This is a genomic window from Devosia beringensis (assembly GCF_014926585.1).
In the GTDB taxonomy this organism is placed as follows: domain Bacteria; phylum Pseudomonadota; class Alphaproteobacteria; order Rhizobiales; family Devosiaceae; genus Devosia; species Devosia beringensis.
On sequence record NZ_CP045422.1, the window covers coordinates 3,794,298 to 3,848,762 of the forward strand.

At 64.6% G+C, this 54,465-nt stretch carries 59 protein-coding genes and 1 tRNA gene (2 of these 60 running past the window's edge); 31 read left to right on the forward strand and 29 right to left on the reverse strand.

Translation table 11 applies throughout. The features are described from left to right. On the reverse strand, positions 1 to 337 hold the 5' end (the start) of the coding sequence (recG, locus tag GDR53_RS18420) for an ATP-dependent DNA helicase RecG (RefSeq protein WP_193335870.1). Its footprint begins 1,772 nt before the window's first position; only the first 337 of its 2,109 coding nucleotides appear in the window; the start codon lies at positions 335 to 337; the stop codon falls past the left edge of the window. A 102-nt stretch (positions 338 to 439) separates the two neighbouring features. Then, positions 440 to 595, reverse strand: a complete 156-nt coding sequence (locus GDR53_RS18425; protein WP_193335871.1) for a hypothetical protein — start codon at positions 593 to 595, stop codon at positions 440 to 442. A 205-nt stretch (positions 596 to 800) separates the two neighbouring features. Between GDR53_RS18425 and GDR53_RS18430 the strand changes: the two genes are divergently transcribed. The 3 genes from GDR53_RS18430 to GDR53_RS18440 all read left to right on the forward strand — a co-directional run bounded on the left by GDR53_RS18430 (position 801) and on the right by GDR53_RS18440 (position 5,459). Then, entirely contained in the window at positions 801 to 1,079 is a 279-nt protein-coding gene (locus tag GDR53_RS18430) for an FAD assembly factor SdhE (RefSeq protein WP_232846670.1), read from the forward strand. After that, positions 1,076 to 4,561 carry a transcription-repair coupling factor gene (mfd, locus tag GDR53_RS18435; RefSeq protein WP_193335873.1) on the forward strand — a complete coding sequence of 1,162 codons (3,486 nt, stop codon included), beginning with the start codon at positions 1,076 to 1,078 and terminating at the stop codon, positions 4,559 to 4,561. The genes GDR53_RS18430 and mfd overlap by 4 nt, the downstream gene beginning before the upstream one ends. Positions 4,562 to 4,706: 145 nt before the next feature. After that, positions 4,707 to 5,459, forward strand: coding sequence for an invasion associated locus B family protein (locus tag GDR53_RS18440; protein WP_193335874.1), 753 nt, complete (start codon positions 4,707 to 4,709; stop codon positions 5,457 to 5,459). Positions 5,460 to 5,517: 58 nt separating this feature from the next. Here the strand turns inward: GDR53_RS18440 and GDR53_RS18445 are convergent, their stop codons facing one another. From GDR53_RS18445 to GDR53_RS18455, 3 genes are read right to left on the reverse strand one after another with little or no spacing between them, the layout of a single operon-like run. Continuing rightward, positions 5,518 to 6,681, reverse strand: coding sequence for an FAD-dependent monooxygenase (locus GDR53_RS18445; RefSeq protein ID WP_193335875.1), 1,164 nt, complete (start codon positions 6,679 to 6,681; stop codon positions 5,518 to 5,520). Beyond that, entirely contained in the window at positions 6,678 to 7,148 is a 471-nt protein-coding gene (locus GDR53_RS18450; RefSeq protein WP_193335876.1) for a DUF6691 family protein, read from the reverse strand. Before GDR53_RS18450 ends, GDR53_RS18445 begins: the two co-directional genes overlap by 4 nt. Continuing rightward, entirely contained in the window at positions 7,148 to 7,600 is a 453-nt protein-coding gene (locus tag GDR53_RS18455) for a YeeE/YedE family protein (protein WP_193335877.1), read from the reverse strand. The genes GDR53_RS18450 and GDR53_RS18455 overlap by 1 nt, the downstream gene beginning before the upstream one ends. 188 nt (positions 7,601 to 7,788) lie before the next feature. On the opposite strand from GDR53_RS18455, the gene GDR53_RS18460 reads away from it, so the two are divergent. The 3 genes from GDR53_RS18460 (at position 7,789) to GDR53_RS18470 (ending at position 9,853) form a co-directional block, all read left to right on the forward strand. Further along, the gene (locus tag GDR53_RS18460; protein WP_193335878.1) at positions 7,789 to 8,751 is read left to right on the forward strand and encodes a TerC family protein; all 963 of its coding nucleotides are present in this window, start codon (positions 7,789 to 7,791) and stop codon (positions 8,749 to 8,751) included. Further along, complete coding sequence (locus GDR53_RS18465) at positions 8,748 to 9,719, forward strand: quinone oxidoreductase family protein (RefSeq protein WP_193335879.1); 972 nt, start codon at positions 8,748 to 8,750, stop codon at positions 9,717 to 9,719. Before GDR53_RS18460 ends, GDR53_RS18465 begins: the two co-directional genes overlap by 4 nt. 44 nt (positions 9,720 to 9,763) lie before the next feature. Beyond that, positions 9,764 to 9,853, forward strand: a tRNA-Ser gene (locus GDR53_RS18470). A 41-nt stretch (positions 9,854 to 9,894) separates the two neighbouring features. Here the strand turns inward: GDR53_RS18470 and GDR53_RS18475 are convergent. Further along, on the reverse strand, positions 9,895 to 10,554 hold the full coding sequence (locus GDR53_RS18475) for a DUF6629 family protein (RefSeq protein ID WP_193335880.1): 660 nt from the start codon (positions 10,552 to 10,554) through the stop codon (positions 9,895 to 9,897). Between the two features lie 267 nt (positions 10,555 to 10,821). Between GDR53_RS18475 and GDR53_RS18480 the strand changes: the two genes are divergently transcribed. The 5 genes from GDR53_RS18480 to GDR53_RS18500 all read left to right on the forward strand — a co-directional run bounded on the left by GDR53_RS18480 (position 10,822) and on the right by GDR53_RS18500 (position 13,855). Then, entirely contained in the window at positions 10,822 to 11,058 is a 237-nt protein-coding gene (locus tag GDR53_RS18480) for a hypothetical protein (protein ID WP_193335881.1), read from the forward strand. Positions 11,059 to 11,177: 119 nt separating this feature from the next. After that, complete coding sequence (locus GDR53_RS18485) at positions 11,178 to 11,354, forward strand: hypothetical protein (protein ID WP_193335882.1); 177 nt, start codon at positions 11,178 to 11,180, stop codon at positions 11,352 to 11,354. 172 nt (positions 11,355 to 11,526) lie between these two features. Next, the gene (locus GDR53_RS18490) at positions 11,527 to 12,198 is read left to right on the forward strand and encodes a 5-oxoprolinase subunit B family protein (RefSeq protein ID WP_193335883.1); all 672 of its coding nucleotides are present in this window, start codon (positions 11,527 to 11,529) and stop codon (positions 12,196 to 12,198) included. Beyond that, positions 12,195 to 13,097, forward strand: coding sequence for a 5-oxoprolinase subunit C family protein (locus GDR53_RS18495; RefSeq protein WP_193335884.1), 903 nt, complete (start codon positions 12,195 to 12,197; stop codon positions 13,095 to 13,097). The genes GDR53_RS18490 and GDR53_RS18495 overlap by 4 nt, the downstream gene beginning before the upstream one ends. Further along, complete coding sequence (locus tag GDR53_RS18500; protein ID WP_193335885.1) at positions 13,094 to 13,855, forward strand: 5-oxoprolinase subunit PxpA; 762 nt, start codon at positions 13,094 to 13,096, stop codon at positions 13,853 to 13,855. Before GDR53_RS18495 ends, GDR53_RS18500 begins: the two co-directional genes overlap by 4 nt. Before the next feature lie 123 nt (positions 13,856 to 13,978). Here GDR53_RS18500 and GDR53_RS18505 read toward each other — a convergent pair whose 3' ends face one another. The 5 genes from GDR53_RS18505 to GDR53_RS18525 all read right to left on the reverse strand — a co-directional run bounded on the left by GDR53_RS18505 (position 13,979) and on the right by GDR53_RS18525 (position 19,209). Beyond that, positions 13,979 to 14,734 (reverse strand): ABC transporter ATP-binding protein, encoded by a 756-nt coding sequence (locus GDR53_RS18505; RefSeq protein ID WP_232846848.1) that lies wholly within the window; start codon positions 14,732 to 14,734, stop codon positions 13,979 to 13,981. A gap of 11 nt (positions 14,735 to 14,745) precedes the next feature. After that, positions 14,746 to 15,513 carry an ABC transporter ATP-binding protein gene (locus tag GDR53_RS18510; RefSeq protein ID WP_193335887.1) on the reverse strand — a complete coding sequence of 256 codons (768 nt, stop codon included), beginning with the start codon at positions 15,511 to 15,513 and terminating at the stop codon, positions 14,746 to 14,748. A gap of 10 nt (positions 15,514 to 15,523) precedes the next feature. Beyond that, positions 15,524 to 16,657 (reverse strand): branched-chain amino acid ABC transporter permease, encoded by a 1,134-nt coding sequence (locus tag GDR53_RS18515; protein ID WP_193335888.1) that lies wholly within the window; start codon positions 16,655 to 16,657, stop codon positions 15,524 to 15,526. A gap of 4 nt (positions 16,658 to 16,661) precedes the next feature. Further along, entirely contained in the window at positions 16,662 to 17,693 is a 1,032-nt protein-coding gene (locus GDR53_RS18520) for a branched-chain amino acid ABC transporter permease (protein ID WP_193335889.1), read from the reverse strand. A 160-nt stretch (positions 17,694 to 17,853) separates the two neighbouring features. Next, the gene (locus GDR53_RS18525) at positions 17,854 to 19,209 is read right to left on the reverse strand and encodes a substrate-binding protein (protein WP_193335890.1); all 1,356 of its coding nucleotides are present in this window, start codon (positions 19,207 to 19,209) and stop codon (positions 17,854 to 17,856) included. A gap of 190 nt (positions 19,210 to 19,399) precedes the next feature. Between GDR53_RS18525 and GDR53_RS18530 the strand changes: the two genes are divergently transcribed. From GDR53_RS18530 to GDR53_RS18545, 4 genes are read left to right on the forward strand one after another with little or no spacing between them, the layout of a single operon-like run. Beyond that, positions 19,400 to 21,022 (forward strand): helix-turn-helix domain-containing protein, encoded by a 1,623-nt coding sequence (locus tag GDR53_RS18530; RefSeq protein WP_193335891.1) that lies wholly within the window; start codon positions 19,400 to 19,402, stop codon positions 21,020 to 21,022. A gap of 58 nt (positions 21,023 to 21,080) precedes the next feature. Beyond that, positions 21,081 to 21,464, forward strand: coding sequence for a response regulator transcription factor (locus GDR53_RS18535; RefSeq protein WP_193335892.1), 384 nt, complete (start codon positions 21,081 to 21,083; stop codon positions 21,462 to 21,464). Beyond that, positions 21,448 to 21,684 (forward strand): hypothetical protein, encoded by a 237-nt coding sequence (locus tag GDR53_RS18540; RefSeq protein WP_193335893.1) that lies wholly within the window; start codon positions 21,448 to 21,450, stop codon positions 21,682 to 21,684. The genes GDR53_RS18535 and GDR53_RS18540 overlap by 17 nt, the downstream gene beginning before the upstream one ends. Next, positions 21,684 to 24,386, forward strand: a complete 2,703-nt coding sequence (locus tag GDR53_RS18545; protein ID WP_193335894.1) for a sensor histidine kinase — start codon at positions 21,684 to 21,686, stop codon at positions 24,384 to 24,386. The genes GDR53_RS18540 and GDR53_RS18545 overlap by 1 nt, the downstream gene beginning before the upstream one ends. Here GDR53_RS18545 and GDR53_RS18550 read toward each other — a convergent pair. Then, positions 24,383 to 25,204 carry a potassium channel family protein gene (locus tag GDR53_RS18550; protein ID WP_193335895.1) on the reverse strand — a complete coding sequence of 274 codons (822 nt, stop codon included), beginning with the start codon at positions 25,202 to 25,204 and terminating at the stop codon, positions 24,383 to 24,385. The genes GDR53_RS18545 and GDR53_RS18550 overlap by 4 nt on opposite strands. 80 nt (positions 25,205 to 25,284) lie before the next feature. On the opposite strand from GDR53_RS18550, the gene GDR53_RS18555 reads away from it, so the two are divergent. From GDR53_RS18555 to GDR53_RS18575, 5 genes are all read left to right on the forward strand, one after another. Beyond that, positions 25,285 to 25,785, forward strand: coding sequence for a DUF1993 domain-containing protein (locus GDR53_RS18555; protein WP_193335896.1), 501 nt, complete (start codon positions 25,285 to 25,287; stop codon positions 25,783 to 25,785). A gap of 154 nt (positions 25,786 to 25,939) precedes the next feature. Continuing rightward, positions 25,940 to 26,683 carry a glycosyltransferase family 2 protein gene (locus GDR53_RS18560; RefSeq protein WP_193335897.1) on the forward strand — a complete coding sequence of 248 codons (744 nt, stop codon included), beginning with the start codon at positions 25,940 to 25,942 and terminating at the stop codon, positions 26,681 to 26,683. Between the two features lie 120 nt (positions 26,684 to 26,803). Continuing rightward, complete coding sequence (gene fliK, locus GDR53_RS18565; protein ID WP_193335898.1) at positions 26,804 to 28,534, forward strand: flagellar hook-length control protein FliK; 1,731 nt, start codon at positions 26,804 to 26,806, stop codon at positions 28,532 to 28,534. Beyond that, a complete protein-coding gene (locus GDR53_RS18570) occupies positions 28,531 to 28,803 on the forward strand; it encodes an EscU/YscU/HrcU family type III secretion system export apparatus switch protein (RefSeq protein ID WP_193335899.1) in 273 nt (90 codons plus the stop codon). The genes fliK and GDR53_RS18570 overlap by 4 nt, the downstream gene beginning before the upstream one ends. Positions 28,804 to 28,876: 73 nt before the next feature. Then, positions 28,877 to 29,362: a DUF2076 domain-containing protein gene (locus GDR53_RS18575; protein WP_193335900.1), complete on the forward strand. Its 486-nt coding sequence runs from the start codon at positions 28,877 to 28,879 to the stop codon at positions 29,360 to 29,362. 14 nt (positions 29,363 to 29,376) lie between these two features. Here GDR53_RS18575 and GDR53_RS18580 read toward each other — a convergent pair whose 3' ends face one another. Then, positions 29,377 to 29,838, reverse strand: a complete 462-nt coding sequence (locus GDR53_RS18580; RefSeq protein ID WP_193335901.1) for a cell wall hydrolase — start codon at positions 29,836 to 29,838, stop codon at positions 29,377 to 29,379. Between the two features lie 109 nt (positions 29,839 to 29,947). Next, positions 29,948 to 30,280: a hypothetical protein gene (locus tag GDR53_RS18585; RefSeq protein ID WP_193335902.1), complete on the reverse strand. Its 333-nt coding sequence runs from the start codon at positions 30,278 to 30,280 to the stop codon at positions 29,948 to 29,950. Between the two features lie 166 nt (positions 30,281 to 30,446). Between GDR53_RS18585 and GDR53_RS18590 the strand changes: the two genes are divergently transcribed. Then, positions 30,447 to 30,767, forward strand: coding sequence for a hypothetical protein (locus GDR53_RS18590; protein ID WP_193335903.1), 321 nt, complete (start codon positions 30,447 to 30,449; stop codon positions 30,765 to 30,767). On the opposite strand, the gene GDR53_RS18595 is transcribed toward GDR53_RS18590, so the two are convergent. Beyond that, a complete protein-coding gene (locus GDR53_RS18595; protein ID WP_193335904.1) occupies positions 30,764 to 31,357 on the reverse strand; it encodes a 5'-methylthioadenosine/S-adenosylhomocysteine nucleosidase in 594 nt (197 codons plus the stop codon). The two genes, GDR53_RS18590 and GDR53_RS18595, sit on opposite strands and share 4 nt — an antisense overlap. Before the next feature lie 125 nt (positions 31,358 to 31,482). Between GDR53_RS18595 and GDR53_RS18600 the strand changes: the two genes are divergently transcribed. Further along, on the forward strand, positions 31,483 to 31,782 hold the full coding sequence (locus tag GDR53_RS18600) for a hypothetical protein (protein WP_193335905.1): 300 nt from the start codon (positions 31,483 to 31,485) through the stop codon (positions 31,780 to 31,782). 33 nt (positions 31,783 to 31,815) lie between these two features. Here the strand turns inward: GDR53_RS18600 and GDR53_RS18605 are convergent, their stop codons facing one another. The 5 genes from GDR53_RS18605 to GDR53_RS18625 form a co-directional block, all read right to left on the reverse strand. Further along, positions 31,816 to 32,634: a universal stress protein gene (locus tag GDR53_RS18605; RefSeq protein WP_193335906.1), complete on the reverse strand. Its 819-nt coding sequence runs from the start codon at positions 32,632 to 32,634 to the stop codon at positions 31,816 to 31,818. A gap of 96 nt (positions 32,635 to 32,730) precedes the next feature. Then, the gene (locus tag GDR53_RS18610; RefSeq protein WP_193335907.1) at positions 32,731 to 33,027 is read right to left on the reverse strand and encodes a PRC-barrel domain-containing protein; all 297 of its coding nucleotides are present in this window, start codon (positions 33,025 to 33,027) and stop codon (positions 32,731 to 32,733) included. Positions 33,028 to 33,103: 76 nt separating this feature from the next. Further along, entirely contained in the window at positions 33,104 to 33,706 is a 603-nt protein-coding gene (locus tag GDR53_RS18615; protein ID WP_193335908.1) for a DUF6969 family protein, read from the reverse strand. A gap of 364 nt (positions 33,707 to 34,070) precedes the next feature. Continuing rightward, positions 34,071 to 35,294, reverse strand: a complete 1,224-nt coding sequence (locus GDR53_RS18620) for a YeeE/YedE family protein (protein WP_193335909.1) — start codon at positions 35,292 to 35,294, stop codon at positions 34,071 to 34,073. A gap of 108 nt (positions 35,295 to 35,402) precedes the next feature. Next, entirely contained in the window at positions 35,403 to 36,326 is a 924-nt protein-coding gene (locus tag GDR53_RS18625; RefSeq protein WP_193335910.1) for a sulfurtransferase, read from the reverse strand. A gap of 307 nt (positions 36,327 to 36,633) precedes the next feature. Between GDR53_RS18625 and trxC the strand changes: the two genes are divergently transcribed. Both trxC and GDR53_RS18635 read left to right on the forward strand, forming a co-directional pair. Next, positions 36,634 to 37,074 (forward strand): thioredoxin TrxC, encoded by a 441-nt coding sequence (trxC, locus tag GDR53_RS18630; RefSeq protein WP_193335911.1) that lies wholly within the window; start codon positions 36,634 to 36,636, stop codon positions 37,072 to 37,074. A 119-nt stretch (positions 37,075 to 37,193) separates the two neighbouring features. Beyond that, entirely contained in the window at positions 37,194 to 38,126 is a 933-nt protein-coding gene (locus GDR53_RS18635; RefSeq protein ID WP_193335912.1) for an MYG1 family protein, read from the forward strand. Positions 38,127 to 38,132: 6 nt separating this feature from the next. Here GDR53_RS18635 and GDR53_RS18640 read toward each other — a convergent pair whose 3' ends face one another. Further along, positions 38,133 to 41,249, reverse strand: a complete 3,117-nt coding sequence (locus GDR53_RS18640) for an efflux RND transporter permease subunit (RefSeq protein WP_193335913.1) — start codon at positions 41,247 to 41,249, stop codon at positions 38,133 to 38,135. A 19-nt stretch (positions 41,250 to 41,268) separates the two neighbouring features. Continuing rightward, positions 41,269 to 42,447: an efflux RND transporter periplasmic adaptor subunit gene (locus tag GDR53_RS18645; RefSeq protein ID WP_193335914.1), complete on the reverse strand. Its 1,179-nt coding sequence runs from the start codon at positions 42,445 to 42,447 to the stop codon at positions 41,269 to 41,271. A gap of 208 nt (positions 42,448 to 42,655) precedes the next feature. Between GDR53_RS18645 and GDR53_RS18650 the strand changes: the two genes are divergently transcribed. From GDR53_RS18650 to GDR53_RS18660, 3 genes are all read left to right on the forward strand, one after another. Next, complete coding sequence (locus GDR53_RS18650) at positions 42,656 to 43,153, forward strand: hypothetical protein (RefSeq protein WP_193335915.1); 498 nt, start codon at positions 42,656 to 42,658, stop codon at positions 43,151 to 43,153. A gap of 52 nt (positions 43,154 to 43,205) precedes the next feature. Beyond that, positions 43,206 to 43,826: a hypothetical protein gene (locus GDR53_RS18655; RefSeq protein ID WP_193335916.1), complete on the forward strand. Its 621-nt coding sequence runs from the start codon at positions 43,206 to 43,208 to the stop codon at positions 43,824 to 43,826. 355 nt (positions 43,827 to 44,181) lie between these two features. Further along, positions 44,182 to 44,556, forward strand: coding sequence for a GFA family protein (locus GDR53_RS18660; RefSeq protein ID WP_193335917.1), 375 nt, complete (start codon positions 44,182 to 44,184; stop codon positions 44,554 to 44,556). A 214-nt stretch (positions 44,557 to 44,770) separates the two neighbouring features. On the opposite strand, the gene GDR53_RS18665 is transcribed toward GDR53_RS18660, so the two are convergent. After that, on the reverse strand, positions 44,771 to 45,112 hold the full coding sequence (locus GDR53_RS18665) for an HNH endonuclease (protein ID WP_193335918.1): 342 nt from the start codon (positions 45,110 to 45,112) through the stop codon (positions 44,771 to 44,773). A gap of 183 nt (positions 45,113 to 45,295) precedes the next feature. Next, a complete protein-coding gene (locus tag GDR53_RS18670) occupies positions 45,296 to 45,796 on the reverse strand; it encodes a thermonuclease family protein (RefSeq protein ID WP_210321363.1) in 501 nt (166 codons plus the stop codon). A gap of 246 nt (positions 45,797 to 46,042) precedes the next feature. Between GDR53_RS18670 and GDR53_RS18675 the strand changes: the two genes are divergently transcribed. After that, positions 46,043 to 46,528, forward strand: a complete 486-nt coding sequence (locus GDR53_RS18675) for a hypothetical protein (RefSeq protein WP_193335919.1) — start codon at positions 46,043 to 46,045, stop codon at positions 46,526 to 46,528. 123 nt (positions 46,529 to 46,651) lie between these two features. Here the strand turns inward: GDR53_RS18675 and GDR53_RS18680 are convergent, their stop codons facing one another. The 4 genes from GDR53_RS18680 to GDR53_RS18695 form a co-directional block, all read right to left on the reverse strand. After that, positions 46,652 to 47,557, reverse strand: coding sequence for a TIR domain-containing protein (locus tag GDR53_RS18680; RefSeq protein WP_193335920.1), 906 nt, complete (start codon positions 47,555 to 47,557; stop codon positions 46,652 to 46,654). A 3-nt stretch (positions 47,558 to 47,560) separates the two neighbouring features. Continuing rightward, positions 47,561 to 47,974: a hypothetical protein gene (locus GDR53_RS18685; protein ID WP_193335921.1), complete on the reverse strand. Its 414-nt coding sequence runs from the start codon at positions 47,972 to 47,974 to the stop codon at positions 47,561 to 47,563. Positions 47,975 to 48,005: 31 nt separating this feature from the next. Then, positions 48,006 to 48,254, reverse strand: coding sequence for a DUF2188 domain-containing protein (locus tag GDR53_RS18690; RefSeq protein WP_193335922.1), 249 nt, complete (start codon positions 48,252 to 48,254; stop codon positions 48,006 to 48,008). A gap of 92 nt (positions 48,255 to 48,346) precedes the next feature. Beyond that, positions 48,347 to 52,060, reverse strand: coding sequence for a vitamin B12-dependent ribonucleotide reductase (locus GDR53_RS18695; RefSeq protein WP_193335923.1), 3,714 nt, complete (start codon positions 52,058 to 52,060; stop codon positions 48,347 to 48,349). Between the two features lie 751 nt (positions 52,061 to 52,811). Between GDR53_RS18695 and GDR53_RS18700 the strand changes: the two genes are divergently transcribed. From GDR53_RS18700 to GDR53_RS18710, 3 genes are all read left to right on the forward strand, one after another. Then, positions 52,812 to 53,210, forward strand: coding sequence for an NADH:ubiquinone oxidoreductase subunit NDUFA12 (locus GDR53_RS18700; protein ID WP_232846671.1), 399 nt, complete (start codon positions 52,812 to 52,814; stop codon positions 53,208 to 53,210). 10 nt (positions 53,211 to 53,220) lie between these two features. Then, complete coding sequence (locus tag GDR53_RS18705) at positions 53,221 to 53,652, forward strand: DUF2155 domain-containing protein (protein ID WP_232846672.1); 432 nt, start codon at positions 53,221 to 53,223, stop codon at positions 53,650 to 53,652. A 122-nt stretch (positions 53,653 to 53,774) separates the two neighbouring features. Further along, positions 53,775 to 54,272 carry a GyrI-like domain-containing protein gene (locus tag GDR53_RS18710; RefSeq protein ID WP_193335925.1) on the forward strand — a complete coding sequence of 166 codons (498 nt, stop codon included), beginning with the start codon at positions 53,775 to 53,777 and terminating at the stop codon, positions 54,270 to 54,272. Between the two features lie 28 nt (positions 54,273 to 54,300). Here the strand turns inward: GDR53_RS18710 and GDR53_RS18715 are convergent, their stop codons facing one another. After that, on the reverse strand, positions 54,301 to 54,465 hold the 3' portion of the coding sequence (locus GDR53_RS18715) for a YybH family protein (protein ID WP_193335926.1). Its footprint extends 213 nt past the window's final position; only the last 165 of its 378 coding nucleotides appear in the window; its start codon lies beyond the right edge, outside the window — the gene reads right to left on this strand; its stop codon occupies positions 54,301 to 54,303.

The following is a 54,465-nucleotide window of genomic DNA, read 5'->3' on the forward strand; positions in this document are numbered from 1 at the left end:
CGCCCTGGGCGCGAAAGAAAACCAATTGCACGTCGCCGGTCTCGTCATGGGCAAAGACCCGGTGCGGCACATGCGGCTTGCCGTGCGGCGGCGGCTGGTGCCGGTCGATATGGATCAGCAGGGTGACGATCTGGTTGAGATAGGCCTCGGCGATGCCGACCTGGCGGCGCCGGTCCACCACGCCCGAAGGCATGTGCATCAGGATATCGAGGGCAATGGCCTCCTGGCCATCGGGCGCGCCGAAGAACCGCGTCAGCAGCGCAGCCAGCTTGTCGCCGACACCCTTGATCGAGTGCAGCGAGGCAAACAGTGGTGAGAGGCTTTCTGGACGCGACACGGCAGTGATTCTCCTGACCACAGGGTACAGGTGTTGGGTTGCCGATTGGCGCGGGTGGCTCGAAATCCACCACGCAATGTCGTGTCGGGCGACTGGAGGAGCCTAAAGCTCCCTCAAATCATCTGCCGACCACCAGGCGATGACCACGATGCCGAGGTCGATCACGCGAACCTGTCGGTTGCGTTCGGCGCTCCGCATCTGCCAGCGCGGCTTGATCTTGAGAACACCGCCCCGCGTCCTGAAGCTGATCCACGACATCTAGAACTCCTCCAAGATGTTGAGCGCCTTCAATAAAGCAATAAATGGCCCTGGGTGGAATATGCAGATTTCTGGAACCAGCCACTCACCCAGTGCCCAACGGGCACCGGGATCGGTTGTCGCAGCGCTGTTGGGGCTGACAAGGCCGCGCGATCCGCGTACACACAAGCTCAATCAACCACCTTTCGGGATCATGGCGCGTCAAATGACTGCCGGTGAAGATATTGCCATGCGCCGCAAGAAGCTGCGCTACCGTGCCTGGCACCGCGGAACCAAGGAGATGGACCTCATCCTGGGGCCCTATGCCGATGCCCATACCGAGGCGCTCGACACGGCCGGCCTCGACCGGCTCGAGGCGCTGATGAGCGAGGAAGATCCGCCCCTGCTCACCTGGGTGATGGGGCAGGTGACGCCGCCAGACCATATCGATCTCGAGTTTCTGGCCGACGTAATAGCCGACCATCACGCCCGGCTGGCCAAATGAACGAGATCGTCGCCCAGCGCCCGACCCGCACCATTGCCAATGTGCCCGATGGCATGCAGCCATTGGTGCTGGCGCGGCTGATCCAGCAGCGGATCGAGGCGGCGCCCGACGATGCCGCCAGCATTGTCTTTGTCGCGCGCGACGGACGACGGCTGCAGCGCATGGCCGATATCCTCACCGCCATGCTGCCCGGCCATCCGGTGCTGACGCTGCCGGCCTGGGATTGCCTGCCCTATGACCGGGTCTCGCCCAACAACGTGACCATTGCCGCGCGGATGAACACGCTGGCGGCGCTGACCAGCGGCGCCAAGGGCGCCGTGGTGCTGACCACCGTCAATGGCTTGATCCAGCGCTTGCCGCCGCGCGACGTGGTGGAGACCATGTCATTTTCGGCGGCGGCGGGACGGATCGTCGACAGTGAAAAGCTGATCGGCTGGGCCGCCAATAATGGCTATCTGCGCGTTGCCACCGTGCGCGAGAGCGGTGAATTCGCCGTGCGCGGCGGCCTGGTCGACCTGTTCCCGGCCAGCGCCGAGTCGCCGCTGCGCTTCGACTTCTTCGGCAGCCAGCTGGAATCGATCCGCACCTTCGATCCGGACAGCCAGCGCACGACCGGCACACTCAAAGCCATTGCCCTGACGCCGATGAGCGAGGTGGTGCTGACCGAGACCACCATTCGCCGCTTCCGGCAGAACTATACCGCCACGTTTGGCGGCAATACCGCCGGCGACACGCTCTATGCCTCGATCAGCGGCGGTTCGCGCTATTCCGGTACCGAGCACTGGCTGCCATTTTTCTACGAGCATCTCGACACGCTGGCCACCTATGTGGGCGACGCACCCTTCGTGTTCGACGAGCAGGCCAGCGAGGCCTATGGCGACCGCGTGGCGCAGATCCGCGACTATTATGACGCCCGCGAAGCAGCGCGGCTCAGCCCGCAGGTGGCCGGCACCGGCGCGCCGTACAAGCCGGTAAAGCCGGAACTGCTCTATGCCGTGGACGAGCATCCCTATGCGCTGGCCGGCGCCTCGGTGATCCAGCTGTCCCAGTTCCTGGCGCCCGATACCAAGAAGGCAGACGATGCCGGCGGGCAGATTGCCCCCAGCTTTGCCGCCGAACGCCAGGCCACTGACACCAACCTGTTCCAGTCCGTCGTCGAGCGCCTGCTGGCCGAGCGCAAGGCTGGCCGCCGCACCGTGGTGGCCTGCTGGAGTATGGGCACGCGCGACCGCATGGCGCAGGTGCTCAAGGACCATGGGCTGACCAATCCGCGGCTGGCGGAAAACTGGCGCGATGCCGAGACGACCAGCGCTGCTACCACCTCGCTGGTGGTGCTGCCGCTTGAAAGCGGCTTTGCCACGAAAGACCTGCTGGTGCTGTCCGAGCAGGATATCCTGGGTGAGCGCATCCTGCGGCCGCAGCGCCGCAAGAAAGCCAGCGACGCGCTGACCGAGGCGGCGAGCCTGGCGGCCGGGGACCTCGTCGTGCATGTCGATCACGGTATCGGCCGCTTCCTCGGCCTCAAGGTCATCGAGGCGGGCGGCGCGCCGCATGAATGCGTCGAGCTTGAATATGGTGGCGACACCAAGCTCTACCTGCCGGTGGAAAATATCGAGCTGCTGACCCGCTATGGCAGCGACGAGGGCAATACCACGCTCGACAAGCTCGGCGGCGTCGCCTGGCAGGCCAAGAAGGGCAAGCTCAAGCAGCGCATCCGCGAGATGGCCGAGCAGCTGATCAAGATCGCTGCCGCCCGCCAGCTGACGCGTGCCGACGTGATCGAGATCAATCCCGGCGCCTATGACGAATTCGCCGCGCGTTTCCCCTATGAGGAGACCGAGGACCAGATGGCCGCCATTTCGGCGGTGTTCGACGATGTGACCTCGGGCCGCGTCATGGACCGCCTGGTCTGTGGCGACGTGGGCTTCGGCAAGACCGAGGTGGCTTTGCGCGCGGCCTTCGCCGTGGCGCTCAGCGGCAAGCAGGTCGCTGTGGTGGTGCCGACAACGCTGCTGTGCCGCCAGCATTTCAAGACCTTTGCCGAACGCTTTGCCGGCCTGCCGGTACGGGTGCGGCAGGCCTCGCGCATGGTCGGCTCGGCCGAGCTCAAGGCGACCAAGGAAGGCTTGGCCGATGGCCAGGTCGATATCGTCGTGGGCACCCATGCTTTGCTCAGCAAGACCATCCAGTTCCGCGACCTGGGCCTGCTGATTATCGACGAGGAGCAGCATTTTGGCGTCGGCCACAAGGAGCGCCTCAAGGACCTCAAGGCCAATGTGCACGTGCTGACGCTGACCGCGACGCCGATTCCGCGCACGCTGCAGATGGCGCTGACCGGGGTGCGCGATCTCAGCCTCCTGGCCACGCCGCCGGTCGATCGCCTGGCCATCCGCACCTTCATCTCGCCGTTTGACGCGCTGTCGGTGCGCGAGGCGCTGCTGCGCGAGAAGTATCGCGGCGGCCAGAGCTTTTATGTCGTGCCGCGCATCAAGGACCAGGTCGAGATCGCCGAGTTCCTCAAGGAGCAGGTGCCCGAGGTTTCCTTCGTCGTCGCCAATGGCCAGATGGCGCCGGGCGAGCTCGACGATGTGATGAATGCCTTTTACGACAACAAGTTCGACGTGCTGGTGGCCACCACCATCGTTGAATCCGGGCTCGATATTCCCAATGCCAATACGCTGATCGTACATCGGGCCGACCATTTCGGCCTGGCCCAGCTCTATCAGATCCGCGGCCGCATCGGCCGGGCCAAGGCGCGTGCCTATGCCCTGTTCACCGTGCCGCCCGATCGCAAGCTCACCGATACGGCCGAGCGCCGGCTGGGCGTGCTGCAGTCGCTTGAAAGCCTCGGCGCCGGCTTCCAGCTGGCCAGCCACGATCTCGACATTCGCGGGGCCGGCAACCTGCTGGGCGATGAACAGTCGGGCCATATCCGTGAGGTCGGCTACGAGCTCTACCAAGCCATGCTGGAAGAGGCCGTGGCCAATCTGCGCAATGGCGACGCTGATTACGAGGACAAGAACGAGTGGAGCCCGCAGATCTCGCTGGGCATGCCGGTGATGATCCCCGAATATTACGTGCCCGACCTGCAGCTGCGCATGCAGCTCTATCGTCGCCTGGGTGACCTGACCGACATCCGCGATATCGACGCCGCGGGCGCCGAGCTGATCGACCGCTTCGGGCCCTTGCCCGAGGAGGTCGAGGCGCTGCTCAAGGTGATTCTGGTCAAGGCGCTGTGCCGTCAGGCCAATGTCGAAAAGGTCGATGCCGGCCCCAAGGGTGCGGTCATTACCTTGCGCAACAACGAGTTCGCCAATCCGGCGGGCCTGGTCAAGATGGTCAGCGACCCGGCCAGCCAGGTGCGCATCAAGCCCGATCAGAAACTTGTGTTCGCCCGCAACTGGCCCACGCCCGGTGACCGGCTCAAGGGTGCAGCGGCGATTTTGTCCCGGCTGGCCAGACTTGTAGAGAATGTGGCGTGACGCACCGGCATAAACCCTGTCTCGCCATAATGCTTTGGCATGAGCTATTGGTCATGGTATTGCCCGAATTAAGCACTTGAAGGGCAGTTCAATATTCAAGGTGGCGTCAAGTCACCGGGACCGCCAAAAAAGCCAAGGAAATTCTATGAACTTCAGGAAACCCCTCGTCGCCGGTTTTGCGGTGGCTGCGCTTACGCTGTCCTCGATGTCGGCCTTTGCACAGGACGCAGCGCCTGCGCCCGCTCCGGATGCCGCCGCCACCGAGGCGCCAGCCGCCGATCCCGCTGCTGCCACCGACGCTGCCGCTCCGGCGGAAGGCGCCGCCTCGTCCAACTGGCTCAAGGTTTGCGATCCGCTGCCCGATGGCCAGAAGGCCTGTATCCTGCGCCAGGTTGTGGTGGCCAATGGCCAGTTCCTCGGCTCGTTCCTGCTGCGTGACGATCCGGGCCAGGAAAGCCGCCTGCTGGCCGTTGCTGCCGTGCCACTCGGCGTGCTGCTGCCGTTCGGCCTGACCTGGCAGATCGACGGCTCCAAGCCGGTGCGCGTGCCCTATATGCTGTGCGACCCCACCTCGTGCGCCACCCAGCTGGTGATCAACGAGCAGTATGTGAGTTCGCTCAAGAAGGGCAGCACACTCAAGCTGACCGCCAAGAACCGCCAGAACCAGGATCTGACCATCGAGATCAACCTGGCCGGCTTTACAGCCACCTATGACGGCGAAACTGCCATCACTTTCGACGAATTCCGCCAGGAAACCACCGGCGCGAACGCGCTGGAGCAGGTCTTGCAGGATCGCGCCGAGGAACTGCGCAAGCAGCTTGAGACCCCGGCGGCAGACGGTGCTGCGGCACCGGCAGCCGATGCGCCTGCCGCGGCGCCGGCGCCGGCTGCCCAGTAAGCCTGGACCAACCCATCGAGATTGCAGAGGGCGCGGGAAACCGTGCCCTTTCTGCTTTTCAGCGGCGCCCCATGCCGATGGCGAAGGCCTGGCGGCGCAGGGCGGGGGCCAGCTTTAGCGCCCAGAGCCCGCCGGCGCGCAGTGCCTGGGCCGGGATCATATCGGCCAGTAGCGAGCGGAACAGCGTATCCACCATGGTGCCGGTGCGGGCCAGATCGGCTGCCCGGCGGCGCGCATAGTCGGCGCTGACCGCACCGGCCCAGCCGGCCTGCGTGCGATCGGCAACGGCGAGGGCGGCGGCCAGATCGGCGACGTCGCGCAGACCCAGATTGAGGCCCTGCGCGCCGATGGGCGGGAAGGCATGCGCGGACTCGCCGGTGAGCACGACGCCGTCGAGGCCGGCGCTGGCCACGCTGAGGGCGCTGAGCGGGAACACGACGGCGGATGACGCCATGGCAATGCTGCCGAACAGGCGCTGCGACTTTTCGGCGAACAGGGTCAGCAGATGCTCGGCGCCGCCGGCCTGGGCCGCGCGCAGGGTTTCGGCGTCGTCGATCCAGACCAGGTTGGCGCGGTTATCGCCAGCGGGCACCAGGGTGAAGGGACCCTGGGGATAGTGGAACTCGATCGAGGTGCCGCCAATGGGCCGGCCCAGTTCGAGATCACAGACCAAAGCCGATTGGGTGAACGGACGGTCGCTGCTGCGCAGGCCGGCAGCCTGGCGCACGATGGACTTCTTGCCGTCGGCACCGACGATCAGTGGGGCCGTCAGGGTGGCGCCGTCGGGCAGGGTGACGCTCCAGCCGTCGCCAGTGAGCTGCAGGGAGGTGGCGCCCTGTGGCCGGATGGTGAGGTTGGGCAGGGTGGCGGCGACGGCGTGGAAACGCTCGAGCAGGCGCGCATTGCCGAAATTCCAGCCAAAGGCGTCGAGCCCGGCTTCCGTGGCGTCAAACAGGGTTTCGGGGGCGCGGATCAGGCGGCCGGTGGCGTCGATGATGCGGATCTGCGTCAGGGCATGGCCGAGGGTCTCAGGGGTGTCGATCAGGCCGGCCTGTTGCAGGTAATCGACGCTGGGCAGCATCAGCGCCGAGGTGCGGCGATCGGGCGGGGCGGGTGGCGCCAGGTGGATGGTGTGCAAGCCGGCCTGGGCGACGGCGATGGCGGCAGCGGTGCCGGCCAGCCCGCCGCCGACGACGATGGCGTCGGCGTCAAAGGGGCTCATTTCGCATCCGCCAGACGCCGGGCATGGCCGCTGGGGACGAAGAGACTGCCGGCATAGGAGCCGATCAGCATGGTGAGCAGAAAAATCCACAGATCGTCGGGCATGAAGGCGATCAGCGAAATGGCGGGGCCGGGGCAGATGCCGGCCATGCCCCAGCCGATGCCGAACAGCACCGCGCCGCCGATGAGGCGCCGGTCGATGCGATCATATTCGGGTTCGTGGAAGGCCTGGTCAAACAGCGGGGCCTGGCGGCTGCGGCTGATCCGGACGGCAATGAACATGATGACAATGGCCGGCACGATGACGAAGGCGAGGCTCGGATCCCAGCCGCCGGACGGAATGGCGGTGACATCGAGAAAGCGCAGCACCTTGGTGGCATCCACCATCTGCGAGACATAAAGGCCGGCGCCAAACAGGCCGCCGCTCAGGGCCGCCGTCGCCAGATAGGGCAGTTTGAGATTGGCCATCAGACGATTCCCGTCACGGCAACGGTGAGCATGGCCACCGCAAAGAACACGGCCACGGCCACCATGGACCGGCGCGACAGCCGGGCCAGGCCGCAGACGCCATGGCCGGAGGTGCAGCCATTGCCGATCTTGGTGCCGATGCCGGTGAGGAGGCCGGCAATGGCCAGCCAGACCGGGGTGGGAATGCCCCAGCCTGTCGGTGCGGGCACCAGTGTGGCGGGGACGTCGCCGCCCATGCCGATGGACGGCAGCAGGCGGGCGGCGAGGAAGGCGGCAGCGACCATGGCCAGCAGGAAGACGAGGCGCCAGACCAAGGTCTGGGCCGGTGGCAGCAATTGCCCGAAGACGCCGGAAATGCCGGCGATGCGGCCATTGCCCAGCCACAGCACGGCTGAGGCCAGGCCAATCAGGCAACCGCCTAGGGCGGCGGTGAGCGGCGTGAACGATTCCATCTCTATCTCTTTTTGACCCGGTTGCCGCCCAATCTATCACCCCCGAGCGCGCCGATGCCAGCGATGCGGCGCGCGCCATGTGCTGCGCAACGCCGCAGGGGCGGTGAAAACTCTGTCAGAGCCGCTTTTGTCGGCCGCAAGAACAGCCTAGACATGGATAATCGCCTGGTGGTGACTCGGAGACGACAATGCTTGAAATGCTGGCCGATCCCAATGTCTGGATTGCCTTTGGAACCCTGACGATCATGGAGATCGTGCTGGGGATCGACAATATCGTGTTCATTTCGGTGCTGGTGTCGCGCCTGCCGCGCGAGCAGGCCGATTTCGCCCGCAAGCTGGGTATCGGGCTGGCGCTGGTGTTCCGCATCATGCTGCTGTTCGTGATCAGCTGGATCGTGCAGCTGCAGGACCCGGTGTTCGAGGCCTTCGGGCATGGCTTCTCGTGGAAGGACATCATCCTGATCGGTGGCGGCGCCTTCCTGATCTACAAGGCTACCCATGAAATGCATGCGGCTATAGAGGATACACATGAAGTGGGTATGGCCGATGTCGCCAAGGCGACGCTGCAGGCGATCCTGATCCAGATCGTCATCGTCGACATGGTGTTTTCGATTGATTCCATCATAACGGCTGTGGGCATGGTGCCGGCCGACCAGGTGTTCGTCATGGTGGCCGCAGTGCTGGTCGCCGTGGGCGTGATGTTCGTGGCGTCGGGTCCGATCGCCAAGTTCGTTTCCGATCATCCGACCACCAAGATGCTGGCGCTCTCCTTCCTGCTGCTGATCGGCATGACGCTGGTGGCCGATGGCTTCGGCTTCCACATTCCCAAGGGCTATATCTACTCGGCCATGGCCTTCTCGGTGCTGGTGGAAATCTTCAACGTCTTTGCCAAGACCCGCAAGCTGCGCCAAGCCGGTGGCCATGCGGCCAAGCAGAGTTTCACGCCCTTTACCGGCGACACCGGCTCGGTCTCCAGCGAGGCTGCCCTGGCATCGCTGGGTCGCAGCGCCAGCCCGGCGGCCAGACCCGTTGCCGCCAAGCCGGTGACACCGGCAGCGCCGGCTGCCAAGCCGCGCAGCAGCAGTACGACCACCGCCAAGGCGCAGGCCCGACCCAAATCGGCCCCGCGCAAGCCTCGGACGCCCAAGTGAGCCGCGCCATCGTCGTCCATCACGTCGGGGGTCCCGACGTGATGGCTTTCGAGGAGCAGGCCGTGGGGGCACCGGGCCCCGGCGAGGTGGCGCTGCGCCACACCGCCATCGGGCTCAATTTCATCGACACCTACCAGCGCTCCGGGCTCTATCCGGTGCAGACGCCCTTCGTGGCGGGCAATGAGGCGGCCGGGGTGATCACGGCGCTGGGCGAAGGGGTGAGCGACTTCAAAATCGGCGACCGGGTCGTCTACCAAGGGCAGATCGGCGCCTATGCCACCGAGCGCCTGGCGGCTGCCGATCGCATGGTGCCGATTCCCGACGGCATCGACGACCAGACGGCGGCCGCCATCCTGCTCAAGGGGCTGACGGCCTATTACCTGCTGTTCCAGACCTGGCCGCTGGCTGCCGGCGAGACCATCCTATGGCATGCTGCCGCCGGCGGGACCGGGCTGATTGCCACGCAATGGGCCAAGGCGCTGGGCGCTACGGTGATCGGTACGGCCGGCAGCGACGACAAGACGGCGCTGGCCAAGGCGCATGGCTGCGATCATGTGATCAACTACACGACCGAGGACTTTGCCGCCCGCGTGCGGGAGCTCACCGATGGCCGCGGCGTCGATGTCGTCTATGACGGCGTCGGCAAGGCGACTTTCGACAAATCGCTCGACTGCCTGCGTCCGCGCGGCCTGCTGGCCAGCTTTGGCAATGCCTCGGGCGTGGTATCGATTCCCGACTTGATGGTGCTGGCGCGCAAGGGTTCGCTCTATGTGACCCGGCCGACCGGTGCAGCCTATCTGGGCCAGCGGCCCGCATTGCTTGAAGGCGCAAGACTGCTGTTCGCGGCTGTTGCCAGCGGCGCGATCAAGGTGCAGGTCAGCCAGACCTACAAGCTGGCCGATGCCGCCGAGGCGCATCGCGCCCTCGAAGGGCGCCAGACCACCGGGTCCGTCGTCCTGATCCCCTGATCCTCTGGACAGAATACCACTCTGCCGCTAAAGGCTCACCCGACGGGTGGGTGGCAGAGTGGTCGATTGCTCCGGTCTTGAAAACCGGCGGGCGTGCAAGCGTCCCGGGGGTTCGAATCCCTCCCCACCCGCCATTGCCCCCACATCTACTCAGACCATCACCGGTAGCCCAGGCTCAACCCGGATTTGCCGCGACCGGCGCCACGCGGGCGTCGTCGCGCACATACCAGTAGAGCAGGCTGCTGATCACGGCGGCGCAGAAGCACCAGACCGAGGGCAGGTTGAGGCTGAAGAAGCTGGCGGCAATGCCGAAGCCGACCAGGTTGGCCACGCCCAGCCAATGCAGCCGATGATCGCTGGCGATGAAGAATGCGCCGCAGGTGGCCAGCAGATAGACCATCTCCATGCCCGGCCAGATTCCGGCCGGATTCTGGTAGACCAGGCACTGGTGTTCGACATGCACCGAAAAGCCATAGAGCGCCATGACTACCAGCGTATAGACCGCCATGGCGCCGCCCAGCGCCACGACCATGCCGATGAGCCGGCGGCGCATGGCGTGGGGCTCAAGCAGCAGCAGGCTGAGGGGAATCAATACCGGCCAGACCATGCCGACAAAGAAGGCGTAGAACTGGGCCAGGCCATGCAGTGCCGGACCAGTATCGGCCCGGTCGAGGGCTAACCAGATGAAGCCTTCGGTCAGCTGCTGCACGCCGAACAGCAGCGGGATGGCAGCCAGGAGCCTGATTTCAGGCCGGCGCGCCTGGCGCAGGGCCAGCACGCCGACGGTCGCAATCACCAGGCCAGTGGTGAAACTGACGGAAGCCGAAAAGCACATGATGGGGCCTGTCCGGGTCGGGCGGCGCCTGTATGGGCGCCGTCTCTGGGTCGATGCCCACATCCAGGGGCCACGCACCAGGGGCACGCGCCGATGCAGGCTAGCAGAAACCGGCCGGGATCGAGGAATAAAGCGCGGCAAGGCGGTTGGACAATGAGGCCGGTGGCTGTATGGACCGGTTCGGCCCGATCATGTATCTGTGGCCGACGCGCTGCCTGCCAATTGTACGGGCGCTGAAGTCGCCGTCTGCGAGACAAGGAACTGCCCGTGAGCCGCAAGGAATTCGAAGCGTCAAAGATGCGCCGGCTGAAGCGCATTGCCGGCCGGTATGGCCTGACCATCCTGACGGCGGAAAAGCTGACGGCCAAGATGGGCAAGGGCGGCCACGCCATCCGCGAGGACGAGAGCCACAAGGTGATTTTCGGGGACAGCCCGCAGCCGTTTTCGGCGACCTTCGATGAAATCGAAGCCTATGTCGAAAAACTCGAGGCGGACGAAGAGTAAGCGGCGCTGACCTTTATGGCAATCGCCTGAGAGTCTGGCTGCTCCAAATTTCATTATTTATTCTGTAACTGGAATCGCGTCACACTGCCTCCATTGGCTACCTTTGGAGGCGCGTTATTGTGTTTACTCTGATCAACGCCGACGCAGAAGAAGACGACGCCGAAATCACCGATCCCCAGGAAATTGCAGAATTGTTCGCTGCCATTGCCACGGTCGCCATCGAGGCGATCGGCGCAGGGCAGGCGAGACAGCTGTTTGATGCTGTCATCGAGCAAGAGGGCAAGGACCCCAACTAGAGCCGGACGACGCACCCGACCCGGCAGGTCAATCTGGTCGCTATCGCATGGCGATATCGGCACTCACAAACGGTCTTCCGAGGCAGGCAGAGCTCCTGGCCTTATGGACCGGATTGACTGATCCGGGCTGGTCCGCAGGACCAGCCGCATGTTGCGCCCAGGAGGCTGCCTCATGACCGGTTCGACCGTCACCGACACATTTCCGACGCCAACCCTTGTGCTTCTGGGCGACAGTGCCGTGCTGGTGCGCTTCGGGACAGTGCTGACCGATGTCGCCAACCAGGCGGCGATCGCGCTGACCGGCATGCTCGATCGCGAGCCGATCGAGGGCGTGCTTGAAGTGGTGCCCAATCTGGTGTCGGTCCTGCTGCGCTATGATCCCCGCAGGAGCGCCGCCGCCGATATTGCCGGGCAGTTGCGCTTGCGGCTGTTCGCGCTGGCTGACGCACCTGCTCTCGCCGGACAGGCCTGGACGGTGCCGGTGCATTTTGATGGCCGCGACCTCGAGAGTGTTGCCAATCTGCTGAAGATGACGATCCCGGAATTCATAGCGGCGCACAATGCCGCGCCGCTGCGGGTGCTGGCGACCGGCTTTGCCCCGGGCTTTGTGTATTGCGGTCTGCATGGCGAGGCGCTGGTGGCGCCGCGGCGCACCGAGGTAAGGCCCATGGTGTCGCCGGGCACCGTGCTGTTTGCAGCCGGCCAAACCGCCATTACCGCCACCGAGCTGCCGACCGGCTGGCACATTATCGGTCGTACCGATTTCGGCAATTTCGACCCGACGGCAGTACCGCCGACACGATTGCAAGCGGGTGACGCCATCCAGTTTACGGTGGCGGCATGAGTGCCATCATCGCCATTACCCGCGCCGGACCGTTGACCAGCGTGCAGGATGACGGCCGGTTTGGCCAGTTGCGCCATGGCATCAGCGCGTCCGGCCCGATGGATGGCGCCAGCTACCGGCTGGCCGGGGCCCTGGTGGGCGCGGAGCAGGGCGGCGTCGAGTTCACCACGGCCGGGCTGGCGCTGCGGCTGCAAAGCGGATCCTGCGGCGTCGGCATGGCGGGCGGCAGCTTTGTCGCCCGGCACAATGGCGCTATCGTGGGCTGGCCGGGCGCGGTGACGCTGGAGGCCGGCGACGAATTCAACATCACGCCCGGTTCTGCCGGCAATTACGGCTACTTGCGCTTTGCCGGCAGGCTGGTGCTGCCCGCCATGATGGGAAGCCTCGCCACCAGCAGCCGGGCGCGGCTGGGCGGGGTGGCGGGCAGGGCGCTGCAGGTGGGCGATGTGCTCGAACTGGCGGAACCGCGGGCGGCTGCGCCCCAGGCCATTGCCGCGGCCATAGAGGCAGAAGGGCCAATCCGCTTTGTCTGGGGCCTGCATGCCGAGCTGTTCCCGACCCAGACCAGACAGCGCTTTGTCGAGACGGGCTTTACGGTATCGCGCCAGCTCGACCGCATGGGCGTGCGACTGGAAGATGGCGGCGGTGTGTTTGCCGAGGCCAGGAGCCTGTCGCTGGTGTCCGACGCCATCGTGCCCGGTGATATCCAGATCCTGGGCGATGGCACGCCGATCGTGCTGATGCGCGATCACCAGCCCACGGGCGGCTATCCGCGCATTGCCACCATCATCAGCGCCGATATCGACCGCTTTGCGCAGCTGCGCCCGGGCAGCGATCTTGCCTTTGCCCCGGTCAGTGTGGCACACGCCCAGCAGCTCCTGCGGAACCAGCAATCATGATCTCGATCGATCTCAATGCCGATCTGGGAGAGGGCACCGGTCATGACGATGACCTGCTCGACATCGTCTCGAGCGCCTCGATCGCCTGCGGCGGCCATGCCGGCGACGCCGCAACCATAAGGCATATTCTCAAGATCTGCCGGGCCCGCAATGTGCGGGCCGGGGCGCATCCGGGCTATGCCGACCCCAAGCGGTTCGGCCGGTTCCGGCTGGTCATGCCGCTCGACCAGCTGCTGGGTCAGATCCGCGAGCAATTGTTCCTGGTGCGCTTCATTGCCGACGAGGTGGGGCACCCACTCTCCTATGTGAAATTGCATGGGGCGCTGGCCAACCAGACGGCCGAGGAACTGGCCTTTGCTGTTGGTATTTTCGCCACGATCCAGGGCATGGCGCCGCATATGGCGGTGCTGGCGCTCGACAATAGTCAGCAGGTGCGGGCGGCCAAGGCTGTGGGCATGCCGTTGATCCGCGAGGCCTATGCCGACCGCGCCTATACGGCCGAGGGCCTGCTGGTGCCGCGGAGCCAGGAAGGGGCGGTGATCCAAGATGTCGATGCGGTGATCGCGCGCTGCCTGCGGCTGGCCAAGACGGGCGAGCTGGTGGCCATTGACGGCACGGTGATGACATCGGCGGCGCGCTCGATCTGCCTGCATGGCGATACGCCGGGCGCGGTCGACCTGGCGCGCGAGGTACGCGATGCGCTCGAGGGCGAGGGGATTGCCATTGCAGCGAATGCGCCGGAAATGCCGGAGGGGTAGAACTTACCCTGGGTCTCTCAACGGGGAGAGGTGAGATCGGCGGAATGCCTTTAGTCGACAGACCCAGGGTAGAGCGTGCCGGCCCGCGGCGGAAAACCGCCGGGCCGGAAACCGTTTGCCGCGCTAGATGGCGAGGTATTCGTGGCGTAGCTCGGTATTGTCGAGCACTTCCCTGGCAGTGCCGGAGAAGGCCACTTCGCCGGTGTCCAGAATGACGGCGCGATCGGCCAGCTTGAGCGCGGCGACGGCATTCTGTTCAACGATGATGGTGGTGATGCCCAGCGGCTTGATCGAATGGAGGATCCGCTCGATCTCGTGCACGATGACCGGGGCCAGGCCCTCATAGGGCTCGTCGAGCAGCAGGAGCTTCAGATTGCGGGCCAGGGCCCGGGCGATGGCCAGCATCTGTTGCTCGCCACCCGAGAGGGTCACGCCCTCCTGCTTGCGCCGTTCGGCCAGGCGCGGAAAGCTCTCGTAGATCTGGTCAAGGCTCCAGCCGACCCCTGGCGCGACCTGGGCCAGGAAGATGTTTTCTTCGACTGTCAGGCCGGCAATTATGCGCCGGTCCTCGGGGACCAGCTGGATGCCGGCCTGGGCGGCCTGGTAGCTCTTCATCTGGTGAATGGGTTCGCCATCGAGCCAGATTTCGCCCTGCCGCATCTGCGGCGTGTCGGTGCGGGCGAGGGTGCGCAGGGTCGAGGTCTTGCCGGCGCCGTTGCGCCCGAGCAGAGCGAGGATTTCGCCCTTGCGGATATCGAAGGAGACGCCCTGCACGATATAGCTCTCGCCATAGTAGGCGTGTACGTCGCGCACCGAAAAGAACGGCCGGGTGGCTTCGACCGAGGCGGCCTGGCTGCCGCTGCCAATCTGGGTTTCCATTGCCATGGTACTCATGCGACTTCGCCTCCGAGATAGGCTTCCTGCACCTTGGGATTGCCGCGCACCTGATCGGGAGTGCCATCGGCGATGATGCGGCCCTGGGCCAGCACCGAGATCTTGTCGGCCAGCGAGAACACCACATGCATGTCGTGTTCGATGATGACCTTGGTCATGCCGCGGCTCTTGATCTTCTTGAGCAGTTCGATCGTGGTATTGGTGTCATGCCGGCTCATGCCGGCAGTGGGTTCATCGAGCAGCAGCAGGCGCGGATGCTGGATCAGGCACATGGCCAGTTCCATGCGGCGCTTGTCGCCGCGGCTGAGGCTGCCGGCATGATCGGAGCGGCTGCTCAGCATGCCGACATCCTCGAGCATGTGCTCGGCTTCCTGGCGGATGGCTTTTTCCTGGTCGAGGCCGGAGAACATGTTGAGGCGGAAGGCGCCGTCACGCTTGGCAAGAGCGGGGATCATGACATTGTGCAGCACGCTGAGATCGGCGAAGATTTCCGGCGTCTGGAACACCCGGGCAATGCCGAGCTGGTTGATCTCATAGGGCTTGCGCCCGGTGAGCACTACGCCATCGAAGACCACCTGGCCGCTGGTCGGGGCCAGCTTGCCGATGATGACATTGAGCAGGGTCGACTTGCCGGCGCCATTGGGGCCGATGATGGCGTGGGTCTGGCCCTCCTCGACCTCGAGGTCGATATCGGCCAGGGCATGCAGGCCGCCGAAGCGCTTGTGGACGTCGGCAACATGCAGCACGACATTGGGTACACTCATCTGGGGCGTCCTATTCGGCGGGCTGTGGCTGGGGAGCGGTCTTGCTCGGCGGCGGCGACTTGCGGAAGAGCTGGGCGATGCGCCGCACCCCTTCCATCACGCCGCCGGGCAGGAAGACCACGATGAGCACGAAGACCAGGCCCAGGGTGAGGAACCAGCCCTCGCCGACGAACTTGCTGCTGATGGTGACGGCTGCCTGATCGAACCCGTCGGGCAGGAAGCTCCAGAAGCGCGCCAGGATGCTGTCGTTGAGCGCCGAGAAGATGTTCTCGAAATACTTGATGATCCAGGCGCCGATGACCGGGCCCACCAGGGTGCCGGCGCCGCCCAGAATGGTCATCAGCACCACTTCGCCCGAGGCTGTCCACTGCATGCGCTCGGCACCAGCCAGGGGGTCGGTGACGGCCAGCAGGGCGCCGGCCAGACCGGCATACATGCCCGAGATGACAAAGGCCGCCAGCGTATAGGGACGGGTATTGAAGCCGGTATAGTTCATGCGGATCTGGTTGGACTTGATGCCCTTGAGCATCATGCCGAAGGGCGAGTTGGTGATGCGCTGGGCGATGAAGAAGGCAAGGATCAGGAAGCCGGCGCAGAAATAGAAGCCAGCAAAGCCGCCCAGCGACTGCCCAAGCAGGGTGGGCACCGGCTGGCCGGGCATGGCCTCGCCAAACAGACGATCGACATGGCGCGGATCGTTGATGGTCAGCTGCAGGCCGGTCTCGCCATTGGTGATCGGGGTGAGCACCGAATAGGCGAGGTTATAGCTCATCTGGGCGAAGGCCAGGGTCAGGATGGAAAAGTAGATGCCGGAGCGGCGCAGGCTGAGATAGCCGATAACCAGAGCAAACACGCCCGAGATGATGATGGCGAACAGCATGGCCGGCAGGGCATCAAGGCTGAGCAGCTTGAACGACCAGACGGCGGCGTAGGAGCCGACGCCGAAGAAGGCGGCGTGGCCGAAGCTGAGATAGCCGGTGAGACCGAACAGGATGTTGAAGCCGACGGCGAAGATGCCGAAGATCATGAAGCGCTGCAGCAGATCGGGATAGGCGGCGCCGAAGGGCGCCATCCAGATCGGCATGGCCAGCACCACGATGGCGAAGCCCAGGAACAGCAGAAGGTCGTTGCGGGACATGGCCATTGGATCAGGCCTCCATCACGCCGCGGCGACCAAACAGGCCACGCGGCAATACGAGCAGAATGACGACGGCGACGAGATAGATGATGATCTGGTCGATGCCGGGGACGAGCGCTTTTACCTGGGTCATCGAGGCAAAGGACTGCAGGATGCCGAGCAAGAACCCAGCCGCCACGGCGCCGGGCAGGGAGCCCATGCCGCCAACCACCACGACCACGAAGCTGAGCACGAGGAAATCCATGCCGAGGTGGTAATTGGGCGGCAACAAGGGGGTGTACATGACGCCAGCGACACCGGCGACGACAGCCGCCAGGCCGAACATGATGGTGAAGCGCTTGTCGATATTGATGCCGAGCAGGCCGACGGTTTCGCGGTCGGCCATGCCGGCGCGGACCACCATGCCGAAAGTGGTGAACTGCAGGAAGGCAAACACCCCGCCAATGATGACGGCCGAGAACAGGAAGTAGATCAACCGCCAGATCGGATAGGTGATGACATTGGCCTGCATGCCCAGGAAGGCGCCGATATCGGCCGCGCCACGCAGGTCGGTCGGCATGGGCTGGGGAATGGGATTGGGGCCGAAGAAGGACTTGATGACTTCCTGCGCCACGATGGCCAGGCCAAAGGTCACGAGGATCTGTTCGGCATGGGGGCGTTTGTAGAAGTGCTTGATGATGCCGCGCTCAAGCGCCACGCCGATCACGAGCATGATGGGAATGGTGATGATGATACTGAAGGGCACCGAATAGTTGACCAGCACGGCGCCGAAATCGCCGAACCAGGCCTGGACCAGGGGTTCGCGGATCTCGAGCGGTTGGCCCCAGGGGGAGAGCTGCTCGGGATCGATGGTGACGGTTTCCATCGTCAGAATCTGGCGGAACAGCACGGCGCAGAAGGAGCCCAGCATGAACAGCGCGCCATGGGCGAAATTGACCACGCCCAGCGTGCCGAAGACCAGGGTCAGTCCCAGCGCGATCAGCGCATAGGCGGCGCCTTTGTCGAGGCCGTTGAGGAATTGCAGAAAGATGACTTCGAACATGGTTTTGGTCCTAGCGAGCCCGGCGTCCGGTAGCCTCGTGGCGACCTGCCGAACACCGCAAGGTGGCCGACAGGTCGGGAGGCAGGGCCTCACCCCTGGACAGGCTCGGGGCGAGGCCTACTGAGAAATGGGCCGCTCCACGAATGGGGCGGCCGCGCGATCAGCACATCGGTACGGGTTCTGCCGGGCCGAGGTCCCCGCCGAAGATGGCCGGATCATAGGCCACGGCTTCGCGATCGATTTCCTGCACGACGTTGAGCACGTCATACTCGCTGGTCGGGTTGTCATTGCCCTGCACGACGAGGACCGACTTGATGCACTGGTGGTCTTCGGCGCGGTAGAGGGTCGGACCATTGCCCATGCCGTCGAACTCGTGGCCTTCCAGCGCCTTGATCACTTCAGGCGGATAGAAGGTACCGGCGCGCTCGCAGGCGTCGGCATAGAGCAGGGCCTGCACATAAGCCGTGTGGGCGGCCTGGGACGGCGGGGCGCCATAGGCGGCGCCGAAGGACTTGGTGAAGGCCTTGGTGCCTTCGTCCTGCAGGTTCCAGTGCCAGTTGGAGGTGCCGAAAATACCCTTGATGTTGGCACCGGCGCCCTTGGCCATCAGTTCGGAGAACAGCGGCACGACGATCTGGAAGTCCTTGCCGTTGACCTGGCGGTCACGCATGCCGAACTGCACAGCCTGGGTCAGCGAGTTCACCATGTCATTGCCATAGTGGTTGAGGATCAGCACGTCCGCGCCCGAATTGAGCACCGGCGTCAGGAACTGGCTGAAATCGCCGGCGCCCAGGGGCGTGCGGACGGCTTCGACAGTCTGCCAACCGAGCGCTTCGGTGGCGGCCTTCATAGATTCCTCCTGGGTCCAGCCCCAGGTATAGTCGGCCGTCAAGTGATAAGCGCGGCGGTCGGCGCCGTATTCCTGGCCAAGCACCGGACCCAAGCCGATGCCGGACTGGTAGGCGTTGAAGAAGTGGCGGAAACCGTAGCGGCGCTTGTCCTTGCCGGTCGTGTCATTGGAGTGGGTGAGGCCCGCCATGAAGATGACGCCCAGTTCCTGGCAGAGGCCCTGCACCGCGATGGCTTCGCCCGAGGACGAGCCGCCGGTGACCATGATGGCCCCGTCGCGTTCGATCATGCGGGTGGCGCCGGCACGGGCCACGTCGGACTTGGTCTGGCTGTCGGAGGTCACGAAGGCGACCTTCTTGCCCAGGATGCCATTGCCCTTGAGAGCGGTCGGGGTGAGGACGTTGATCAGCCCGCCATCGCCTTCGCCGTTGAGGTGCTGGATGGCCAGTTCGTAGGCCTTCTGCTCGTCGGCACCTTCTTCGGCATAGGCGCCGGTCAGCGGCAGGTTGAGGCCGAACGTCACCGTGTCACCGGTCGGGTTGTTGCAGAACTCCTGCGCCCACGCGCCCCGGGTCAGGATCATGGGTGCAATACCAGTGCCGATAATGCCGGCCATGCCGGTCTGCAGCACTCGACGGCGGCTGAGGCCGCGCTTCAAAAGTGTCATTGATTTCCTCCTTTTGGCGCGGGGCAACTGATACTTAGCCAGCAGCTCACCGCAGGTAGAGTATTTCCCCATAAGCAAACGTCGGCAATAGGGCGTTGTAATTGCTAGGATAATCTGTCAATTATTGATCTGGAATTCGCCATCTTCTGTCACGTTGTTGACAGATGAGGCGAAAAACGAGGATCCGGCCATGCGCGCACCGATCGGCTTCCGCATCAGCAACAGACGGAAATTGCTGCGCATTTCCCAAGCCAGCCTGGCGCGGCTGGTCGGCATTTCGCCCAGCTATCTCAACCTGATCGAGAACAACAAACGCGATATCGGTGGGGCTCTGCTCAACCGCGTGGCCACGCAATTGCAGATCGATGTCGATGAACTTGCCGGGCGCACCGAGCAGAAACTGCTGCAGGACCTCGAAGAAGCTTTCGCCGATCCGGTGGTTGAGTCGCTGCCGTTCCGGCCCGAGGAACGGCGCGAACTGGTGGCGCAATATCCCGCCAGTGCCGCGGCGCTAGCCCGGCTACACCGTGCCTATACCGATGCCGTGTCCAATGCCGATGCCTATGCCGACCGGCTGCGCTCCGACCCGCTGCTCAGCCAGCTGCTGCACCAGATCCTTTCCGGCGTCACCGCTATCCGCTCCAGCGCGGAAATTCTCGAAGATGTCGCCGATCTCGACGAGGCCGAGCGGCGGCGTTTCCTGGGGGCCATCGGACGCGAAACGCTGGCGCTGACGGATGTGGCGCGCAACCTGATCGGCCAGTTCGACACCTCGAGCGAAATCAGCCGCAACGTATCGCCAGCGCGCGAGATCGACGATCTGATCATCGAGCGACAGAACCACTTTCCCATTCTCGAGGAAGCGGCGGACAGCTTGCGGGTCGAGATAGCCCGAGCCGGCCCGTTCAACATCGCCACCCTGGTCGCCGTGCTGGACGAGAAGTTCGGGGTGACCGTGGCCTTTGGCGGGCCGCCGGCCGAACCGGACTTTCCCGGCCAGTACCAGTTCGACGCTACTGGCCGCCGCCTGTGGTTCCAGGGCACGACGACGCTGGCCACACGGCAGTTCCAGCTGGCGCGCCTCTATGGTGAACTGGCTGCGGCCGATGCGATCGGGCAGACGCTGCAGAGCGCGGTGCTGTCCACGCCGACGGCGCGGCGGCTGGCGTCGCGGGCGGTTGGCTCCTATCTGGCGGGCGCCATGGTGTTTCCCTATCAGCGGATGCTGGCCGATGCCGAGGCCAATGCCTATGACATCGACCATCTGCGCCAGGTCTACAATGCCAGCTTCGAGCAGGTCGCCCATCGGCTGGTGACCCTGCGCCGGCCGGGGCAGGAGGGCGTGCCCTTCGGCTTCCTGCGCTCCGATCCGGCCGGACGCCTCACCAAGCATTTTCCGCTGCCCGGCCTGCTGCTGCCCAATAGCGGCCATGCCTGCCCGCTCTGGGCTATTTACGGCGCTTTCCGTATGCCCGACGCGCCCTTGCGGCAGGTGGTGCGGTTTTCCGACGGCTCGCGCTACCTGTTCCTGGCCCGCACGGTGCAACGCCGGACCGCTGCCTTCCGCGAGCAGATCGTGGCGTCTTCGGTCATGCTGGCTTGTGACGTGCTGCATGCCGACCGGACCATCTATGCCTCGGGGCTCGATCTGGACGACTTGTCGGCCGACATTCCGGTAGGCCCCAGCTGCCGGCTGTGTACCCGCCGGGACTGCGCCAGCCGGCAGGAAGAGACGCTGTCGCCCGATGCCGGGGCGTCGCGAACCCGGGCGCCGCTGCTGCCGGCCGCATTTGCGCTTGGAGATCCGGCCTGATTGCGGTTAAGTGGACGGGCATTCGCGGAGGGGAGACCGCGTTTGACGAGGGGGAAAGTTGGCAGTCGACATACTCATTGCCGAGGACGAGCCGAGCATTCTGGAATCGCTCGATTTCATTCTGCGGCGCGCCGGCTACAGCATCGGGGCGGTGACCGACGGCGATGCCGTGCTTGACGCCGTTCGCCGCCTCAGCCCGCGCCTGCTGGTGCTCGATGTCATGCTGCCCAAGCGCAGCGGCTTTGACGTGCTCAAGCAGATCCGCGCCAATCTCGAGCTGCGGGACATGCCGGTGTTGATCCTGACCGCCAAGGGCCAGCAGCAGGACCGCCGCACCGCCGAGGAACTGGGTGCCGACGGCTTTGTGACCAAGCCCTATGCCAATGCCGAAGTGGTCGGCGCGGTGCGGCAATTGCTGGCTGGACATGGCGGAGCGGCGTAAACTCATTGCCAGCATGCTGGTGCTGACGGTGAGCGGCGCGCTGCTGCTGGTGCCGCCGCTGGTCTATGTGTTCAATCAGCCGATCACCCATTTCGGCACGCCCCAGATCGTCATCTACCTGTTCGTGGTCTGGCTGCTGCTGATCATCGGCACGGCCGCGCTGAACCGCGGCCTGCCGCCCGATAGCGCCAATCCGGCCAACGGGGCGGAGGGCGACTGATGCTGTCAGCCGATTTCGTCATCGCCACCGCTGTCGGCTATGTCGGGCTGCTGTTCGTGCTCGCCTTTTTCGGCGACCGCAGGGCGCGCGCCAATACCAAGTCGTTCCTGCATTCGCCGGCAGTCTATACGCTGTCGATTTCGGTCTATTGCACCAGCTGGACGTTCTACGGTGCCGTGGGCAATGCGGCCCGCTCGGGCCTTGAATTCCTCACTATCTATCTCGGACCGACGCTGGTCTTTGTCGGCTGGTGGTTCCTGCTGCGGCGACTGGTGCGCATCAGCCACAACCAGCGCATCACCTCGCTGGCCGACCTGCTGTCCTCGCGCTTCGGCAAGTCCAACCGGTTGGCCGTGCTGGTCACCTGCATCGCCGTGATCGGCATCGCGCCCTATATCGCGCTGCAGCTCAAGGCCGTGACCTCCTCGATCCAGACGGTGGCCGGCGCCTCCGAATTCGGCCAAGGGAGCCTGGCCGGCATTGACGATGTGGGCCTGGCCTTTGGCGTTGCGGCCGCCATGGCGGTGTTCACCATCCTGTTCGGCACCCGCCATGTCGATGCCAAGGAGCAGCATCACGGCGTGGTCGCGGCCATTGCCTTCGAGGCAGTGGTCAAGCTGGCCGCGCTGCTGGCCGTGGGCATTTTCGTGGTCTATGCCGGGGGCGGGCTTGAGCCGATCTTCACCCGGGCCAGCGAGATGGGCGTGGGGCTGCAGCCCGACAAGGGCTTTGACGATCGCTGGCTGACGACGCTGGCACTGTCGGTGGCGGCGATCGTCTGCCTGCCGCGGCAGTTCCAGGTGACGGTGGTGGAGAATTCGGACGAAAACCACCTGCGCGTCGCCAGCTGGGCCTTCCCCGCCTATATGCTGCTGATGAGCCTGTTCATCCTGCCCATCGCCATGTTCGGGCTCATCACGCTGCCCGCCGGCTCCAATCCCGACATGTTCGCGCTGACGCTGCCCATGGCCTTCGGGCAGGATGCGCTGGCGCTGTTTGCCTTTATCGGCGGCTTCTCCTCGGCCACCTCGATGATCATCCTGGAATCCATCGCGCTGTCGATCATGGTGTCCAACCATATCGTCATGCCGCTGGTGCTGCGCTTCAGCTCGGGCCAGGGCAGTGGCGACGGGCAGGGGGTCAGCCACCTGCTGCTGGTGGCGCGCCGCTTTTCCATCGTGCTGATCCTGTCGCTGGGCTTCTTCTACTTTTTCTTCACCCGCGACTCGGACGCGCTGGCGCCGATCGGGCTGATTTCCTTTACCGCTATCGCCCAGTTCTTTCCGGCGGTGCTGGCGGCGCTGTTCTGGCGCGACGCCTCGCTGCGGGCGGCGACTGCGGCCATTGCCGTGGGCTTTGTGGTCTGGGTCTGGTGCAGCTTCCTTCCCTCGTTCGAATCCGTGTCGCCAGCGGTAGCCACGCTGATGCGTGAGGGGCCCTGGGGCATTGCCTGGCTGCGGCCGGAAGCGCTGTTCGGGTTCGACGGGCTCGACCCGCTGAGCCACGCCGCCTTCTGGAGCCTGACGCTCAATGTGGTTACGCTGACCGTGGTATCGCTGCTGACGAAGCAGTCGAGCCTGGAACGGATCCAGGCGACGCTGTTCGTCGACGTGTTCAAGCGCGGCCATACGGCCCAGGGCAATTTCGTGCGCGGCTCCGCCACGGCCAATGATCTGTTCTTCGTGGCCGAGCGGGTGCTGGGCGAGCGGCGTGCGGCGGCGCTGTTCGAGACGGCGGCGCGCGATATCGGCGTCGAGCCTGACCAGCTCGAGCCGTCCTCGAAGTTCATCGGCGAACTCGAGCGCGAGCTGGCCGGTTCGATCGGGGCGGCCTCGGCTCATGTCATGCTGTCCAAGGTGGTGTCGGGCAGCGACGTGTCGCTCGAAGAGGTCATGCAGATGGCCGACGAGACCCAGCAGGTCATCGAATATTCCCAGCAGTTGGAAAAGACCTCGGCCGAACTGCGCTCCACAGCGCAAAAGCTTGAGGACGCCAATGTGCAACTGCGCGAACTGGACAGCCAAAAGGACGAGTTCCTCAGCCAGGTGAGCCACGAGGTGCGCACGCCGATGACCTCGATCCGCTCGTTCTCGGAAATCCTACTCGAGCCGGAGGGGCTGGATGCGGCGACGCGGCAGCATTTCGTTTCGACCATCCACCAGGAGAGCCTGCGGCTGACCAAGCTGCTCGACGAAATCCTCGACCTGTCGGCGCTTGAGCGGGGCGAACGGGCCTGGGACAATGCGCCCATCGACGCGGAAAGCGCCCTCGACCGGGCACTGCGGGTCTGCGATGCGCTGCTGCGCGAGCGCGGCATGCGGGTGGAAATGGGCGACCGCGCCCAGGCCACCATGGTCGAGGGCGATGCCGACCGGCTGTGCCAGGTGTTCATCAACCTCGTCTCCAACGCGGTCAAATACAACGACGCCGCCCATGGCGTGGTGCGGGTCACGTCATCGGTGCGGGCGGGCAGTTATATCGTCGATATTGCCGACAATGGCCCGGGCATTCCCAAGCGCGAACGCAAGCTGATCTTCGAGAAGTTCTCGCGCGGGGAACATGGCGCCAGCGACCAGAGCGGGGCCGGGCTGGGCCTGGCGATTTCGCGCCAGATCGTGGCGCGCATGAACGGCACGCTCGATCTGGTACAGGGCCCCTTGCCAGGGGCCTGCTTCCGCGTACGCCTGCCGGTGATCCGCTAATAGTGGCCGGAATCGGGAATGTTGAGGATGTGCCCGCAGGCCTTGCAATGCACCGCGTCCGGATCATGGTTCTGCAGCCCGCATTCCGGGCAGGGGAAGTGCACCTTGTTGGGCCGGAAGATCGACTGAGCCAGTTTGACGAAGAGGGAAATGCCCACGATCATGATGGCGATCGACGCCAGCTTGCCGCCTGTTCCGGGCAGGGTGATGTCGCCAAAGCCCGTGGTGGTGACCGTGGCCACGGTGAAGTAAAGCGCATCGACATAGCCGGCAATGCTGTCGCCGCGGGGATTGGCAAAGGCGGTATAGACAAACCCGGTCACCACGAAGAGGAAGACCAGCAGGTTGATGACGGCCTGGATAGTCTCCTTGTGCTCCATCAAACCGCGCTTTTTCAGCGGGCGCCAGAAGGTGACGGAATGGGTGGTCGTCCATAGGCGCAGAATGCGCAGGAAGCCCAGGTTGAAGAAGTAGTTCGGGACCAGCAGCGTGACCAGAATGAAGATGTCGAGGATAACCGGGATCTGCCTGGACCAACGGCCAATATCGGTGGAGGCCAGGGCCCTGGCCGTCAGGTCAACCGCCAGCAACAGGGCGATGGAATAGTCGATCCACAGGAAATTCTCGTTATCGCGCAGCAGCGGCGAGGCGATGAAAAACACGATGATGGCCAGATCCACCACCAGGACGGCGAACTGGAACCGCAGCGCCTTGGGTGTGTGGCTGTGATAGAGCAGTCGCAAATGGTGACGCAGCTGCATGAAGCGGCCGGTTTCGACCGTTTCGCTAGTCACCTTCTTGTCAGTCTCGCTACCCATGCCCTACCCACTTGTCAGCCCGACTTCGCAGGCGCATGTGACTGTTCCCTGTCATGTCGCCACAATCAAGGTACCTCTCGATGACGATCGCCATATATGACCTGACCGTGCCGGTTTATACCCGCATGCTGACCAATCTGCTGACCATCATGGACAAGGCCGAGGCCAATGCCGCCGAGCGCAAGTTCGACACGGCCGTGCTGGCCAGTGCGCGGCTGTCGCCGGACATGATTCCGTTTCGCGGCCAGATCATGATTGCCACCGATCACGTCAAGGGCAGCGTTTCCCGGCTGGCCGGGCGCGAAGTGCCGTCCTGGCCCGATACCGAACAGACCTTTGACGAGCTGCGCGCGCGCATCCGCAAGGCACTCGACCTGCTGGCCACGATCAAGCCGGCCGATCTCGAGGGCAGCGAAGCCCGCGACGTCACGCTCAAGCTGGGCGGCAATGACGTGCAGGAAAACGGGCTGGTCTACCTGACCCAGCGCGCCCTGCCGAACTTCTATTTCCACATCACCACGGCCTACGCCATCCTGCGCGCAAATGGCGCGCCGATCGGCAAGCGCGACTATATCGGCTGAGACGACGGACCGGCGAGAGCCGCACTGCCGCCCTGGCGGCGGTGCGGCCCGCTTTGGCCGGTGCTGGAAAAAGCGGCACGCAGTGTTGCCCATCGCCGGCGCAACCGCTATTTGCACCGACCAAGGTCCGTTCCGGCCCGAGCATGAGGCAGCAATGAAACTGGCATTCGTCATACCCGCCTATAATGAAGAGGCGCTGATCGGCAAATGCCTGGAATCGGTGGTGGCAGAAGTTGCCCGCAGCGGCACGGACGCCCGGATCATCGTGGTCAACAATGCCTCGACCGACCGCACCGGCGAGATTGCCCGCAGTTTCCCGACGGTGCAGGTGGTCGACGAGCCCAAGAAGGGCCTGGTCAATGCGCGCGATGCCGGCTTTGCCGCCACCGAGGGCTTTGACCTGGTGGCCAATATCGACAGCGACACCATCGTGCCGGCCGGCTGGCTCGACACGGTGTTTGCCGAATTTGCCCGCGATCCCAAGCTGGTCTGCCTAAGCGGCCCCTATGTCTATTACGACATGAGCGCCTGGAACCGGTTCCTGGTGAACATGTTCTATGGCCTGACCTGGCTGATCTATGTGCTCAACCGCTATATCCTGCGCGTGGGTTCGGTAGTGCAGGGCGGCAATTTCATCTTCAAGCGCGACGCCTGGGAGAAGGTGGGCGGCTATGACCGCTCGATAGAGTTCTTCGGCGAGGATACCGACGTCGCCGTTCGCCTGTCCAAGGTGGGCGCGGTGAAATGGACCTTCGGGCTCAAGATGATGACCTCGGGCCGCCGCCTCGAAAAGGAAGGCGTGTTCCGCACCGCCGGCACCTATACGCTGAACTTCTTCTGGGTCACGTTCCGCGGCAAGCCGGCCACCAAGGCCTACACCGATATTCGTCCGGACTAGGCGCGGCGGGCCGTGGACTTTGGTCACCGCTCGTTAAGTTTCCCAAGCAGGACAGAATCAGCGAATGCTGATGTTGCGCTAGAGTAGCGCTGCCGCGCGGTGCGGTGGGGCGGATACATCATGCTTATCCCCGGCCAGCTACCCCAGATTGTTGCTGCCGCCCGCGGCTCGGTGCTGCAGGCGCTTGCGCTCAAGGCGGGCCAGGTCATCAGCGGCACGGTCATCGGGCCGGCGCCCAATGGCGGCACGCAGGTGCAGATTGCCGGCCAGACGCTGAACCTGGTGCTGCCGCAGCTGGCCTTGGCGGGCGAGGCGCTGCGCTTTGAAGTCCAGGGGAGTGGTGCTCAGCTGCGGCTGGCGCTGCAGGCGGCGCCCGCGGCAAGCACGGCACCGATCGCCACGCCACTGCCGGCCCCTGCCAGTTCGGCTGCCGCGCCACCCGTTCCGGCGACCCCGGGGCAAGCTGCGCCTGTCGGCACCGCCAGCAGTCCCGCCGTTGTATCCCAGGCGGCGGCCGGTGCCGCGCCGGCGCCTGCGGCCATTCCCGCCACGACGGCTGCTGCTGCTGCGACAGTGCCAGGTCCAAGCGGATTGCCGGCGGCTTCACTGCCCGCAGCGGCCAGCGCGCCGCTGGTGAGCGCGCCCCCGACAATCACGCCCGCTACCATCTTGGCCCCCCAGACGGTCGCCGGTCCGACGACTGCTGCCGCTTCGCAGACGCCTGCTACCGTCACCGCACAGCCGGGCACCCAAGGACAGGTGATCGCGCCGTCGAGCGCGCGTCCCGCCGTGCCCTATGCCCAGGCGTCACCCGGCGGCGCCTCAATAACCGGGTCCCTGGCGGCGCTCCCGGGCGCGACGGCAATTCCCGCAGCTGCACCCGCCACCGGGCCGGTGGCACAGCCCGCAGCAGCGCCTGCGGCAGGCCCGGCCATGGCCAGCACGCCACAGGCGGCGCTGGCGCAGATGGTCCAGGCAGCCTTGCCGCAGCAGAACAGCATTGTCGGGCTGACGGCAGCCCTGACCTCGATTGCCGGCACAGTGGCGCTGCCCGAGCCGGTCGTTCGGGCGGCCCAGCAGGTGCTGGCCAATCAGCTCAATGTCGCCGGGGGCAAGCTCGATGGCGCCAGCCTGCAGAAGGCGGTGTTGAATTCGGGCGTGTTCCAGGAAGCCGGGCTGGCCCGCGCCGGCACGCCGCTGCTGGTGCCGCAGGCAGACATGAAAACCTCGCTGCTGGCGCTGCGGTCGACGCTGACCAGCTGGCTGGGCCAGCAATTGCCGGTGATCGCCGCCGTTACCCAGGTTGCCCCGCCCCTGCGCGGCAAGTTTCCGCGGGTGACGGGGTCGGGTATTCCGCCGATCGATCCGGCGGCGGCGGCCGACGAGGTGGGCAAACACCTGCTTGAACGGACCGAGGCGGCGCTGTCGCGCCTCCGTCTACATCAGCATGCATCCCTGCCTGACCCCAATGTGAAGGGCGCCGAGTGGAGCATGGACCTGCCGGTGGTGATCGCCGGGCACCAGACGCTGCTGCAACTGCAGATTCATCGCGATGAGCAGAATCCCGGGGAAGCGGCGTCTGAGCGGGGCTGGCAGATGCGCTTTGCCATCAATCTGCCGGGGATGGGCGAGGTCGGGGCCCAGGTGTCGCTGCGTGGCCGTGCGGCCGGCGTCATGCTGTGGGCCAGCGAGCCGGCCACGTCGGCAGCGCTCGAGGCCGATATTGACGGGCTGCGCGGCACGCTGGCCGGGGTGGGCCTGACACCGGGCGCGATCATCGTGCGGCATGGGGCGCCGCCCGCCTCGCCGCAGGCGGCCAATTCGGGCCATCTGGTGGATGCCACGACATGAGCGAGGACCCCAAGGATCGCGCGCTGGCCGTGGCGCTGCAATATGAGCGCGGCACCCGCGATGCGCCGCGCGTCGTGGCCAAGGGGCGCGGCCTCGTCGCCGAGCGCATCATCGCCCTGGCACGCGACAATGACGTGATCATCGAGGCCAATCCGGTGCTGGCCCAGGCGCTGAGCGGCATCGAGATCGACGACACCATTCCCATCGAGCTCTATGAGGCCGTCGCGGTGGTCATCGGCTATGTGCTGCGCACCAGCACCAAGCTGTGAATTGCGGCGGCAGCCATTGCACCGGCGGCTGCGCTCCCCATCTCTAGCACTACCGAATAGAGGGAGCGCCGCCATGGCCAGCCAGCAAGACCAGACCGTCATTGATGATTTGTTCGACCGGATCGAGGCGGTGGCGAGCAACAGCGCGCCGCGCGACCGCGATGCCGAGGCCCAGATCCAGCAGCGGCTGCGCGACTTTCCGCCCGCGCCCTATTATCTGGCCCAGACCGTGGTCGCCCAGGAACAGGCTCTGCGCGAGGCCCAGACCCGCATTGCCGAACTGGAAGGCCAGCAGCGGGCGCGCGGTCCCTGGGACAATGTCGGCGAGGACAGGCCGGGCCGCGGCGGGCAGGGTGGCTTTCTGGCCGGCGCGGCGCAGACGGCGCTGGGCGTGGCCGGTGGCATGATGCTGATCAATGCCTTTGGCGGCCTGTTTGGCAGCGCCCACGCGGCAGAGCCTGACGCTGCCGCCGAGCAAGACCAGCCGGCTGACGACGGCGATAGCGGTGGCGGCGACGATTTCGGCGATGGCGGCTTTGACATGGGCGGCGACTTCTAGCGCTGCGGATCAGCCTAGTACTTTTCGTAAAACTCGTTGCCGCCGGCTTCGAGCACGTAATGCATGTTGTTGTAGGGGAAGCGCAGCCCGGCCGTATGGAAATGCTGGGCATTGCGCACGCCGGGATGACGCCAACCGGCCAGCACCTGATCGGCGGTCTGTGAGGCCAGCACGGCGCCGCTGTCGGTCATCTTCTTGGTCAGTACGCCCTGGGCAAACTGGTTCTTCTGGCCGACGACGGCACAGACCGATTTGGGATAGCGGGGATCGTTGAGGCGATTCATCACCACGGTGCCGACCGCCAGCATGCCATCGACGCTGGAGCGGTTGGATTCAAAGTACATTGCCCGCATCAGGCATTCCTTGGGACTGAGCTGGGCCGTGCCGAAGCTGATGCCGAACAGGCTGCAACCGCCGAGCGCGCTGCCGGTGAGGATCACGGCCATCGTGCGCAGCACGGCTTTGGTGATCTTCATGGGGCAGTCTCCGTCGGACGATCAAATGCAGGCTCGTCCGACAATGACCCATTAGGCTTAAGCAAGCCCTGAGTGGGACGGTTAGCAAAGTGCTAACGCGTCGCCCAGATCAGTCGCGGGTAAACAGCAGCGTCGAGAGCAGGGCGATGGTGCCCAGCACGACGAGCATCGGCACGGGGTTTTCCTGCACGGCCTTGCCGGCGATATTGGCCTGGCGGCCGACCTGGCGGGCGACAACGCGGCCCTGTTCGCGGACTTCGTGAGCCAAGGCCACTGCATTGTGCTGCAGATCATCGATGGAGTGACCGCCATAGGACTGCACCGAGCGGGACATTTCATCGACCTGCTTGCGCAGTACAGCAATCTGCTGAACCAGATTTTCCGAGATTGCTTCGCCACTGTGTTCTGCGCGACGGAGTGCGCGCTGAGTTGCCGTAGCCATGGGGACGCTCCTTGAAGGTTGTCCTCATTCAACTCTGGCGCGGGGTAGAAGTTCCATTGTCGGGGACAGTCTGGGCTTTGTACGTCGCTGCAACACTATGACCCTTGGCGTGCGCACTGGGGCGCACTACATCAGAGGCATTGCGACTGCCACCAAAGGGATCCCTATGGCCAAGAGCCGCGCCCGCCTTGATCGACAGTTCGACCGCATTGCCCGCAAGGTGCCGCAAGCGGCCGGCGTTCTGGCCCATCTGCGGCGTCCGGGCGCCCGCTGGTTTCGCATACCGTTGGCGATCCTGCTGATCCTTGGGGGTATTTTCAGCTTCCTGCCGGTCCTGGGCATCTGGATGCTGCCGCTGGGCCTGCTGCTGCTCGCGCTCGACCTGGCCTTCCTGCAGGGCCCGGTGAACCTGGCCATTGTGCGCGGCATGCGCAAATGGAGCACCTGGCGGCGCCAGCGGCGCGACAAGAAGGCCGCAGGCCGCTAGATCCGTCCGGTCGCCGCCGCCACTTCGACCAGTTCCACCGCTGCCGCCAGCTTTTCATCGATGATGTGCAGGTACCGCGTCCAGTCGTCCACGTGGCCGAGCTCGGCTGCGCCGTCGGAAATGCCGCGCAGCGCCACGAGCGGCACGGCGAAGGTCTGGCAGGCGCGCAGGACGGCAAAAGTCTCCATGTCCACCATGTCGGCATCAATGCCGTCATAAGCCGCGCCCGAGACGACATTGGCGCCCGTCGACAGCCGGGCCGTTTCAAGTCCGGGGATGAGCGGGGTGAGCATCTGCACCGGCGCCTGATCGAGAAACGGCGTCTGACCCCTGGCAAAGCCGAGGGCCGAGGCATCCATGTCGCGATAGCTCACCGAGATGGCCTGGTAGACGCCGCATTGCGGCAGCAGGCGCGAACCAGCCGAGCCCAGCGAGACAACCAGGCGCGGCAAGGGACGGGCCTCCGCCAATGCCCGGGTGACGGCGATGGCGGCCTCGACCGGACCGACGCCGGTGATCAGCGGATCGATCCTGGCCTGCAGTTGGGGGCCGTATTCGGCCTGCGCGGCCATGACGTAAAGGATGGTCATGCCTGCAAGGCTAACATGGCCCACCCCCTTGCCAATAGCCTGCGTTACCGTTTCGGTAAGGGGTCGGTGACATTCTGATGACAGAGGCGGCGCCGAGGGGCAGACGCCAGAGAGCAGAGGACAGCGTGCGTTTCGCAGAGATCGAGGGAAGCAGGGAGTGGACCGAGCCGAACTGGCAGCGGTCACAGGCTGCGCCGGTGGCCGTTCTGGTCGAGGATGTCGAGGCCGAAGCCCGGCGTCGGCTGCGGGCGATCAAGCTGCATGAATGGCGCACGCGGGAGTTCATCACCGGCCAGCCGATGCCCGACGATGTCCGCCACTATGCCTTGCAGGTCGAATTTGCTGCCACGGCGATCTCGCGCCTGTCGCCCATCCCGCAGGATTTCGACAGCGACGTGTACTGGCCGAAGCTGTGGGCCCGCTGACCAGCGGACCCAACCAGTGCCAAGCCGTCTGGTCTAGTTCGACAGGAAGCGGTGAATGCCCGGCGCGCCCAGCAGGTCCCGCGTCATGCCACCCACCAACCATTCGCGCAGCCGACTATGGCCGTAGGCGCCGCTGACGATAAGGTCGGCGCCGGCAGCCTTGGCAGCATCCAGGATGGACTGGCCCGCACCGCCGCGATTGGGCAACACGTCGCCGCGCGCCTTGACGGCGTGGCTCTGCAGCCAGGCGACGGCGTCCAGCATGCTGTCGCGCTCTACGCCGAGGTCACCCTCGCCGATCACCACGACCTGCACATCGCTGGCGGCCTGCAGCAGGGGCAGTGCGTCGACAATGGCGCGCCGCGCTTCCTTGGTATCCTTCCAGGCGACGATGATCGTGCTGGCCTTGAGCTTGGGGGCGCCGGCAGCGGCGATCAGCACGGGCCGGCCCGCCGATAGCAGCAGGGTGCCCAAGTCAAAGGTGCGATAGCCCTCATCGCGCAGTTCGCCGGGGGAACCGATCACGATGAGATCGGCCTTGCGCGCCGCTTCGATCAAGCCGAGGGCCGGCTGCTGCACGCCGGCAATCCAGCCATGCTTGAGGTCGGCCGGCACCAGACCGGCGAACTTGTCGCGCGCGACGGCGATCGAGGCCTCGATCTCGTTGAGTTGCTCGGTATAGAGGGCGCCCGCGACGTCTCCGGCACCCATGCTGGCGATCACCGGTGGCTCGGCCGCGACAAAGCCGGTGAGGCTGGCCTTGTGCTGCTGCGCCAGATCGGCGGCAAAGGCGACCAAAGCCGGATCGACACCGTCGATGGTCAGGCCGACGACGATATTGCGAATTTCCATCTCAGATCTCCCGTGACTGTTGCCGTCATCCTAGCGTTGTGCCGCCGGCTCACCTTGATCCCGATCAATTGGCCCGTCATTGCTGCGTCGCCAGGGTCACTCCGCATAGGCCGGCATGGACAGTAGCTGCTCCTCGGTCCAGCCGGTAGCGGCATGCACCATGCCCTCGGCGTCGCGCATGAACGAGAGCTGGCCCAGACCCACCGCGACCGGCTTGGCCCCAAGGCCAAGAAAGCCGCCCACATCGACAATGACCTGGCAGGCTGCGCCGCTGCCCACCAGATGGGAGACATGGCCGACGGCGGCGTCGTCGGCGCCGTAGATGGTGGCGCCCTTGAGCGTGTCGGACGTCAGTTCGTCACTGCCCAGCGGCGTGTGCTCAGAATGGTCCATGGCGCAACTCCTTGCTTTGAATAGATAAAGGGACAACACGCCCGGACCGGCAAGCGTTCCGGTAGCCATGACGTGGCTAGAGGCCGAGCGCTGCGGCGTGGCTGGCCAGGTCGACGGGGCACTGGGACACCACTTCGAGCCCGCGATCCTGCCGGGCAGCGATGCCCTCGGGAGGAATATGGGCGGCCAGTGTCGCGTCTCGGGCAAGAATAAGCGCCGCGATCTCGTCGCGATAGAGGCCAAGCATGGCGGTCAGCCAGCGATTGACCAGATAGGAGGGGCGGGCCATGTGCACGTCAAAGCCATCGAGCAGGGCGATGGTGGTGGACGCATCGGCCCAGACGTCGTCGACCACCCACTGATTGACGGTGAACAGGCGAATGGCCTTGCCATAAGCATCGACGCCGATAGCGACGAGATGGTGGATGGGACCATCCTTGCCCTGTGGCCGCATGAAGCAGTGGAAATGACCGTGTTCGGCTGCGCCGGGCGGGCCACTATGGCTGTGATAATACCACTGAGAGCCGCTGTCGCGGTCGAAGACATCGCCCGGCGGATAGTGTTCCCAGGTGACCGGACTGGCGCCGCGCAGGGTTTCAAGCAGGATATTGTCGCCCGACTTGGCGAGCACGGTTTCGCAGAACAGCGCCTCCTGGGCGGCCTGGCGCAGCGGCTCCATGCCCGCCTCCCGACGGCCTATTGCCCAGCCGCCGCACAGGGTGCGGCAGCGGCGCAAGGCGATGCAGCAGCGCAGGGAGCAGCGGCGGGTGCCGCAGAGCAGGGTGCCGCCGCGGCACAGGGGCTGGCGGCCGAGCAGGGCGCGGCAGCAGGGGCGGCGGCGCAGGGAGCGGCCGCAGGTGCTGCAGAGCAGGGTGCGGCCGAGCAAGGTGAGGCTGAACAGGACGCTGCGGCGCAGGGGGCGGCGCTGGCCATGGGCGCAGCAATGGCAGCGGGTGCTGCCACGCTATGGGCAAGGTGATCGGCGGCAATGGCCCCGGTGGCGGCGACCAAAGCGGCGCCGAACAGCATGGTATTGCGCGTGCTCATGAGCGTTTGAATCCATCAAGACCGAAGAGGGGGCGGGCCAGGATACCGCCCAGGCTGCCGACAAAGGCGGCGGCGAACCAGAGCCAGCCATGCAGGCTACCCGAGGCGATGCCGGAGAACAGGGCGCCAATATTGCAGCCGAAGGACAGGCGGGCGCCATAGCCCATCAGCACGCCGCCAATGGCCGCAGCCAGCAGCGAGAGCAGCGGCAGCTTGGCCTTGGGGGCGAACTTGCCGGCGAGACCCGCCGCCAGGGCGGCACCGAGCACGATGCCGAAATCCATCACCGAGGTCGTGTCGGCCAGCACGCTGCTGTTGAGGGCCTGGGCCTGGGCCGGCCAGGTCCAGAATTCCCAGCTGGCAACCGGGATACCGATGGCCTGGGCGATCTTGGCGCCCCAGAGGCCGAAGCCGTAGGTGATCGACCAGGGGTGACCGGCAACCAGCAATGTCGCGATGTTCAGGCCGGCCAATGCCAGTCCGGCGCCGACCAGGGGCCAGGGACCGTGCAGCAGGCGTTCAAGGCCCTTGCGCTCCGGCCGGGACTGGGCTTCGAGCGTGCCATGGCGGGCGCGTTCGATCAGCACGGTAATGCCGGCCACTGCGGCCAGACCGGCCAGTGTCACGGCGAGCCCCGCGGGCACGCCCAGCACGGCGCCCAGGCTGGTGGGCGGCATGGCGGGCAGGGTCAGCCAAAAAGGCAGGTGAGCGGTGCCGAGCACGGCGCCGATGATGAAGAAGACCAGGGTAACCAGCATGCGGGCACTGCCGCCGCCGACGGTGAACAGCGTGCCCGAGCCACATCCGCCACCCAGTTGCATGCCGAGGCCGAACAGCGCCGCGCCAATCAGGACCGAAACGCCGACCGGCGCCGTGGCGCCGACCAGCGACTGGCCGAACACGTTACCGCTGGCCAGCAGCGGCAGGAAGGCAATGGCGGTGACGCCGATCATCAGCATCTGGGCGCGCATGGCGTGGCCGCGACCCTCGACCACCATGCGGCGCCAGCCGCCGGTAAAGCCGAACGAGGCGTGATAGAGGGTAGCGCCGAGCAGGCCGCCGATCAGGAACAGCAGCGACTGGCGCGGCGAAATCAGCTGGCCGACAATCTGCGCGCCAAGCACGATGCAGAGGCTGACGGCGAGCACCACACCCTTGTCGACGCTGAGCCTGCCATTGACGGGGGCGGGCCGGGTTGCGGCGGCGGAAATATCACTCATGGCGCTGGCGCCCCTTCAGGAAGGAAATGCTCTTTTGGACGGGCAAACGCACAATGTCCAGAACCGCGGTCCTGGACATTGGCGGTCATAGGAAGGCGTCGGCGGCGACTAGATGCCGTTGGCGACGGGGCGGCTTTCGTCGGCAGCCCATTCGGCCATCGAGCCGTCATACATGCGCGTGTTCTTGTTGCCCTGGACTTCCGAGAGGGCGAACCAGGCGATCGAAGCCCAGTGGCCGGTATTGCAGAAGGCGATGTTGGCTTCGTTGGCTTCAAGGCCAACGCCCGAGGCCAGCTGGGCAACGGTGTCCGCGCTCACGAACGAGGCGCCTTCGGCATTGTAGAGCTTGCCGTTGTCGATATTGACCGCGCCGGGAATGGTGCCGGCAATGCGCACGACCGGGCTCTTGCCCTCGCCGCGGAACTGGGCGACGGGACGGCCGTCCACCAGCGTGGTGCCATCAGCCAGGGCGGCCTCGACATCGGCGGTCGTGGCCAGCAGATGCTGCTGGAAATCGGCGGTGAAGGTGGTTGGCTCCAGCACGGTGGCCTCGGCGGTCACCTCGCCGCCAGCGGCTTCCCAGGCGCGCGCACCGCCGTCCAGGATCGACACGGCATCATGGCCCAGCACCTTGAAGGTCCAGTAGACGCGGGTGGCGGCACCGAATTCGGAGGCATCGGTACCCTGCGAAACAATCACCACGTGGTCATCATTGCTGATGCCCAGCTTGCCGATCAGCGCCGAAGTAGGCTCCACGCCGGGAAACTGGCCGGGGACGCCTTCGATTTCCATGCGCCAGCCAGTGCCGGCATAGGGAGCCTTGATGGCGCCGGGAATGTGAGCGGCGTCATAGGCAGCCACGTTTTCCACGGGGTCGCGTACGTCGACAACAACGAGGCTCTCATTGCCGAGATATTGCTCGAGCCAGGCCGCATCGACCAGCGGAGCATCGGTCAGCCGCTCGGCCTGCGCAGCGGTCGACAGCATGGCGACGGTGGTCAGGGCAGCGGCGGCGAACAAAGCAATGCGCATTTCAAAACTCCAATTCCAGACTTACGTTCAATCTAGGCGAATGGGTCGGTGTTGTCCGGTCACGGCGTGTCAAAGATGCTCGGTGCGGGGAATTTTCATGCCACATTTGGCGAGTGAGGCAGTATCGCTTTCCCATGCTAGCGTTTGGACGTTCCCGTCGGGCGGCGTGTCACGTGCCGACCGGCGCCGTCTTGCAATTGCGATCAAAGAACATTAGGTATCTCTAATATTATTGGGATCGGGTCATCGGGGTTTTCGGCGCAATCATGCTGCGCCTGCGATTGCCGAGCGGCCAGGAGTGTCATTGATGGATCAAGCCAGCCACGTCGTCTGCACCGCCTGCGGTGCCATCAACCGGGTTTCGACTAGCCAGGACGCTGCCGCCGGCAAATGCGGCAAGTGCGCAGTGCCGCTTTTCACCGGCGAGCCGGCGGAGCTGTCTGCGAGCGCACTGGAGCGGCAGATCGCCAAGACCGACATTCCTGTGCTCGTCGATGTCTGGGCGCCGTGGTGCGGTCCATGCCGGATGATGAGCCCGCAATTTGCCGCCGCGGCCGCCCGGGCCGAGCCGGCCATGCGCTTTGTCAAACTCAACTCGGACGAGGCGCCGGAGTTGTCGACCCGCCTGGCCATCCGCAGCATTCCCACCATGCTGCTGTTCGAGGGCGGCAAGGAAGTGGCCCGTGTTTCGGGGGCCATGTCCTCCAGCGACATCATCAAATGGGCCGAGGGGGCGCGGCGCGGCTAGCCGTTTTCGCATCTCTCCATCCGCATCACCGCATCGAGACGGGTTGAGCCGGCTGACGACAACGGCTATCTGGAGCCATCTCCAGGCGGCGCTGCCGCATAGCAAAGGCGCGTTGCGGCATGACCCCAGATTTCCTCGTCACCCATTCGGGTGGCTTTCACGCCGATGAACTGCTCTCCAGCGTCATCCTGACCCGGCTGTTTCCGCAGGCGCAGATTGTGCGCAGTCGGGCGCCGGAATGGATCACGCCGGGTGCCGATCGCATCATCTATGATGTCGGCGGCGCCTATGACGCCGCCGCGGCCATCTTTGACCATCATCAGCGCGGCGCGCCGCTGCGCGAAGATGGCCAGCCCTATAGCTCGTTCGGCCTGGTGTGGAAGCATTTCGGCCGCGACTATCTGGTAGCGTCCGGCCTACCTCCGGCCCATGTCGAAACCGTCCATTCCAGTTTCGATACCGGCTTCGTGCTGCCCATCGACCTGATGGACAATGGCGCGCTCAGCCCCTCGGTGGCCGGACCGCTGGCCGGCCTGACATTGCCGGTGCTGCTCGAAACGCTCAAACCGGTCTTCGACGAGACCGACCCCGCAGCGGAAGACCGTGGTTTCCATGCCGCGCTGGCTATTGCGCGGGCCTTTGTCGAGGCGCGCATCGCGCGCAGCGATGCCAAGCTGCGGGCCGAGAGCCTGGTGGCAGGCGCCATTGCCGCGGCCGGCCATGGGCGGGTGCTGGAGCTTCCGATGGGCATGCCGTTCCGGCCCGCCGTGGTCAAGGCCGGGGCCGATCACCTGCTGTTTGTGGTGCATCCGCGGGGCAGCGACTGGTGCCTCACCACCATTCGCCGCGATGACGACGGCTTTGCCGTGCGCGCCGATCTGCCGGCCGCCTGGGCCGGCCTGACCGATGCGGCGCTTGAAGCCGCCAGCGGGGTGCCCGGCGCCAGCTTCTGCCACAATGGCCGCTTCATCGCGGCGGCCAAAACAAGGGCAGCTGCCCTGGCCCTGGCGGAGCTCGCCGTGGCGGAGGCGCTGGCCAACCCGCCGGTCTAAAGCGACCTATTCGGCCGGATCGGGCGCCGCATTGGCGGCGTCCAGTTCGCGTTCCAGCCTGGCCTCTTCCTCGGCCTTGGGCTGGGAGAAGCGGGCCAGCAGCAGATAGGCGGCCGGGGTCAGGTAGAGCGTCGAGATGGCGGCAAAGCTGAGGCCGCCGACCATGACCCAGCCAAGGGCGGACCGGGCTTCGGCGCCGGCACCGGAGGCCAGTACCAGCGGCAGGCCGCCCAGAATGGTGGCGATCATGGTCATCATCACCGGGCGCAGGCGGATATTGGACGCCTCCTCAATGGCTTCATGCACCGACATGCCCTTGTCGCGCAGCTGGTTGGCAAATTCAACGATCAGGATGCCATTCTTGGCCATGATTCCGACGACCAGGACCAGCCCGATCTGGCTGAAAATGTTCAGACTCCCTCCCGTGACCAGGAGGGCATAGAGCCCCGCAGCGACGCCGAACGGCACCGTGGTCATGACGATGACCGCGCTCCACAGGCTCTCGAACTGCGCCGCCAGCACCAGCAGGATGATGACGAGGGCAAAGCCGAAGGTTATCAAGAGCCCATTATTGGCCTCGCCGATGGTGCGCGCCTCGGCCAGCGGGATGATCGAGACGCCTTCGGGCAGCAGGTCTCGCGCCATGTCGAGGGTTTGGTAATAAGCGTCGCCCAGGGCGATGCCGCCACCGTCAAGGCTGGCCGTCACCGGCACGGCGCGGCGCTGCTGCTCGCGGCGCAGCGACGGCGGAACGGCCGATTCCTCGATGCTGGCAATGGTGGACATGGGCACGTAACGGCCATCGCCGGTTTTGATGAAGAGGCTTTCCAGATCGCGCGGATCGTTGATCGGGTTGCTGGTCGAGACCATGCGCACGGTGTAGCTGGTGTCGTTGATGAAGACATTGCCGATATCGCTGCCATCGATCATCGCCTGCATGGTGGCGCCTAGGCCATTGATGTCGACGCCGAGGGCATCGGCCTTGGCGCGATCCACCGTCAGGGTAAGCTGCGGCTGGGTCGTGTCGAAATTGACGCTGACGCGGCCGAAACGGCCGTCCTCGTCGAGGCGGTCGGCAATAGCCTGGGCCGTGTCGGCCAGCACGGCATAGTCCGAGCCCACCACGGCAAATTGCAGGCCCGAGCCGCCGCCGCGAATGCCGAGGCTATTGCCCTGGCGGATCGAGGCATTGACCCCGGGCACCTGGGTCATCAGCGCATTGATCTCGTCGGCGATTTCGGCCTGGCTGCGCTCGCGCTCGCCCCAGGGGGCCAGGGTCAGGGTCATGAAGCCGCCGGTGCCGAAGCCGGAGAGCACAAACAGCGATTGCACCTCGCCGCTCTCGACATAGGGCTGCAGCAGGGCTTCGACCGTCGTCATCTGGGTGCGCACGTAGTCCAGGCTGACCGTACTGGGCGCAGATATGCGCAGCGACAGCTGCGAACGATCCTCGGGCGGGGTGATTTCCTGGCGCAGGTTGCCATAGACGAACCAGGACGAGCCGGCAAAGAGCAGGGCGATCAGCACCACGACGAAGGGATTGGCCAAGGCGATCTTGAGGGTGACGCGGTAGAATCGCGCCAGGGCTCGGCCAATGGCGCCGACGACGCCGCCATGCTGGTGGGCGGTATTGGCCTTGAGGAAGCGCGAGGCGATCATCGGGCCCATGGACAACGCCACCACCGAGGATAGCAGCACCGCGATGGCCAGGGTAAAGCCGAACTCGCGGAACAGCCGGCCGGTCTGGCCTGCAAGGAAAGACAGCGGAATGAACACCGCCGCCAGGGTTAGCGTGGTGGCTATGACGGCGAAGAACACTTCCTGGGTGCCCAGCACGGCCGCGGCGCGTGGCCCGGCACCCATGGCCTTGCGGCGGACGATATTCTCCAGCACCACGATGGCGTCGTCGACGACGAGGCCGGTGGCCAGCACCAAGGCCAGCAGGGTGATGATATTGAGCGAGAAGCCGGCCATGTAGATGCCGGCAACGGCGCCGAGCAGGGCGATGGGCATGGAGATAGCCGGCACGATGGTGGCGCGCCAGTCGAGTAGGAAGAGGAAGATGATCGCCACCACGACGACCAGCGAGACGACCAGCGCGATCTGCACCTCATGCAGTGCGCCATCGATGAAGATGGCGTCGTCGCTGGAGACCTTGATGTCGACGCCGGCGGGCAGGGTGTCGTTGAGCACGTCGACCGCGGCGTGCACGCCTTTGGAAATCTCGATGGTGTTGGACTGCGCCTGACGGACAATGCCCAGGCCGATGCCGGGCTTGCCGTCCGAGCGCAGAGCCGAGGTGCTGGCGGCGGCGTCGAAGACCACGCTGGCGACGTCACCCAGCCTTGTGCGGCCATTGATGATGATGTTCTCGAAATCGGCGGCCGTGGTGACCTCTGAAATGGCGCGTACGGTGATGTTCTGGTTGGGGCCGTTGATCGAGCCGGCGGGGGTGTCGAGCGCAATGGTCGCGAGGCCGTTACGGATATCGGCAACGGTCAGCCCGCGGCTGGCCAGCTTGAGCGGGTCGACATCGACCTCGAAGGCCGTGCTGCGCGTGCCATAGACCTGCACCTCGGCGACGCCGGGCACGGCGCCGAGGCGCTCGGTGATCAGAGTCTCGACCAGTTCGCTCATCTGGGCGATTGACAGCGTGTCGGAGGTCACGGCCAGCTGCAATACGGCCTGGGCATCGTTGTCGGCCTTGAAGATGGTGGGATCATCGACCCCCTCGGGCAGGTTGCGGGTGCTGCGGCTGAGCGCATCGCGGACGTCGGAGGTAGCGACGTCGAGATTGGTGCCGTCGGAGAATTCCAGCGTCACCCGGCTATTGCCGGTGGACGAACTCGAGGAAATCGAGGTGACGCCCTGGACGCGGGCCACGGCGCCCTCGATGACGGCGGTAACCTCGCGGTCGACGGTCTCGGCCGCGGCGCCGTCGAAACTGGTGGAGATCGACAGCACAGGCTGCTCGACGCTGGGCAGTTCGCGGACTTCCGCGCCGAGCAGGGCGGCGAGGCCCGCCACGACGATCAGCGCGTTGATGACCACGGCCAGCACTGGCCGGCGGACGAAAAGGGCTGCCAGGGTGCCGCCGCGCTCGTTTTTCTGTTCAATCGACATGCGGGGCTCCTTGGCGGGGCTAGTTGGCCGGGGCGGCAGCGGTGTCGGCACCGCCCGTGCCGTCGGGACCGCTGAGCAAGGCCACGTCGGCGCCGTCGCTCAGCTGCAGGATGCCCTCGGTGATGATGGCGTCGCCGGGGGCCAAATCGGCCTGGACCAGCACGCCATCGCTGTTGCGCTGGACGATCTGGGCCGGGACGCGCACCGCCTTGCCGTCGACATATTGCCAGACATAGGAGCCCTCGGCGGACCAGAGGATGGCGAGCGGGTTGACCGTGGGGTAGTCCTCGCCGGCAAAGCTGAGCGCCACCGAGAGCGAGAGGCCCGCGCGCAGGGCGCCGTCGGCATTGGGAATTTCGGCCTGGACCTGCAGCGTGCGGCTGGCCGGGTCGATGCGGCTGTCCACGGCGCGCACCGTGCCGGCGAAGGTCTGGCCGGGCAGGGCGATGGCCGAGACGGTGACCGGCATGTCCAGCGCAATGGCGCCAGCATAGCGCTCGGGCACCCAGAAATCGACGCGAATGGCCGAATTGTCGTCAATGGTGGTGACCGGGGTCTGGGCGGCGACGTAATTGCCTGGGGTCACCTGGATGAGGCCGATGGTGCCGGCAATGGGACTGGTCATGGTGCGGCGGGCCAGCGCCACCTCGGCATTGCGCAGTTCGAGATTGGCATTGTCGGCGGCCAGTTGCGCGGCGGTCAGCGCCGTGGTGGCGACGAGGCTGGAACTGGCGAGGCCCTCGGTGCGAGCCAAAGTGGCATTGGCGTCGTCGGCGGCCAGCCGGGCGCGATCATAGCCGATCTGCTCGTCGGCCGATTCGAGGCGGGCCAGCACATCGCCCTGGGCGACGACCTGGCCGGGCCGCACGAGGACTTCGGCGAGGGTGCCGCCGGCCGGCGCGGTGACGGTGACCGAGCGGGCGGCGCTGCCTTCGCCGATGGCGGTAAGGCCGGCATTGATGGTGGCGAGGGTCACCGGCGTGGTCACCACATTGGTCTGCCGAGCGCCGCCGGGACGGCCGCCCGGACCGCCGGGGCCTCGGGTGCCGGGTGCGGCAGCGCTGGTGGCGTCGGCCGTGGCAAAGGGCAGTGTGATGCCATAGCTGGCCAGGGTCTGGCCGGCGCTGGGGACGAAGACGATCCAGGCGATGGCGGCCGCCGCCAGAATGACCAGGGACGCCAGAATTTGCCGTATCAAACCAGAACCTCGGAATGTCAGGGAGACCGGCATGCCGGCGAACAGATGGTGAGGGTAGCAGGGCGCAAACGCCGGCAACATTACAATGTCGTAAGGTGCCATCACGCAATGATTATCGGGACGTCTGGCCGATCACCAATGCGGGAGCGCAAGACTATTTTAGCGGTTTGCGGTGCAGGCACGGGGAATGTCCGATCCGGAGTGACCCATGCGCAAATCCTCAATCGCCCTTGCCGTCGGCCTCATGCTGGCCGGGCCCGTCCTGGCCGAGAGCTGGCACTATGAGGGCGGGGCGACGCCCATTGCCTATATCGACAATGGCCCGGCGCAGTTCCAGTTCGCCTGTCGCGGCGGCCAGCTGGCCATGGGCTTCTGGGTGCGGGCACCCGAGGCCTCGGTCGCCAGTGCCAGTGCGCTCAGTCTCGCCATCACGCCCGACCCGGCCAAGGGCAGCACGGTTTCGGCCGGTAGCGCGGCGACGCTGTTTGCCCAGGACATGCCGCTGATCCATCTCGAAGGCAGCTCGGCCATCGTGCGCGGCCCGGTGGCCCGGCAATGGGCGCGGATTGCCCAGGGCGCCGGCACGGAGCTGCGCGTCGCCTTTGTGCGCCAGGCCGGCAGCGGGCTCGAGGTCTTCGACAGCCAGGTGTTCGGCGCCAAGGGCTCGAAGTCGACCATTGGCCAGGTGCTGGGCAAATGCAGCTAGGTCAGCTTGTGCCGCGTTGAAGCGGCAGCACAAATGACCTATCTCAGAGCCCATGGCCAAGCCCCGTACCCTTCCTGACGTCCCCATGCTCTCCAAGCAATGGGAGCTGCCCTCTGCCGCCACGCTGGGATCGGCCGTGCGCGCGAAGGGCATCCTGCTCGAAATGCGGGCGCGGCTGCCGCAGCCGCTGCGCAAGGCGCTCGATATTGTCGCCGGCACGCTGACCCTGGAGCTGCCCAAGGCCGATGCGGCAACGTTCCGGGCCGTGGCCGAGATCGTGACGCGGGGCCTGGTCGGCATTGAAAGCCTGCCGGTCATTCCGCGCGAGATCGAGGATATTTTGTCGATCAAGACCTCGGAACGCCATCGCTGGCTCAAGGACGGCAGGCTGCCCAGCGCCGGGACGCGGACGGTGCGGCTGGCCGGGCGGGCCAAGCAGATCACCTTTCACGTCTTTGACCCGCGCGTGGTGCGCGACCTGCTCGACAGCGACCAGATGGATGCCTGGCGCGAGGAGGATGTCGAAACCCGCCGTGAGAACCGGCAGCGCGCCCTGTGGAACGCCAAGCTGAAGCGGGCGGAAAAGGCCGGCAAGACCGCGCCGGTCGCCAGCGAGGACGATCCGGGCTTGGCCGGCTGGGCTGCCTTCATGCGCGAGGGCCTGCTGCGCTGATCGGGCGGCCGGGCAGGCGGAAGCGCCGCCTGGATGCGGTTGTCACGAGATAGCGAGCCCCGAGGCGATTTTCGCCCCTGGTAAATTTAAAAAATGAGACGGAAACCGCCTCGGGGCGCCGGTTTTTGGAACTGTTCGGCGGCACGGGATCGCTCGTCCTCGCACGGCCGTCTTGGAACCTGTGGAAGAGGCGTCCTCCACCCGGCCCACCCCACCACTGTTCGCCTGCAGGCCGCTGCGTGGGGTGATGGGGGAAGTATGGCACGGGGTCTGGGGGCGGGGACAAGTTTGATTGGCCCGTGCTTCAGGCCCGTGCCAAGCTGGTGGTAAAGCCGCCGACAGGGGAGGACAAGCCATGGAAGAGGTAAAAGGCGGCTGCCGCTGCGGCGCGGTGCAACTGGTGGTGCGGGGCGAGCCCCTTCGGGTCGGGATCTGCCATTGCCTCGATTGCCGCAAGCAGCATGGCGCGCTGTTCTACGCCGCCGCCATCTTCCCGCAACAGGCGGTGACCATTACCGGGGAAACCCGCGCCTATCACGGCCGCCACTTCTGCCCGGTCTGCGGCAGTCCGCTCTTTGCCCGCTCGGGCGACGAAGTGGAAGTCCATCTCGGCACGCTGGACGCGCCGGACCAGTTCACCCCGACCTATGAGTGCTGGACGGCGCGGCGGGAGAAATGGCTGCCGGCGTTTGCGGGGATGACGGGGTTTGTGGGGGATCGGGAGGGGTAGGGGGCGGTCACCCAAGCCATTCCCGACCGCGATGTCATCCCCGCGAAAGCGGGGACCCATCCCGAGATCAAGCCACAGCCGCAGGTGGACAGGCCCGACCACCTAGCGGCCGTTCAGACATCTCAGGATGGGTCCCGGCTCAAGGCCGGGATGACACCGGAGGTGGGGCGCGATCGGTGCAAAGGCCGCGCCCCGTCGGTGCAGGGCCCTCGGGTCAAGCCCGAGGGAGACGCGCGGTGGGGGTGGAAGCGTCAGCGGGTTTACCACCCTTGGGATTGAACCAGTTCCCCCTGGCGAGCCGGTGCCGCACGTAATCCTGGTAGGCTTGGGGTGACAGCGGGGTCTTTGACGTGTGCCGCCTGGTGTTGCAGAACCAGCAGGCTGCGACGATGTTTTCCGCCACATCCTGGCCGCCGTCACATTGCGCCAGCAGGTGCTCGGCGGTGCGCCTGTTTGGCCGCTTGTCCGTCGCGGCGGTCATGCGGCGGCCACAATACCAGCACAGCCCGCCCTGGCGGTCAAAAGCCTCGTCACGGAGTTTGTTGAGTTTCGACATGGATAACTTTCAAGATCAAGGATGATGATCCAGAAAGTTGCCGCACCCTTAGGGGCGCTCCTGCACTCGGCCGCTATTGAAACGGGCAACGGACGGGGCATATACCCCAACCCTGATGTGTGCCCGATCAGATTAGGGGAGCAAATGCTGGTGCGCAAGACCCCACTGTGGCTGGCACCCGCACTAGAAACGAGGCGGCAGAAAACTGTCCGTTTGACGACCGGCGGCGCGCCATAGCTTGCGACGGGCGTCCGCCGTTTCGAGGTGCCGATATTTGCCGCCCGAGAATTTTGGCCAGTCCAGCGCCAGGCCGCAGCGGACCAGTTCGGCCGCCAGATCGCTGCCATCAGGCAAGTAGCACTCCGCCACGAGGCGGTCATAGGACAATTCGGGACGTATCCGCGCCGTTATTGTCTGGCCCTTGCACATCTGCACCAGCGCCCATTTTGAGCGTTGCCCCCAGGGATGATCGAGTTCGGGTGCATCAATGCCGGCAAGCCGGATGCGTTGTTTGTTGATAACGATGGTGTCGCCATCGATGACCCAACACTGGCCGCGCAACACCGTTTCCGTTTGCGCCGGCTGACGTTGGAACGGCACCACCTCGCTAGGATAGCGCCGGGTCTGGCGGATGCGTGGGCGACGGCGCCGGAACAACCGGACGAGCATCCAGAATAGTCGCATTTCTCCCCCGGTATCCGCCTCTCCCTGGGAAAATAGCGCACACAGCTAAACGAATACTATCGCCAAGTTCTCGTATTGAGGTGGCATGCGGCTGGTACTTTAGTGCGGGGCGGAGGATTGGGCCCCGCCAGAGCAGCTAACGCCTGGTGACAACCTGCTCATGATTATTTCCCAGCAGACGAAATATTGATCGCAATGCTGATCGAGACGACGGTACAGTGCAGGATATTATGCGAGGGGGACAGGATGAATTATTCGATTTTGCTGACGTGTCTGGCGTCAATCTCGCTTTCTGCCTGTGCGAGCAGTTCTGTTACGCAGCTATCGAGCAATACTGCAGTTATCTCGGCATCGGCAGCGCCCATTTGCCGGACCACCGGGGCCGCAAGTGTCGCTAACCAGATGGCGGCGATCGCCACGATCAAGGCGGGCTATAACCGGTTTATAGTGGGCGGCTTTGGCACGATGAACAACACGCGTGTCGTTTCGACCGGGCCGACCTACGCCACGACCAGCGGGTCGTTCAATCGCTTTGGCAACAGCGTGTACGGCACGACCAACACCACCTATGGCGGTAGCAGTACCTTTCTCGCCGGCAGCAATGAGGCAGAGATGCAGATCACCATGCTCAATCCGGGCGACGTTGGCTACGAACAGGGCATCGACGCCCGGGCGGCATTGGGTCCGGACTGGCAGAAGAAAGTGGATGGCGGGGTCAACAACTGTTTCTGAGCTTCGTCAGGGTACATTAATCGTCATTGCCAAGCGTTTCAATCGCCCTGATCTTGAGCAGTGATAGCCGTTTACCACGTAGTTCCTTCCGCGTCGGCGAGCGGCTTGGGCATGGCGAGGTGACTACTGTCGCCCTGCTCGCACCGCTGCAAGGTTTAGCCACGCAGGCATATTTTTCCAAACGTCGTCGCGACGCGCATCGTATCTGAAGACCCCATGATCCAGCGGAATGACGTATCCTATGGCAGGTTCGGGTAGATATTTCGGCAACGGTACAGCCAAGGTATAGTTGGCATATCTGTCCCAAGACCAATGCCGTTGTTCATCTACAACCCGCATGTTCTTTTCGAACAGCCTGAACGTGCCATCTTGCATCTTGCCAACTGCCATATAGGCGAGGGGGTTGGGACCAAGCGGATGCGGATATCGGTCTTTGTGATGGTTGATCGAATTGATGTCGACCGCCAGCAGACCCTTTCCCTCGATTACGCTCCGTGCAATCTCATATCGAACCCAGGGCCGTAACCAGGTGTTTGAGCCAATAAGAACACAAGTGACAGAGGTGTTTTTCACCCCTTCACGTATCAACTGCTTAAGAGAATCCGGATTGGTGCGCTCACTATTTTCCCAAAGGCTTCTGTCATAGTGGGATTGCGGCACTTCGAGGATTTTTGCTTTGAATTGCTCAGCGTGCCTTACATTATTTACGCGGATGACGTCGCCATAGTGAAAGGAGTAAAAGACACTTCGCTTGATTGTGGGCAGAGGGGGTATCGCTGTGTCCGCGGTAATGCCGCCCCAGAAGCTCAATGGCTTCATTGGCGGTTTGGCTGTCTGGTGCCCGAGCGCCTCTGCCAAGGCATTCCGGGGTGGAGGCGAGGGCGGCGCGGGAATTCCGTTCAGGAACGATAGTGTGTTCACGGGACGCGGCAGCGAAGGCCGCATGAGTGCAACCGCGATGGCGTTGCGCCTGCGTTGTTCTTCCGCTTCGATTTCTGCAACGAGCGCCAATAGATTTAGACCCGACATGGCTCACCCCACAATTCGCGCGATGAAGATGACAAGTATCATTAGGGCCGGATAGACGCCCATCACCGGGTTTAAGACTCCGATCTTCAAGGTATCAACGAGGCCGGCCTTGAAAGGGCGGTAGTCCATCGTGAACTCCTCAACGTCTTGGCCGCGCCTGATAGCGTCGAAAAGTCCGCGATAGGCTCTCTCTATGCGGAGGTAAAAAGCGTCAAGGAACCAGAAGATGGCCAAAGGTAAAAGGGTCACGAGCGCTACAGTCGCTGAATTTCCGCCCTGCTCGGACTGTGATGCAGTCAAGGCAACGATGGCGGACGCGACTGTTGCGGCGACCGACTTTAGTGCAAGAGAGTTCGACGCCATGCGACCGATTACCTCCTGCACCATGACAAGATGAGAAATCTTGGCTTCGTTCATTGTGCCTGAATACCCCTACATCCCGCCGCTATCAGTGCTCTTTGTCACGGGGTGGATTTGGGTCATGGCCGGGAGCAATAGTGTCTTTGCTCCGTATCTTGCCGTCCACGCCCTTGGTCGTCAGTTCGCCACCGCCTTGTTTTTCTAGCAGGCGTTTACCGGCAGCAATTGCGTCCTTCTGGGTGTCGTGGATCGACGTTGCACGATCAGCGTCGTTCCGCTTGTTGGCCCACGTACCATCCGGTCGTCTGGAGATGGTTCGGTCTCGATCTTTGCTCATTATGATATCCTACTTTCGTACCCCATTTGTTCGACTAAGTAGAAGGTTGCGGCGCAAGCGCGCCGCAACCAGAGACGTTGTTTGACTAGTCCTCAGCTACAGCCAGTCGTCGTCCCGCACGTGTCGCACTTCAGGCACGTGCCGTTCCGCACCATGGTGAAGTTATGGCACTCGGTGCACTGGTCGCCGGTATAGCCCTTCATCTGGGCTTCGGCGCGCAGGAGACCAGAGTCCTTGCTCGGCGGCGGGCTCGGGATCGGGTTGAGCTCGGCGGGGGCGAAGGCGGAAGGCGAGAGCTGGGTCTCGATCTTGAGGGCCGTGGCGGTCTTGAGGGCGGTGATGGTCGAGGTCTGCATGGCCTGGACGGGATTGTACGGGTGATCGCCGGAGACGATCATCAGGGACTTGTTGGTCACGCGACCACGGGTCATGCCGCGCGAGACAAACCGATCGGCCTGCATGGGCGCTGCCGGGGCAGGGGTGGAACGGCCGCCCTTGCCTTCGTCATTGCCCTTGCCCAGCGAAGTCGGGCTTTCGGGATTGACGTGGGCCAGGTCGTCGCGGTCGAGATAGGAGACGGCCAGTTCGCGGAACACATAGTCGAGGATCGACGTGGCGTTCTTGATCCGGTCATTGCCCATGACCATGCCGGCGGGCTCGAAGCGCGTGAAGGTGAAGGCCTCCACATATTCGTCCAGCGGCACGCCATATTGCAGGCCCAGCGAGATGGCGATGGCGAAGTTGTTCATCATCGCACGGAAGGCGGCGCCTTCCTTGTGCATGTCGATGAAGATCTCGCCGAGGCGACCATCGTCATATTCGCCGGTGCGCAGATAGACCTTGTGGCCACCGACCACGGCCTTCTGGGTATAGCCCTTGCGGCGATCGGGCATTTTCTCGCGGTCACGGATGACCGTTTCGACAATGCGCTCGACAATGCGCTCGGCGACATGGGGCACGCGGGCGGCAGCCGACAGGGCCGCCATTTCCTCGGCCTGGTCCTCGTCCTCATCGTCATCGGCCGCAGCCAGGACGGATGAGTTCAGAGGCTGGCTCAGCTTGGAGCCATCGCGATAGAGCGCATTGGCCTTGAGCGCCAGGCGCCAGCTCAGCATATAGGCCTGCTTGGCGTCTTCCACGGTCGCATCATTGGGCATGTTGATGGTCTTGGAGATGGCGCCCGAGATGAACGGCTGGGCGGCCGCCATCATCAGGATGTGGCTTTCGATCGAGAGCGAGCGCTTGCCGATCTTGCCGCAGGGGGCGGCGCAATCGAATACGGGCAGGTGCTCGGCCTTGAGGTGCGGGGCGCCTTCCAGCGTCATCGCGCCACAGACATGGATATTGGCGGCCTCGATGTCCTTCTTGGAGAAGCCCAGGAAGGGCAGCAGGTCGAAGGTGAAATCGCCGAGCTGCTCGTCGGTGACGCCCAGGCTCTTCAGAAAGTCCGCGCCCAGGGTCCACTGGTTGAAGATGAACTTGATGTCAAAGGCCGAGGCGGTCGCGGCGTTGAGCGCGGCGATCTTCTCGTCGGTAAAGCCCTTGGCCTTCAATGTTGACGGATTGACGCCGGGGGCCTGGTTGAGATTGCCATGGCCGACCGCATAGGCCTCCATCTCGGCAATGTCGGATTCCGAATAGCCCAGGGTGCGCAAAGCCGGCGGCACGGCGCGGTTGATGATCTTGAAATAGCCGCCACCGGCGAGCTTCTTGAACTTGACCAGAGCGAAATCGGGTTCGATGCCTGTCGTGTCGCAATCCATGACCAGGCCGATGGTGCCGGTTGGGGCGATCACCGAGACCTGGGCATTGCGGTAGCCATGCTTTTCGCCGAGCGCCAGGGCATTGTCCCAGGCGAGCTTGGCGCGTTCGCTGAGCGCCGCGTCGATCAGCGAGGCGTGGTCGAGCGGCACCGGCTTGATCGAGAGGTTTTCATAGCCCTCGGCATGGCCATGGGCGGCATTGCGATGGTTGCGGATGACGCGCAGCATGTGCTTGGCATTGCGCTTGTAATCCTTGAACGGGCCCAGCTCCTTGGCCATTTCGGCCGAGGTGGCATAGGAGACGCCGGTCATTATGGCGGTGACGGCGCCGGCAATGGCGCGGCCTTCCTTGCTGTCATAAGGAATGCCCGAGGTCATCAGGAAGCCGCCGATATTGGCGTAGCCGATGCCGAGGGTACGGTATTCGAACGAGCGTTCGGCAATGGCGCGGCTGGGGAACTGGGCCATCATCACCGAGATTTCGAGCACGATGGTCCAGAGGCGCACGGTGTGCTCATAGGACGATGTGTCGAAGGAGCCATCGGCATTGCGATAGGGCAGCAGGTTGACCGAGGCCAGGTTGCAGGCGGTGTCGTCGAGGAACATATATTCCGAGCAGGGGTTCGATGCATTGATCGGACCGGCTTCTGGCGAGGTGTGCCACTCGTTGATGGTGGTGTGATACTGGATGCCGGGATCGGCCGAGGCCCAGGCGGCGTAACCGACCTGTTCCCAGAGATCGCGGGCCTTGAGCGTCTTGGTGACCTTGCCGGACTGGCGGGCTTTGAGATCCCAGTCGCCATCGCCTTCGACGGCGCGCAGGAAATCATCGGTGACGCGCACGGAATTGTTCGAGTTCTGGCCCGAGACGGTCAGATAGGCTTCGCTGTCCCAATCGGTGTCGTAGACCGGGAATTCGATATTGGTGTAGCCCTGCTTGGCGAACTGGATGACGCGGAAGATGTAGTTCTCCGGCACCAGGGCCTTCTTGGCAGCGCGGACTTCGCGCTTGAGGGCAGGGTTCATGGAGACGTCAAAGCAGTCGTCGCCACTGCCTTCGCAGTTGACGGCAGCCTTCATGATCAACTTGAGGTGTTTTGAGACAACCTTGGAGCCGGTGACGAGAGCGGCAACCTTCTGCTCCTCTTTCACCTTCCAGTTGATGTATTCCTCGACATCTGGATGATCAATGTCCAGCACCACCATCTTGGCGGCGCGACGGGTCGTGCCACCCGACTTGATGGCGCCCGCTGCACGGTCGCCGATCTTGAGGAAGCTCATCAGGCCGCTTGACTTGCCGCCGCCGGAGAGGCGTTCGCCCGAGCCGCGCAGAGCGGAGAAATTGGTGCCGGTGCCCGAACCATACTTGAACAGACGGGCTTCGCGGACCCAGAGGTCCATGATGCCGTTTTCATTGACCAGGTCATCGCTGACCGACTGGATGAAGCAGGCATGCGGCTGGGGATGCTCGTAGGAGCTCTTGGAGCTCACCAGCTTGTGGGTGAAGGGGTCGACATAGAAATGGCCCTGGCCGGGGCCATCAATGCCATAGGCCCAGAACAGGCCGGTATTGAACCACTGGGGCGAGTTCGGCGCGACGCGCTGGCTGGCCAGCATGAAGGCGAGTTCGTCAAAGAAGGTTTTTGCATCTTCTTCAGAGTCAAAATAACCGCCCTTCCAGCCCCAATAGGTCCAGGTGCCGGCCAGGCGATCGAAGACCTGGCGGCTGTCCATTTCCGAACCGTAGCGCTCATTCTCGGGCAGCTTGGCGAGCGCAGCTTCGTCAGGGACGGAGCGCCACAGCCAGGATGGGACGGAATTTTCCTCGACCTTCTTGAGCGCCTTGGCGACGCCGGCCTTGCGGAAATATTTCTGGGCAATGATATCGGCCGCCACCTGACTCCAGGAAGCGGGCACGGCAATGTCTTCGAGCTTGAAAACGACAGAGCCATCGGGATTGCGAATCTCGCTGGTGGCCGAGCGGAATTGCAGACCGGCATAGCGGTCCTGATTGGCAGTCGTGAACCGGCGTTCAATGCGCATAGTCGTCTTAGTCCCCAATGTAACGGGCAGATGCCCGCGAGCCGAAAAACCCGGCTTCAAACCCAAATCTGTTTTGACGCGTCACCAACCGAGCCCGTGGCCGGGCTCGACAAACATGCCTGTGCCCCCGAATGGCGCCGGTCTGATGCCAGCGCTCCGAGCAGGGGACTTGGCCCCCGGCAGTCGGTGCTGCGGGCCTGGATCAAAACATCTGCCGATTCAAACCACGCGTCAACGCAAGAAATCACAAGGTCTAGTGGTGCGATGGGTCACCGGGACAACCACTAGTAGGCTCAATATGTGGATAGCGGGGACAAAGTGCAAGATTTTCCGGCTCTTGCCCGGCTCTATTTACCCATCAAGCAGTGTCACATGAGGGCCCGATATGTGAGGCCAGAAAGCCGCGCTAAAGCGCCGTGATTCCTCATGCTTCCGGCCTCTGTCATCAGGCGGTCATAACTGGTTAACCATAGCTCAAAAACCCAGAATCAGGCGACCGCAAATCCTGTCAAGCGCAGAAAATTCGCCGAAAAATTGTCGGCGAGGGACACACCAGCGCTTGTGGCTGCCCCCGCGCGCGGCCACCCAGATGCAGTATGCAGGGCAGGGGCGCGCCTGGTGCATTGCCGGGCGGCAAAAGCGGCACCAGAAGGTCAATTTGGCGCGCCGAAAAGCCCGCCCGAGACTAGGCCGCGTGTCGAACCCATGGTACACCCGGCCCAACGCAAAGCTCCGACGGCGGAATCGACAAGTGGCAAAATCGGGTATCAAGCAGTTCCTGAGTGAAATCTTCTCCTGGTGGGGTGGTCAGACCTGGGGCACCCGCCTGTGGATCTGGCGCTTCGGCGACTATGTCGGCAGCGACGAGTTCGGCAACCAGTACTATCAGGACAAGAAAGCCGACCGGCGCTATGTAACCTATGCCGGTCCAGCCGACGCCTCCACCATCGGCAATGGCTGGCATGGCTGGATGCATCACCGCACCGACGTGGTCCCCACCAAGGCCAATTACGTGGCCAAGAGCTGGGAACTGCCGCACCAGGAAAACCTGACCGGTACGGCGGAAGCCTATCGCCCCGATGGCAGCCTGCTCAACAAGGGCGAGCGCCCGCGCGTCACCGGGGACTATGACGCCTGGTCGCCTGAATAGAGCGGGCGCCTTGCGCCATCTCACCTTTATCCTGCGCCGTGCCGCGGCGCTGCTCGCGCTGACGGCATTGGCTAGTGCCGGCCATATCGGTTCGGCCATGGCGCAGCCGATTGCCAATCCGGTTGCGGCCTTTGCCGGGCTCGACAAGATCACCGGCCGCATCACCCGCTTTGATGTCTATATTGACGAGACGGTGTTGTTCGGCGCGCTCGAGATCACCCCGCGCGCCTGCTACAGCCACCCCGTCACCGAAGCGCAGCGCGTGTCGGCCTTTCTCGAGGTCGACCAGCGCAGTCTGACCGGCACGTCCAAGCGCATCTTTACCGGCTGGATGTTTGCCGACAGCCCGGCGCTCAATGCCGTGGACCACGCCGTCTATGATGTGTGGCTGGTGGAGTGCAAGACCAGCACCGATATCCCGCCGCCCGACGCGCGCGACTGATCGCCGCTCGCTCTTCCGAGCCTGTCGAATCCCACTCCTGCTGATCGTCGTCCTCACACTGCCACGCCCCAGCGTGCGGGAGCGGCAGAAGACTGTCGCAGCAGAAGTGAGAGGAGCCCATCGTGCTGACCACCCCGATCATCCAAGACCAGGCCGCAAGGCCCTATGCCTATATCGATTTCACCGTCACCATGGCGGAGATGAAAAAGGCCGCCGATGAAGGCTTTCCGGCGCTGTTTGCCGGGCTGGCCAAGCTCGGCGTCGCGCCCATTGCGGCGCCGTTCTTCAACTATCGCCGCATCGACATGGCCAGGACGCTCGATATCGAGGTCGGCGTCCCGGTCGACCGGGTCGCGGCGCCGGACGGCGCGATCAAGTTCGGCGAATTGCCGGCAGGCAAATATGCGGCCATGACCCATACCGGTCATTATGACGGACTCTATGACGCCACCGCCATGCTGATCGGCTGGGCCAAGGAGCGCGGCATTGCCTGGGATGTGGTGGAAAAAGGCGATGGCGACCATTTCGCCTGTCGCCTCGAAATCTACGAAACCGACCCGTCGGCCGAACCGGACCCGGCAAAATGGGAGACAAGGCTGCTGTTCAAGACGGCTGGGTAGGGCGGTCAAACCAGCCCTCAGGCATGCCTTACCCCGGCGCCGCGCTCAAATGCTCATGCACGATCTGCCAAGCCTGAGCGCGGCACTGCAGCACCGTCGTGCCCCTGCCGCTGCCAGATGCGGCCCGGCCATTGATCGTGGCGGTCCAACAAAAGCGGTAGATGCACGCGGCGGCCCGGTCATCCCGGGCCAA

Coding starts and splice junctions, on each gene's coding strand:
- GDR53_RS18425 (WP_193335871.1), bottom strand. CDS start 595: ATGTCGTGGATCAGCTTCAGGACGCGGGGCGGTGTTCTCAAGATCAAG.
- GDR53_RS18430 (WP_232846670.1), top strand. CDS start 801: ATGACTGCCGGTGAAGATATTGCCATGCGCCGCAAGAAGCTGCGCTAC.
- mfd (WP_193335873.1), top strand. CDS start 1,076: ATGAACGAGATCGTCGCCCAGCGCCCGACCCGCACCATTGCCAATGTG.
- GDR53_RS18440 (WP_193335874.1), top strand. CDS start 4,707: ATGAACTTCAGGAAACCCCTCGTCGCCGGTTTTGCGGTGGCTGCGCTT.
- GDR53_RS18445 (WP_193335875.1), bottom strand. CDS start 6,681: ATGAGCCCCTTTGACGCCGACGCCATCGTCGTCGGCGGCGGGCTGGCC.
- GDR53_RS18450 (WP_193335876.1), bottom strand. CDS start 7,148: ATGGCCAATCTCAAACTGCCCTATCTGGCGACGGCGGCCCTGAGCGGC.
- GDR53_RS18455 (WP_193335877.1), bottom strand. CDS start 7,600: ATGGAATCGTTCACGCCGCTCACCGCCGCCCTAGGCGGTTGCCTGATT.
- GDR53_RS18460 (WP_193335878.1), top strand. CDS start 7,789: ATGCTTGAAATGCTGGCCGATCCCAATGTCTGGATTGCCTTTGGAACC.
- GDR53_RS18475 (WP_193335880.1), bottom strand. CDS start 10,554: ATGTGCTTTTCGGCTTCCGTCAGTTTCACCACTGGCCTGGTGATTGCG.
- GDR53_RS18490 (WP_193335883.1), top strand. CDS start 11,527: ATGACCGGTTCGACCGTCACCGACACATTTCCGACGCCAACCCTTGTG.
- GDR53_RS18495 (WP_193335884.1), top strand. CDS start 12,195: ATGAGTGCCATCATCGCCATTACCCGCGCCGGACCGTTGACCAGCGTG.
- GDR53_RS18500 (WP_193335885.1), top strand. CDS start 13,094: ATGATCTCGATCGATCTCAATGCCGATCTGGGAGAGGGCACCGGTCAT.
- GDR53_RS18505 (WP_232846848.1), bottom strand. CDS start 14,734: ATGGAAACCCAGATTGGCAGCGGCAGCCAGGCCGCCTCGGTCGAAGCC.
- GDR53_RS18510 (WP_193335887.1), bottom strand. CDS start 15,513: ATGAGTGTACCCAATGTCGTGCTGCATGTTGCCGACGTCCACAAGCGC.
- GDR53_RS18515 (WP_193335888.1), bottom strand. CDS start 16,657: ATGGCCATGTCCCGCAACGACCTTCTGCTGTTCCTGGGCTTCGCCATC.
- GDR53_RS18520 (WP_193335889.1), bottom strand. CDS start 17,693: ATGTTCGAAGTCATCTTTCTGCAATTCCTCAACGGCCTCGACAAAGGC.
- GDR53_RS18525 (WP_193335890.1), bottom strand. CDS start 19,209: ATGACACTTTTGAAGCGCGGCCTCAGCCGCCGTCGAGTGCTGCAGACC.
- GDR53_RS18530 (WP_193335891.1), top strand. CDS start 19,400: ATGCGCGCACCGATCGGCTTCCGCATCAGCAACAGACGGAAATTGCTG.
- GDR53_RS18540 (WP_193335893.1), top strand. CDS start 21,448: ATGGCGGAGCGGCGTAAACTCATTGCCAGCATGCTGGTGCTGACGGTG.
- GDR53_RS18545 (WP_193335894.1), top strand. CDS start 21,684: ATGCTGTCAGCCGATTTCGTCATCGCCACCGCTGTCGGCTATGTCGGG.
- GDR53_RS18550 (WP_193335895.1), bottom strand. CDS start 25,204: ATGGGTAGCGAGACTGACAAGAAGGTGACTAGCGAAACGGTCGAAACC.
- GDR53_RS18555 (WP_193335896.1), top strand. CDS start 25,285: ATGACGATCGCCATATATGACCTGACCGTGCCGGTTTATACCCGCATG.
- GDR53_RS18560 (WP_193335897.1), top strand. CDS start 25,940: ATGAAACTGGCATTCGTCATACCCGCCTATAATGAAGAGGCGCTGATC.
- fliK (WP_193335898.1), top strand. CDS start 26,804: ATGCTTATCCCCGGCCAGCTACCCCAGATTGTTGCTGCCGCCCGCGGC.
- GDR53_RS18570 (WP_193335899.1), top strand. CDS start 28,531: ATGAGCGAGGACCCCAAGGATCGCGCGCTGGCCGTGGCGCTGCAATAT.
- GDR53_RS18575 (WP_193335900.1), top strand. CDS start 28,877: ATGGCCAGCCAGCAAGACCAGACCGTCATTGATGATTTGTTCGACCGG.
- GDR53_RS18580 (WP_193335901.1), bottom strand. CDS start 29,838: ATGAAGATCACCAAAGCCGTGCTGCGCACGATGGCCGTGATCCTCACC.
- GDR53_RS18585 (WP_193335902.1), bottom strand. CDS start 30,280: ATGGCTACGGCAACTCAGCGCGCACTCCGTCGCGCAGAACACAGTGGC.
- GDR53_RS18590 (WP_193335903.1), top strand. CDS start 30,447: ATGGCCAAGAGCCGCGCCCGCCTTGATCGACAGTTCGACCGCATTGCC.
- GDR53_RS18595 (WP_193335904.1), bottom strand. CDS start 31,357: ATGACCATCCTTTACGTCATGGCCGCGCAGGCCGAATACGGCCCCCAA.
- GDR53_RS18605 (WP_193335906.1), bottom strand. CDS start 32,634: ATGGAAATTCGCAATATCGTCGTCGGCCTGACCATCGACGGTGTCGAT.
- GDR53_RS18610 (WP_193335907.1), bottom strand. CDS start 33,027: ATGGACCATTCTGAGCACACGCCGCTGGGCAGTGACGAACTGACGTCC.
- GDR53_RS18615 (WP_193335908.1), bottom strand. CDS start 33,706: ATGGAGCCGCTGCGCCAGGCCGCCCAGGAGGCGCTGTTCTGCGAAACC.
- GDR53_RS18620 (WP_193335909.1), bottom strand. CDS start 35,294: ATGAGTGATATTTCCGCCGCCGCAACCCGGCCCGCCCCCGTCAATGGC.
- GDR53_RS18625 (WP_193335910.1), bottom strand. CDS start 36,326: ATGCGCATTGCTTTGTTCGCCGCCGCTGCCCTGACCACCGTCGCCATG.
- trxC (WP_193335911.1), top strand. CDS start 36,634: ATGGATCAAGCCAGCCACGTCGTCTGCACCGCCTGCGGTGCCATCAAC.
- GDR53_RS18635 (WP_193335912.1), top strand. CDS start 37,194: ATGACCCCAGATTTCCTCGTCACCCATTCGGGTGGCTTTCACGCCGAT.
- GDR53_RS18640 (WP_193335913.1), bottom strand. CDS start 41,249: ATGTCGATTGAACAGAAAAACGAGCGCGGCGGCACCCTGGCAGCCCTT.
- GDR53_RS18650 (WP_193335915.1), top strand. CDS start 42,656: ATGCGCAAATCCTCAATCGCCCTTGCCGTCGGCCTCATGCTGGCCGGG.
- GDR53_RS18655 (WP_193335916.1), top strand. CDS start 43,206: ATGGCCAAGCCCCGTACCCTTCCTGACGTCCCCATGCTCTCCAAGCAA.
- GDR53_RS18660 (WP_193335917.1), top strand. CDS start 44,182: ATGGAAGAGGTAAAAGGCGGCTGCCGCTGCGGCGCGGTGCAACTGGTG.
- GDR53_RS18665 (WP_193335918.1), bottom strand. CDS start 45,112: ATGTCGAAACTCAACAAACTCCGTGACGAGGCTTTTGACCGCCAGGGC.
- GDR53_RS18670 (WP_210321363.1), bottom strand. CDS start 45,796: ATGCGACTATTCTGGATGCTCGTCCGGTTGTTCCGGCGCCGTCGCCCA.
- GDR53_RS18675 (WP_193335919.1), top strand. CDS start 46,043: ATGAATTATTCGATTTTGCTGACGTGTCTGGCGTCAATCTCGCTTTCT.
- GDR53_RS18680 (WP_193335920.1), bottom strand. CDS start 47,557: ATGTCGGGTCTAAATCTATTGGCGCTCGTTGCAGAAATCGAAGCGGAA.
- GDR53_RS18685 (WP_193335921.1), bottom strand. CDS start 47,974: ATGAACGAAGCCAAGATTTCTCATCTTGTCATGGTGCAGGAGGTAATC.
- GDR53_RS18690 (WP_193335922.1), bottom strand. CDS start 48,254: ATGAGCAAAGATCGAGACCGAACCATCTCCAGACGACCGGATGGTACG.
- GDR53_RS18695 (WP_193335923.1), bottom strand. CDS start 52,060: ATGCGCATTGAACGCCGGTTCACGACTGCCAATCAGGACCGCTATGCC.